This is a genomic window from Sphingopyxis sp. FD7 (assembly GCF_003609835.1).
Taxonomy (GTDB): Bacteria; Pseudomonadota; Alphaproteobacteria; order Sphingomonadales; family Sphingomonadaceae; genus Sphingopyxis.
Window position 1 is genome coordinate 1,022,573 of the sequence record NZ_AP017898.1, and the last position, 56,148, is coordinate 1,078,720.

Below are 56,148 nucleotides of genomic sequence, written 5' to 3' on the forward strand. Positions count from 1 at the left end.
CATGGGCATGGGCGATATGTCTGCACCCGGTGCCGATGCGAGTGTAGCTGATCACGCAGCGATGGGCCACGCGATGCCCGGGGTGGATCACGGCTCGATGAAGATGCGCGATCCGGCGGTCGCGCCGCAGGTCAAACTGGGGCCAGGCGTGGCAACGCTTTCGCCAATGCCGATGGACCGCACAGGCGAACGCCCGACGGGCCTAGAGAAAGTCGATCACCGGGTGCTGACTTATCGTGACCTCAAATCGCTGACCCCCAATCCCGACAAGCGCACGCCGTCGCGAGAGATCGACATCCATCTGACCGCCAACATGGAGCGCTACATGTGGTCCTTCGACGGCGAAAAGTTCAGCGAGAACACTGAGCCGATCCCGTTCCGCCACATGGAGCGGGTGCGCATCAATCTCATTAACGACACCATGATGCCCCATCCGATTCACCTGCACGGTCATTTCTTCGAACTGGTTACTGGGAGTCCCGGCCATCATCCGCTGAAACACACGGTCAACGTCCTGCCCGGCGGCAGGGTCTCGTTCGATCTGACTGCCGATGAGCTCGGCGACTGGGCATTCCACTGTCACATGCTGCTGCATATGATGTCGGGGATGTTCCGGGTCGTGACCGTGCGCCATGAGGAGGACGCGGCATGAAGGCGACCCTTCTCATCAGCGCTGCTGTCTTGTTGGCAACGCCCGGCTTTGCGGTGGCCCAATCCTCCATGCCAGGCATGGAAATGAAGGATGCGCCCGGCACAGTTGCTCGAGGCGAGGTAGCGCCGGCTGCAATGGACCATTCCGGCCATAGTCAGCCCGAAGCTGCAGTTCCCGCGCCTGTCGCAGTCGATCCCCATGCCGGACACGCTGCCGAGCCTAAGCCAGCCGGTCCGCCACGGCCTGAAGCCATCGATCACTCCGGCCATGATATGAATGCCATGACGGGCATGTCCGAGGGTGATCCGGCTATCGGAACTGCTCCCGCCCCTGCGCCGCCAGGCGACCATGCCGCGGATACCGTGTTCGATCCCGCTGAGATGGCGCGCGCACGCGAAGCCCTACGGCGAGAGAATGGAGCCTTCAGCGGGTCGATGGTGCTCTTCGATCTCGCCGAATTCCAGGCGCGCAAGGGCAGGGACGGTTATCGTTGGGCAGGCGAGGCCTGGTTCGGCGGTGACGTCGATCGCCTCCTGATCAAAACAGAGGGCGAGGGCGCATTCGGCGAGCCGATCGAGGATCTGGAAATCCAGGCACTCTATTCACGTGCCATCTCGCCGTTCTGGAATGCCCATGTCGGCTTGCGGCACGATATAGTGCCCAATCCCTCGCGGACTTATGCCGTGCTCGGGGTAGAGGGGATCGCGCCTTACTGGTTCCATTTGACGGGGCAGATGTTCCTCTCCGACAAGGGGGACATCCGGGCTCGCCTTGAGGGAAGCTACGATGAGCGGATCACCCAGCGCCTCATCTTCCAGCCTCGAGCGGAACTTAATTTCTCCGCTCAGGACATGCCCGTGATCGGGGTCGGATCAGGACTCACCGACTTCGAACTGGGTGCGCGCTTGCGCTATGAGATCCGACGCGAGCTCGCGCCCTATGTTGGCGTGGAATGGAGCCGGAAGGCGGGTGACACCGCGCGTTTGTCACGGCTCGCAGGAGAAGATCCAGATGCGGTCAGTTTTGTCGCTGGCGTCAGGGTCTGGTTCTGATTCTGATGGCAATGCACAATGACTTTGGCTGGACCGACGGGTCGCAAGGGAGCAGGACTTGATCCTATGAAATCGGTCGTCGCTTTCATTGTTGCGCTAGCATTGGCGTTCGGCGCAGGACCGCTTTGCGCCGCCCCGGCAGCGGCTTCGATGCAGACCGCTAACATGGAATGCGGCGACATGCCGGGAAGCGGCGACCGCTCACATCATCATGGCGCACCGGACGTGGCGCGGGTCTGTCATGCGTGCCTCTTTGCTGCGCCTGCCATCGGCACCAATCTGAATGCCATACGATGGGATTGGATCGGCCCGGAGATCCGGGCGCCCCAAAGCCTGTCCGGATTGACGCCCGAGCCACCGACACCGCCCCCGCGCCAGCCGGTTTCCCGATCCGTTTCAATCTTATCTGGAGAATACACATGAAATCCAAGTATCTGCTGGGCGCCCTCGCGCTCTCGCTTTCTACTGCCGCGTTTGCAGCCGAGCCTGCACCGACGCCAGAAAAGCCGTGCTGTTGCTGCAAGAAGGACGAGCACGGCCAGATGGCCTGCTGCAAGGAGCATGGCGAGCAGGCTGGTGAGCATGCTGGTCACGACATGAGCGGCATGGATCACAAGTAAGCAATGGTGCGCGGAGGGTGGTCCGCTACCCTCCGCGTATTGCCATGTGAGTACTGGCAAATGCGGACTGGACCTTAGTTTACACCGGAGCGGTTCAGCGGCCACCCGCGGATAAGGAGATCACATATGCGAAAGCTCGTTTTGGCACTGGCGCTGTTTTCGACCCCCGCGCTAGCGGCAGGCGACATCCTGATGCATCGCGATCCGGGGTGTGGCTGCTGCGAACAATGGGCTGCGCGGGTTCGGCAGGCCTTCGGCAGAAATGTGCGAATCGTCGATGACGCGAACCGTACCGCGTTCCAGCGGCAGGTGGGTCTTCCCGCAAACCTGGTGTCATGCCACACCGCGATCGTGGACGGGATCGCCTTCGAGGGACACGTTCCTATTGCGGACATGCGCCGGGTACTGGCGAGCCGCCCGAAAGGTGTTCGTGGGCTTGCAGTTGCGGGAATGCCCATCGGATCGCCGGGCATGGAGGTGCCGGGTGTTCGCGCGCAACGGTATAACGTCATTGCCTTCGGGGCCGCGCGCACCAGCGTATACGCACAGCATTAGTCGTCGCATTAAAAGCGAGCGTCTTAATCTCCGCTCCCGCGAAACCCGGAGCACATCCGGGCAAATCGAATGAGAGCGGGGCAAGATGCTTCCGCGAGTTGTGTTACGTTTGGAGCGGGGGCGTTTTCGCCTTGATCGCGATGAAGGCCGCGCCTGCAGTCGTCCTTCGCCCAAGCCAGCCCGCTTCACGGCGATCTGTGATCTGGCCGAGGAGGCTGCAGCGCCAGCGCCTGGAGGCGTCACCGAGCGAATTGCCGTGCTCCTTCGCGGCCATAGTAAGCCCCGCAGGATTGCTATCACCCGGCGTCAGAACACCAGAACCTTGTCCGCCTGCAGCGTGCTCTCGGCTAGCTCATCCATCGAGCTGCGCCTTGCCATCGAGCAGGACGGGCAGATAATGATCATCGCATCCGGAATTGGCATTTGGTCACCTCTGCCGCTGAGATGGGACCGCCGAACTCAAATATAAGTCGCAGGGCTGACGACTTTGAGAGTGCCGATTCGTGCCAGCCTTGGAAAGTGAGCTTGAGCTGGGCCGCAAAGCAACCCGCGGAACGGCCATTTTGCAGCTTTCGCTCACAAAATCAGTTTCAAGGAGCCTGCTACCTAGAGAGCTACCTAGCGCAATTCCGCCACGCGGCAGGTCTCTGCTGTCGCGCTGTAAGCATATGCTTTATAAGGAGAAAGTGGTGGACGCACTAGGGCTCGAACCTAGGACCCGCTGATTAAGAGTCAGCTGCTCTACCAACTGAGCTATGCGTCCATCTGCCGGATTTCGGCTTTCACGATGCGGCGGAAATCCACCTGCGTCGTGAAGAGAGCGGCCCGCTATCATGGCGGTGCATCCTTGGCAATGGGCTTCGACGATTTTTTTAGTGAAAGCGGCGGGCGCCCGTCTTGCTGTCGTTCTCGATCGCGAGAATGATGCCCACGCACGTCATGATCGTGAGCATCGACGACCCGCCATAGGAAAAGAGCGGCAGCGGGATGCCGACGACGGGAGCGAGGCCCATCACCATCATCAGGTTGATCGCGATGTAGAAAAAGATCGTCATGGTGAGCCCCGCCGCAGTGAGCTGGCCGAAGCGCGTCCGTGCTTTCAGCGCCACGCGCGTCGACCAGCGGAGCAGCAGGAAAAAGCCGAACAAGAGCGCAAGGCCGCCGATCAGCCCCCATTCCTCGGCCATCGTCGCAAAGATGAAGTCGGTGTGGCCTTCGGGAAGGTAGTCGAGGTGACTTTGCGAGCCATTGAGGAAGCCCTTGCCGCCGATACCGCCCGACCCGATCGCGATCTTCGACTGGCTGATGTGATAGCCGGCGCCGAGCGGGTCGCTTTCGGGGTCGAGGAAGATGAGCACACGCCGCTGCTGATAATCGTGGAGGAAGGAAAAGAGTATGGGCAACGCCGCAATGCCTGCGATCGCCGTGCTCCCGAACCACCAGAGCGGCAGGCCGGCGACGAACATCACGATCACTCCGCCGATGCAGATCGACAGCGCGGTGCCGAGGTCGGGTTGCAGCATCACCAGCGCGGCGGGCAGGCCGATCATTACCAGCGCCGGCCACAGCGCCGTAACGCTGCGCGTGCTTGCGGGCGGTAGCTGCGCATAGAAGCGCGCAAGCGCCACGACGATCGTGACCTTCATCAGCTCCGACGGCTGAAGGTTCATGAAACCGAGGTTGAGCCATCGCTGGCTGCCCCCGCCGACGAAGCCCAGCAGTTCGACCGCGAAGAGCAGGATGAGTACGCCGATATAGGCAAGATAGGAAAAATCCTCGAAAATTCGCAAGGGGAGGCGACCAAGGACGAGCGCGCCGCCCAGAAAGACCAGGAATCTTACCCCCTGTTGCCACGCCCAGGGCGACCAGTTGCCGCCCGCTGCCGAATAGAGGACGAGCAGGCCGAACCCCGTGATGCCGCACAGAATCGCGATCAGCTTCCACGGGATGCGCTGGATGGCTGGCGGTACCGGAATCATTCCGGCACCCCCGGATCGGGATCGCTCGACGCACCCATTTTCCACGCCGCATAGTCGCGCTCCATGCGCTCGGCGATCGTGCCGCCCCAGCCGGCCTCAAGCGTCTCCAGCGCCTCCATCCCTTTTTCGCGGTCGAAGAGAAAGGTCATGAAATCGCGCGCCACCGGCGCGGCGGCGCGGCTGCCGCCCATGCCATGCTCGATGACGATGCCGGTGGCATAGCGCGGATTGTCGACGGGCGCGAAGCCGACGAACAGGCCATGATCGCGATATTTCCACGCGCCGCTCTGCCCGCGCGATCCCGACGCCAGTCCGCGCACCTGCGCGGTGCCGGTCTTGCCCGCCATGGTGATGCCGTCGAGCGGCAGGCGGCTGCGCACCGCGGTCCCCGCTCCGTTGACGACGCGGTCCATGCCGGCGCGCGCCACCGCGAGCGCTTCGGCGGAGAAGGGGAGGGGTTCGTTGGTGAACTGCCGATTGACCAGCCGCGGATACAGGCGGCGTCCCGACGCGATGCGCGCCGTCATCACCGCGAGCTGGAGCGGATTGACGCTGACATAACCCTGACCGATCACCGCGTTCAGCGAGTCCGAGGCGGTCCATTGCTGGTCATATTTGCGCAGTTTCCACGCGCTGTCGGGGATGGTGCCATAGCGCTGGTTGCTGCCCGCCAGCTGGAACTCCTCGCCCAGTCCCAGCAGCCGCGCGGTTGGCGCCATCGCGTCATAGCCGAGACGATGCGCGAGCCAGTAGAAATAGCTGTTGCAGCTTTTCTCGATCGCGGTCGGCATGTCGATGCTGCCGTGCGTGCCAAGGCAGCGGAAGAATCGGCTGCCAAGCCGGTAGCCGCCGATGCAGGTGTGGCGCTCGCCGGGGTCGACGCCATGCTCGATCGCCGCGATCGCCGCCATCGGCTTCAGCGTCGAACCGGGCGGATAGAGCCCGCGCGTCGCCTTGTTGATGAGCGGCTGATGATCGTCGGCGCGCAGCCACGCATATTCGGAATTGCTGATCCCGTCGGAAAAGCTGTTGGGATCGAAGCTTGGCATCGACACGAACGCCAATATGTCGCCGTTGCGGCAGTCGATCACCACCGCCGCGCCCGATTCGCGTCCCATGCGCCGCGCGACATATTCCTGCAGGTCGGCGTCGATCGTCAGGTGGACGGTCTTGCCCTGCACGTCGGGCTGAGTGTCGAGGTCGCGCACCACCTTGCCGCGCGCGGTCACTTCGACGCGCCGCGCGCCGGGCTTGCCCTTCAGCATCTCCTGAAAATATTTCTCCAGCCCGTCCTTGCCGATCTTGTAGCCCGGCGTGATGTAGAGCGGATCTTTCGCCTTTTCATATTCCTCGGCATTGGGCGCGCCGACATAGCCGATCAGGTGGCCGACCGCCGCGCCGGTCGGATAGTTGCGCGCAAAGCCGCGCTGTGGCGCGACGCCCGGCAGTTCGGGCAGTCGGACGAGGATCGAGCTATATTCGGCCTCGGTCATATCCTCCTTGATCGCGACCGGCTGAAACCCCGACGCGGCCTTGAGGTCGCGGTTGATCCGCTCCATCGTGTCGCCGTCGAGCCGCAGCAGCGTCCGGAGTCGGCCGAGCACCATCTCGCGGTTGTGCAGACGGTCGGGAATGATGTCGATGCGCAGGCTGACGCGATTGTTCGCCAGCGCCTTGCCGTTGCGGTCGACGATCCATCCGCGGCGCGGCGGGATGAGCGTCAGGTTGACGCGGTTGCTTTCGGATTCGAGCACATAGCGGTCATTGTCGATCACCGAAATATAGGTCATGCGCGCCGCCAGCGCGACGCCCACAGCGGCCTGCGCCCCGCCGACGACGAGCGCGCGGCGGGTGAAGGTGAGACCCCTCCACGCTTCGGTGATCGGCGGCTGCTTCTTGTTGAACATCTGCGCGGTTTTATCGGCGTTTCAGGCGGAAATTGTCAAACTTGCCGGTCAGGCGCATGACCAGCGGTACCAGCAGCACCGAGATCACGATCTGTGGCACGACGAGGCCGAGCACACGCACGGCGTCGGCATCGGGGTGGGTGATGAGCGCGGCGAGCGACTGGATCGCCGTGATCAGCAGCGCGGCAATCAACCAGTCGTGAAAGAAGCCGCGCCAGTAAATACGCTGCGACGAATAAGCGATGGCGATGCTCGCGAGCGTCCACAGTCCGACCGCGGTGCCGATCGGCGCCCCGCTGAACAGATCGTCCCACAGGCCGAGCGGCAGGCCGATCCACACCGGCCACATTTCGGCGCGCAGCAATTGCCAGCAGAGGAAAAAGAGCAGGCCGAGCGGCGGCAGCACCGGCGAACTGGCGATGAGCGGCAGCATCAGTGGCAATGCCGAGGCGAGCATCACGCTCGCGATCGGCACGATCCGCATCCGCCACAGCGAGGCGGGTTCGCCAAGGCGCGGCCCCTTGCGGTTCACGGTGCGGGGGCGGGGGCGGAGGGTGTGGCCGGCCCCGGCCGACCCGCCGCCTCGATATTGTCGGGCGTATAGGGCCGCAACACCGCGACGGCGTCGACCTTGCCGGGGTCGGCGAGCGGGCGTGCGAGCGCGCCGTCGTCCTGTCGCCGCACGACGATCGCGACCGGGATGTTCGGCGGATAAAGCCCGCCGGTGCCCGATGTGACCAATATGTCGCCGGGCTTGAACGGGTTATTCGCGATATTGAGCGTGCGCACGTCGAGGTCGCCGTTGCCGCGGCCGCTCGCCAGCGCGGGCAGCCCGTCGCGTGCGCGGCGCACGGGAACGATATTGTCGACATCGGTGAGCAGCAGCACCTGCGACACCGACGGCCCGGCGGTCAGCACGCGGCCGATCAGCCCGTCGGCGCCGCGCACCGGCTGGCCCGCCGCGACGCCCAGATTGCGCCCGATGCTGAGCAGCGCGATGCGCTTGCTGCTGGTTGAGGTCGAGGTAAGCAGGTAGCCGTTGGCGAGCGCGGTCTTGTCGGTTTCCTGGAGCCTCAGCAGCGCCTTGAGCTGGCGATTCTCTTCCTGGAGCGAGCTGGTCGCGACCAGCTGGCGCCGCGTGTCGGCCAGCTCCTTGCGCAGCCGTCGATTCTGCGATCCCGCAGCGACATAGGCGCCCACCGTATCGTCAATCCCCGAGATCGAGCCGATGACCGAGCGCGTTCCGCGCGCGATCGGTGCCGTCAGCTCCTGGCTTGCGATGCGAAGCTGGGCGAAGCCGACGGGATCCGCGATCGACAATATGGCAAGCAACAGCCCGGCCACCGCGCCGGTCACCGCGATGACATAGGCGACGAACAGGCTGTACTGGGCCTTTCGGGATTGCCCCGGACGCCGATGTGCCGGGCGGACCATGGTTCAGAGACCCTCGATCAGGCTTGCTGGAGCACGCCGCGGAAAGCGGGGTCTTCCATTGCGCGACCGGTGCCGATCGCAACGCAGGTCAGCGGATCGTCGGCGACGGTCACCGGCAGTCCGGTCGCATCGCGCAGCAACTCATCGAGTTCGGCGATCAGCGCGCCGCCGCCGGTCAAGACGATGCCCTGGTCGACGATGTCGGCGGCAAGTTCGGGCGCGGTATTTTCGAGTGCGATGCGCACGCCCTCAACGATCGTGCCGATCGGTTCGGACAGCGCCTCGGCAATCTGTGCCTGGTTGATCGAGATTTCCTTGGGCACGCCGTTGACGAGGTCGCGGCCCTTGATGTGGATCGTCATTCCGGTGCCGTCGGCCGGGATGCGCGCGATGCCGAAATCCTTCTTGATCCGCTCGGCGGTCGATTCGCCGATCAGTAGATTATGGTGGCGGCGGACATAGGAAACGATCGCTTCGTCCATTTTGTCGCCGCCCGCGCGGACCGAGGTGGTGTAGGCGAGACCGCGAAGCGAAAGCACCGCGACTTCGGTGGTGCCGCCGCCGATATCGACGACCATCGACCCGATCGGTTCGGTTACCGGCATGTCGGCGCCGATCGCGGCGGCCATCGGTTCCTCGATCAGATAGACTTCGCTCGCGCCGGCATTCGACGCCGCATCGCGGATCGCGCGGCGCTCGACGCTCGTGGAGCCCGAGGGCACGCAGATCACGATTTCGGGGCTGCGGAAGGCATTGGGTTTGCCGCCATGCACCTTGGTGATGAAATGCTTGATCATCTGTTCGGCGACGTCAATGTCGGCGATGACGCCGTCGCGCAGCGGGCGGATCGCCTCGATGCTGTCGGGGGTCTTGCCCATCATCAGCTTGGCGTCGTCGCCGACCGCCTTGACCCGCTTGATCCCGTTCAGCGTCTCGACCGCGACGACCGACGGTTCGTTGAGCACGATGCCCTTGCCGCGCACATAGACGACCGTATTCGCGGTGCCGAGGTCGATGGCCATGTCTTGCGAATTGAACTTCAGAAACCGGGAAAAGAAAGACATCTATATTGCTTCCTGTCATCGGACCGACGGGAACGCAAACGACCCCGTGCCCCTGCCGCATTCTCATCCGCTCGCCGTCCGGCAACAGGACCAATCAGGGAGAGATTCCGGCTCGTCCGAAGGGCTGGCTGGATAAAATGATCAGGGCTGTGCGGGTGGGTCGCGATTTGCGTCCGACTGCGCTAGGACAGGCCCCATGTCAATACGCCGCCTGCCCGAAACGCTCGTAAATCGGATCGCGGCCGGTGAAGTGGTCGAAAGACCCGCCGCTGCGCTCAAGGAACTGGTCGAAAATGCCATCGACGCGGGCGCGACTCGCATATCGGTGCGAATCGCCGAGGGGGGCATCGCGCGGCTGGAGGTCGAGGATGACGGCTGCGGCATGACCGCCGCCGACATGGCGCTCGCGCTTGAGCGCCATGCCACGTCGAAGCTGCCCGATGACGCGATCGAGGCGGTGACGACGCTGGGGTTCCGCGGCGAGGCTTTGCCCTCGATCGCCAGCGTCGCCCGGCTGACGCTCGAAAGCCGGACGCCGGGGGGCGACGGCTGGCGCCGGGTCGTCGACAATGGCGCGCTGGCTGGCGAAGGGCCCGCGGCGCTGGGCCAGGGCACGCGCGTGATGGTCGAGGATCTGTTCGCGCGCATCCCCGCGCGGCGCAAGTTCCTGCGCAGCGCGCGCAGCGAATATGCCGCCTGCCTCGACGTCGTGCGGCGGCTTGCGATGGCGCGCCCGGATGTGGGCTTCACGCTCGAGCATGACGGGCGGCGCGTGCTCGACGTGCAGGGCGGACAGGACCGCGTCGCGCGCGTCGCCGCGCTCACCAGCCGCGACCTTGCAGCGAACAGCATCGGCGTCGATCTGACGCGCGGCGACGTGCATCTGGGCGGCGTCATCAGCCTGCCGACCTACAATCGCGGCATCGCCGACCATCAATATCTGTTCGTCAACGGCCGCCCGGTGAAGGACCGGCTGCTCGTCGGTGCGCTGCGCGGCGCCTATGCCGACCTGCTCGCGCGCGACCGCCACCCGGTCGTTGCGCTGTTCCTCGACGTGCCGACCAGCGAGGTCGATGTGAACGTCCATCCCGCCAAGACCGAGGTGCGCTTTCGCGACCCGCAGCTCATTCGCGGGATGATCGTTGGCGGGCTGCGTCGTGCGCTCGACGAGCATGGCTTTCGCAGTGTCCAACGCCCCGCCGAGGCGGCGCTTGGCGCATGGCAGCAGGAACCCGTCGCGCCGCCGCCGACGACGGGCTTTCTCTTCGACCGGCGCGCCGAAATTGCGGCGCATCCTTTCGCCGCCGAAGTGTCGCTGCCCGCCGCCGACGTCGCGCGCGTCTATGACCGGCTGATGCCCTTCGCCGCGCCCGCGCCGCTTGCCGGACGCGCCGAGGTCGCGGTGACGCCGCCGCCCGCCGCCGACGCGCACCCGCTCGGCATCGCGCGCGGCCAGATCGCCAAGACCTATATCGTCGCCGAGGCCGAGGACGGGCTCGTCATCGTCGACCAGCACGCCGCGCACGAACGCCTTGTGCTCGAAACGCTGAAGCGCGGCATGATGGGGCAGGCGGTGCCGTCGCAGGGCCTGCTGATCCCCGAAGTCGTCGAACTCGACGAACCGGCGTGCGACCGGCTGGAGGCCGCGGCGTCGGCGCTCGCCGCGCTCGGCGTCGAACTCGAACGCTTCGGTCCCGCCGCGGTGATGGTGCGCGCGACCCCGGCGATGCTGGGCGCGATCGACTGCCACAAGCTCATCACCGACATCGCCGACGATCTCGCGGGCTATGACGCCGCGCTTGGCCTCAGTGAAAGGCTCGAACTCGTCGCCGCGACGATGGCGTGCCACGGGTCGGTGCGGGCTGGACGGACCTTGAATGTCGCCGAAATGAATGCGTTGCTTCGCCAGATGGAAGTCACGCCGCATTCGGGCCAGTGCAACCACGGGCGCCCGACGTGGGTGAAGCTGGCGATGGGCGACGTCGAACGGCTGTTCGGGAGGAAATGACATGGGGGTTGATCGTCTTGCTGCCGCACTCGCGCTGGCCCTCGCGGCCGGGATCGCGCCCACGGCGCCGGCCAAGGAGCCTGCCGCCGATTGCGCGACCGTGCCGGTGCTGCCGCCGGAGTTTTCGGGCTGGGCGCGAAGTGCGTCGAACAAGACCATCTACGCCTATGGCGATGCGCGCGCCGCCGACTGGCCGCCGCTCGGCGCCGCGCGGACGGGGCTCGCGCTGCATCGCTTTGAAAGTCTGCGCTATTGGGCCGCGCCTGCGCAGCGGCCCAATTCGTTCAAATATGGCGGTATGGTCCCGGTCGCGGTGAAAAAGCCCGGCCGCCTGCTCGTCGCGCTCGATCAGGGCGCGTGGATCGACCTGGTGCAGGACGGGAGGCCGGTCAAACCGGCCGCGCACCGTCACGGCCCGGCCTGTTCGGGCATAACCAAGATCGTCGAATATCGGGTGGCGCCCGGCCGCTACCTGCTTCAGATCGTCAACGCCCCCGAGCCGACGATCCGCGCGATGGCCGTGCTGCGCTAGGCCATCTTCACGCCCGCCACGCCGCGTTCGACAACGCCCGTCGTGCGTTTCGAAAGCGTGTTCACCGGCGTCGTCACCTTGTCGACGACCATGAAATGCGTCTGCCACGCTTCGCGCCCGACTTCGCAGACGAGGTAACCGCGCTGGTCGTTGGCGAATTTGAGTTCGGGGTTGCGCGCCAGCCATTCGTCGGTGCCCGCGCGCTTGTCGCTGCCGTCGCCGCCACTGGAGATCGACGTCGCGACAAACTCGGCGCCGACGACCTTGTCCTCGAGAACCAGATCGCCGCAGAAATTCTGATGCTCGTCGCCGGTCAGCACGATATTGTTGTCGAGCCCCGCAAAGCGCGACAGCATCCGCGTCCGCGCCGCTTCATAGCCTGCCCAGCTGTCGAGGTTCAGTATCTTCTCGGTTTCCTCCGGCCGCCGCCGCCGGTCGAGCGACATCATCGTCACCTGCTGCGCCAGCGCATTCCACGTCGCGCCGCCGCGCGCCAGGTTGCGCGCCAGCCACTCCTCCTGCGCCTTGCCCAGCACCTGCCGGTCTTTCGCGAACACGTCGGGGCAGGCAGGCTTGAAGCCGTCGCCGCACGGCTGGTCGTCGCGATACTGCCGCGTGTCGAGCAGCTGCATCGCCATCAGGTCGCCATAGCGGAACTCGCGGTGTGCCGCGACCATGCCGCCGCGCGGCAGCAGCGACCGGCGCACGGGCATATGTTCGTACCACGCCTGCATCGCCGCCTGTTTCTTCAGCATGAACACCTCGGGCGACACGGCGTCGGGATCGTCCTTGTCCAGCCCCATCTTCCAATTGTCGTGGTCGGACACCCAATTGTTGCGGATCTCGTGATCGTCAAAGCTCGACAGATGCGCGTGGACCGCGCGCACCGCCTGCTGGTCGATGTCGAGCAAGGTCTGGGCATAGGCATTGCGGAAATCGGTAAGGTCGAACAGCGCGCGCTGCGCATATTGGCGCACGGGACGGATCGGCAGGCCGTCGTCGAACAGATAATCCTGGCGATATTCATAGATGAAATCGCCATAATGATAGACGAAGGCCAGCTCCTCGCGCGCCATGTGGCGATAGGCGCCGTAAAAGCCCGACTCGAAATGCTGGCACCCCGCGACGCCGAACTTCATCGCATCGACCTTTGCGCCGGGCGCGGGGAGCGTGCGCGCGCGCCCGCGCAGGCTGCGCTCGCCCGCAGCGGTGAAGCGGTAATAATAGGGACGGTCGGGCTGCAATCCGGTAAGCTCGACATGGACGCTGTGCGCCAGCTCGGGCCGCGCGAGCGCGGTGCCCTTTGCCACCACCTCGCGAAAGCCGCCGTCGCGCGCGACCTCCCATTCGACCGGCACATTGGTCAGCGGCATCCCGCCGTGGCGCTCCATCGGCTCGGGGGCGAGGCGCGTCCAGATGACGAAGCCGTCGCTCGCCGGGTCGCCCGCCGCGACGCCGAGCTGGAAGGGGAAATCGCGGAGCAGCCCCTGCGCGCGGACGATCGCCGGCGCGGCCAGCCCGGCGAGCGTTGCTCCGGCAAGGAAATGGCGGCGGTTGTACATGGCTTGGGCTCCGTCGGACGAATCGATGCCCCTCGATAGCCGAGCCCTGCGTTTCATCAATGACAGTTCGGCGACGTCCTCACACCCACATGCGCGCCATCCACAGCGCCATCGCGATCATCATCAGATTTTCGGTCAGCGATACGAACCCCAGCGGCACCTTGCTGCTGCCGCCGACGCACGCGCATTTGATGTCGCGCTTGTCGATATAGACCGCCTTGAACACCGACACCGCGCCGATGCCGCCGATGAACAGCGCCAGCGGGATCGACAGCCAGGGCAGCGCGTGCGCGGTCATCAGCACGCCCGCAAGTCCCTCGGCGAACGGATAGAGGCTCGCATAGGGAACCCAGCGGCGCGCGAGCAGGTCGTAGTTCAGGAACATCGTCGCGAACTTGTCCACATCCTGCAATTTCAGCAGCGCGAGCACGATCATGCTGAACGATATGAACCACTCGGCCGTGCGCAGGGTGAAGGCATTGCCATAGGCGGCAAAACTCGCCGCCAGCGCCATCAGCGCCGTCATCGCGAACAGCGCGATGACGGGGGTGTAGCTGGTGGCGTCGGGATCGGCGACCTTCAGCCCGAAATGGCGGCGCAAATCGTCATAACCACCGATCCGTTCCCCGTCGATGAAGGTTTGCGGCGTCGTCTGGACGCCATGCGCCGCCTTGAACGCATCGGTCTCCTCGCGCGTCGTCAGCCAGCGGTCGTCGACCCTGTAGCCGCGGCGTTCGAGAAGATATTTGGCTTTCAGGCCATAGGGGCAGATGTGCCCAGGCATGACCATGCGATGAAGAATTGCCTGTTTTGTCATGATTCCCGTATAGCATCCGTACTATGGTACGGAGTCAAGCGATGCAGATGACGATAGGGAAACTCGCGACCGCGGGCGGCGTGGGCGTCGAAACCGTGCGATATTATCAGCGCCGCGGGCTGATGGGCACCCCTGCTCGGAGCGGAGGCGTCGGGTGGGGCGGCGGTATCCGCCGTTATGGCGCCGACGACCTCAGGCGCCTCAGATTCATTCGTGCGGCCCAGACAGCGGGCTTTACGCTCGACGAAATATCCGAGTTGCTGTCGCTCGACCAGAGCGACGACCGCGCCCGCGTCCGCACGCTCGCGCGTCAGCGCATCGCGGCGCTCGACGCAAAGATCGCACAGATGACCCAAACCCGCGCCGCGCTGGCGCGCCTTGCCGACCAATGCGCGGCGAGCGAAGCCGGGCCGTGCCCGATTATCACGGCGTTCGAGCCATAGCGCCCCGACCCTGAGCTTCTGGCAAGGCGATCCTCGATGGATCGGCTGACGACCTGGTTGCGGAAGGCCTCGTGATCCGGTTCCTCCCCTTTCGGGGGAGGTGCGTCAATTGCGTCGAACGGCGGCCCATCCTGCCGGAGTCGCCTCAAGGCGACGTCAACGCCACCGCGCGATCGTGCAGGCGCGAAACGACCGCCCGGTGAATGCCCGGCGCACAGGCGATGACGCCAAAGGCCTGCGCGCGCGGGGTGTTGAAAATAAGCGGCTCGCCAAAGGCGTCGCTCACCGTGGCGCCTGCTTCGCTGGCGATCAGCGCGGCGGCGGCGACGTCCCATTCAAAGCCCCAGCGCAGCGTCGCGACCAGGTCGGCGCGGTCGTCGGCGACCAGCGCCATGCGCAGCGCGATGCTGTTCGGCTTGGTCACCATGATGAGGTCGCGGTCGATCTTGGGCAGGCTGTCGGCGGGAACGCGCGCGCCGTCGAAGATCATCCGGCGGCTGGCACGCAGCGTGTCGCCGTTGAGCGTCGCGCCCTTGCCCTTTTGCGCGACCCACAATTCGTCGAGCGCGGGGGCATAGAGGACGCCGAGTTCGGGCAGGCCGTCGACGATCAGCGCGACCGACACGCACCATCCGGGGCGTCCGCGGATGAAATCGCGCGTGCCGTCGATCGGATCGACGCACCACATCGCGCGGCGCGCCAGCCGGTCTTCATTGTCGGCGGTTTCCTCCGAAAGCCAGCCCGCCTCGGGCACCATCGCGCCGAGCACCGCCTTCAGCCGCGCATCGACCGCCAGGTCGACGTCGCTGACCGGATTGTCGTGTGACTTGTGCCAGACATCGACCGGCCGCCCTTCGCCGCGCCAGCGCGCCATCGCCATGTCGCCGACCTCGCGCGTCGCGGCGATCACCGCTTCGAGATTGCGGCCGGGCATGGCCGCCTCAGCTCGACGCGACGGTCATGCCGTCGATGCGCAGCGTCGGCGCATTGGTGGCATGGCGAAAACGGAGGTCGTCGGCGGGGATCAGCGCGGCGAACATGTCGATCAGATTGCCCGCGACCGTGAACTCGGCGATCGGCTCGGCAATCGTGCCGCCGCGGATCATAAAGCCCGACGCGCCGCGGCTGTAATCGCCCGTCACCGGGTTGACGCCATGCCCGATCAGTTCGGTGACATAGATGCCGTCGGCGACGTCGGCCATCAGTTCGGCGGGGCTTTGCGTTCCCGCGGCAAGGTGAAGGTTGCTCGCCGCGACGCCCGATGCGCCGCCGCCGCGGCTCGCATGGCCGGTCGGCGTCAGGCCGAGCTGGCGCGCCGAGGCGCTGTCGAGCAGCCAGCCGGTGATTCGTCCGTCTGCCACAATATCGCGCGCCGCGGTCGGCAGGCCTTCGCCATCGAAGGCGCGGCTGCGCAGGCCGCGCGGGCGGTGCGGTTCGTCGCGCACGACGATGCTGCTGTCGAGCAACATGTCATCTTCCTTGCCGAGCAGGAAGCTCGTCCCGCGCGCGATCGCGGGGCCCGCGATCGCGGCGAGCAAATGGCCTATGATGCCGCCACTGACGCGCGGGTCGAAAAAGACGGGCAGCTTGCCATTCGGCGCCCTGCCCGGGCCCAGCCGCGCGACCGCGCGCCTGCCCGCGCGCGCGCCAATTTCCGCTGTGCTTTCAAGGTCGGAGAGATGGTGCGCGCTGTGCCAGGCATAGTCGCGCTGCATCGCCGCGCCTTCGCCCGCGATGACGCTGGCCGACAGGCTGTGGCCGCTCGAACCGTAGCCGCCGGCAAAGCCGTGGCTGGTTGCGAGTGCAAAGCGCGTACGGCTGTGGCTCGCGCTGCCGCCTTCGCTGTTGGTCACGCCCGCGACCGCGCGTGCGGCATCCTCGACGGCCAGTGCGGCTTCGCGCAGCGCCGCGGGGTCGGCCTCGCTTCCGTCGTCGAGGTCGAGGTCGGGCACCCTACCCCTGAACAGCAGTTCCTGCGGCGCGAGGCCCGCATAGCGATCTTCGGGCGCTTCGCGCGCCATGGCGACGCAGCGTTCGACCAGCTTGCCAAGCTCGCCCGCGTCCATATCGGCGGTGGAAACGCTCGCGCTGCGCTGCCCGACGAAGACGCGCAGCGAAATATCCTGCCCCTCCGACCGCTCGACATCCTCGAGCGCGCCGAGGCGCATCGTCACCGACGTCGCGGCGTTGCAATAATAAAGCGCGTCGGCGGCGTCGGCGCCCGCCTTGACGGCGGCGTCGCACAGCATCTGCGCGCGATCGAGAGCTTCGGAAACGGAAAGCATCGCCGCGCCCTATACGGCGCGCGGGCGAGGGTCAAAATCTAAGTGATTTCGTCGCCCCCCAAAGGCGGATGCCACTGGAGGGTTTGTCCGGCGTCGCGGCGCAGAAGCGTTGGCGGCCCCCGCCTGCGCGGGAGCGACGGCAATGTTTCGGGCCCTATTTGATGATCGCCGCGATCGCATCCGTCGCGGCCATCGCGCCGCTGATCCACAGGAAGGGAAGCGTCAGCGCAGCGATCCACAGGCGGCGAACATCGCGGCGGAAACGCGCATGGAGCCCCCAGCTGGCAAGCGCCTGGCGGCTGAGGTGATACCAGCGACGCTCGGTCGCGCGTGCGACGGGAAGCGCGAGCGCAAGCAACATGACCAGCGCGACGATGATATAGGTCGGCGGCGCCCCGGCGGCGACCGCGCTGGTGACGAGCCAGATCTGGATCGCGGCGAAAGCGAGGAGGGCGGCGGCGGCGTGCCAGGTCATCCGACGACCAAGGCTCCGCGCGGGTGGAACGCTTGCAGTGGAGCGGCGCCAGAGGCGCGGTCCGAACGTCGATGCCATGTTTCAGCCTCCCCGGCCGGCGATTCCCAGAAACGCCACGTTTTGCCCCAATAATTCCCAAGTCAAGACAGGTTGGCAGCGATTCGTTAATTTTTTCCTCTGTTCGGCGCGGAATCGCAACGGGATCGCGGCAAGACGAACCGATGAGGCCGGCCGACGGGCGCGCGGGCGCTTCTGGGCAGCGGGAAGCGAAGGTGGCGGCGGTGCGCTACTGCTGCGGCGGCACCGGCAGTTCGCCCGCGTCGGCTTCGTCGGGCGAGGTCGGCGCGGGCGCTTCGCCATTCGCCTGTCGCTCCAGTTCCTCGGCGGCCTTTTGCCGCTCCGCCAGCGCGCGTTCCTCGGCGACGACCGCGGCTTCGACTTCGGCGGCGGCGGCGTCGATGCCGGCGAGGCGCTTGGCGCGTTCATCGGCGATCATCGCCTGCCAGTCGGTCTTGTCGGCGGCGCGCCGCTCTGCGCGCGCGCCCGCCACCAGCGCCTGGGTGCAGCCCGTGAAACCGCCAAGGCCGGTCGGCGAGCAACTGTCGGTTCCGAAGCGCCCGACACGTTCGAGCGCGACCACCTTGTTGGCCCAGGCTTCGTTGCGCGGATCGAGCGGGTTGCCGCGCAGCATCGGCGGCACGCGATAGCGCTCGCTTTCGGGCAGGCGGTTGCACACGACGATCTCGTCGGCGCTCGACGCTTCGCATTTGTCGTCGCCATACACGATGACCTGGTTGATCTTTTCGGCGTCCGCCGGGGTTTCCTGGGCCACGGCGGGCACGGCGGCGCTTCCCGCGAGGATCAGCGCAAAGAGGGGGAGGCGGGTCATCGGATCTTCCTTTGTTACATCAGTCGAATGCCACAGATTTTCTGCATCAGCCATGAACATCCCATATCCGTTCGCATCGAGCGAAGTCGAGATGCCCTGCGGCCTGGCGCTATTCCGATGGGCGTCGCTTGCCCGGCAGTCTATCAGATACGTTTCGACAGCGCGATGGCTGCGCGGCACCCGGCGCGGATCGCGAGGCTGAGCAGCGGATAGCCGGGCGCTTTTTCTGCCCCGGCCCTGAGCGCGGCGTCGCGGTGCTCAAGCTCTTCGGCCCGGAAATCCGCGACCGCGGCGCTGAGTTCGGGGTCGCTGTCGCCCAGTTCGTCCAGCTGGTGCCGGTAATGCCGGTCGATCTCGGTCTCGATCGCCGCGGTGCAGGCCATGGCGGCGCGCGGCCCCATCGCGGCGGTGGCCGCTCCCAGCGCAAAGCCCGCGACGTTCCAGAAGGGCTGGAGCGCGGTCGGACGCACGCCGCGCCGCGCGATCATCGCGTCGAAAAACTTGCGGTGGCGCTCTTCCTGTTCGGCCATAAGGGCGATTTCGCGCGCCATCGGATGCCGGTCGCCCATTACGGCGAGTTGCCCGGCATAGATTCGCGTCGCGCCAAACTCGCCCGCCTGGTCGACGCGGATCATCGATGCGGTGCGTTCGTTCGTCATGCCGCCGATGTGCTCCCCCGGCGCAGCAACGTCAAGACGAGCGCGGCGGCGCCGAACGAGAAGATCGCGTTGAACCCCGCGAGCGAGATGCCGAACAGCGACCATTGCACCGCGTCGCAGCGGACGAGCGGCGCGTCCATGATCGATTCGAGCGTCACCGGCCCACCGCTGCCCGTCGCGCAGGTGGTAATGCCTTCCCAGAAGCCATATTCCACCCCGGCATGGAACACCCCGATCGCGCCGCTGACGGCGATGGCGGCGGCAGCGAGCAGGGTGAGCGCCCGCATCGCCTTATCGTTTCGGCGGAGCAGCAGCGCGAGCAGCGCCAGCACGATCGCCGCCTGGTGCGGCCAGCGCTGCCAATAGCACATCTCACACGGGTGGAGGCCAAAACCATATTGCGACACGAGCGCGCCGCCATAGAGAAGCAGCGGCGCCAGGAATGCGACGAGGGGGGCGGCAAGGCGCGATTTCATAAGGTCAACCTTGAAGTCAAACCGTCATCCCGGCGCACGCCGGGATCTCACCGGTGCGTCAGCACATAGCGGCGAGATCCCGGCCTGCGCCGGGATGACGGGAAGAAACATAGTGTCAGACGGGAAGAAACATAGTGTCAGTTGCGGCGCGTCGGCTTTGCCGCGGGCTTGCCCGCCGCCGCCATGCGCGGCGTTCCGGGGCCGATCCGCCCGATCGTCTGCAACGCATAGTGAAGCTGGAAATCCTCGATCCCCTTGGCTTTCAGCTCTTCCGCGGTCGCGGTGAAGCGCGGGTCGGCCTTTTCATCCTTTTCGATGAGGCCATTGTCGACCTTTTTCTCGTTGATGAGGTGACGGCGCAGGTCGCTTTCGCGGAACTTCGGGCGCGACGCATAATCGGGGTCGCTGAGCTGCGGCACCTTGATGTCGGGATCGATCCCGCCTTCCTGCACGCTGCGGCCCGACGGCGTATAGTAGCGCGCGGTGGTCAGGCGAAGCGCCGTGGTGTCGCTGAGCGGGAGCACCGTCTGCACCGATCCCTTGCCAAAGCTGCGCTCGCCCATGACGACCGCGCGATGCTGGTCCTGCAGCGCCCCCGCGACGATTTCGGAGGCCGAAGCCGAACCCGCGTCGATCAGCACGATGACCGGCGCACCGTCCGCGAGATCGCCCGGTTCGGCGAAATAGCGTTCGATGTCGCCCTTGCGGCGGCCGCGCTGCGACACGATCTCGCCGCGTTCGAGGAACAGGTCGCTGATCCCCACCGCCTCGTCGAGCAGTCCGCCGGGGTTCGAGCGGAGATCGAGGATCCAGCCGCGCGGTTTCTTGCCCAGCGATTTTTCGACCGCCATCATCGCGGCCTTGAGGTCGGTGGTCGCGTCGGCCGAAAAGCTGGTGACGGTGAGCACGCCGACGTCGCCCCTGACTTCCCATTTGACGGGCTTCAGGTCGATGATCTCGCGCGTCAGCGTCATCTCGATCGGTTTGTCCTGACCCTCGCGCACGATGGTGATGTCGATCGGCGTGCCCGGCCGCCCGCGCATCTGTTCGACCGCCTCGTCGAGCGTCATGCCGAAGATCAGCTCGTCGTTGATATGGGTGATATAATCGCCCGCCTTGATCCCGGCGCGGGCGGCGGGCGTGTCGGCGGTCGGCGCGATCACCTTGACCACGCCATCCTCCATCGTCACCGACAGGCCCAGCCCGCCATATTCGCCGTCGGTCTGCGTACGCAGGTTCGAGAAACCGCGCGCGTCGAGATAGCCCGAATGCGGATCGAGGCTGGCAAGCATCCCGTTGATCGCGCCCTCGATCAGCTTGGAATCCTCGACGGGTTCGACATAGTTGGACTTCACTTCCAGATAGACGTCCATGAAGCGCGCGATTTCTTCCTGCGTCTTCGAATCGACGCTCGCCATCGCGCCGGTCGCGAGCGGAACCAGCGCCAGCGTCGAAAGCGCGGCGGCGCCCTGCCACAGCGCGAAGCGACGGCGCGGCGAAGCGGTGGTTTTGGTCGAGTCGGTCATATCAATCTTTCACTCGGGCGAGAGCCATCCCGCCTTGTAAACCCCGGAGTGTCATCATCCTATGCAAATCTGTGCGGGTCAAGCGGGGCATCCCTGAGCGGCGCGGGAAGCTATGGGCGTATGCGAATCTCCACTCCGCACCCCGAGCGAAGACCAAGGCCTCGTTCGAGCGAGGCGAGAACCTGCGGCTTCGCTGCCTCGGCTTCGCTCGGCATAGCCCCTCGTCTTCGCTCGGGGATGCGGAAACAGGGTCTAGCCGATCATCGCAACGATATCGACCGGGCGGCCCGCACGGCGCAGTTCGACGGTGATGCGGCTGTCGTCCGATCCCGCGCGGCCGACGGGTGCGCCCGCCTCCACCATATCGCCGACTCCCACCGACAGCGCGATCATCCCGGCGAGCAGCGAGATCCAGCCGCCGCCATGGTCGATGATGACGATCTTGCCATAGCCGCGATAATCGCCGGCAAAGCTGACGCGGCCGGGGGCGGGAGCGACGACCTGTCCGCCCGGCCGCGCCGCGATCGTGACGCCGCGCGACCGCACCCCGCTTTCGTTCACCTCGCCCAGCCCGGTGACGATGCGTCCGACGACGGGAAGGCGGTAGGCGCTGCCGGTAATGCCGATCTCGCGTGCGGTGGGCGGGGGGACAAGGCCCACCGGTCCGGCGGCGGGGTTGCGCGGGCGCGGCAGCGGCCCCGCGAGCTGTCCCAGTTCGGCGCGCACAAGCCCGTCGGCTTCGAGCGCGTCCATCAGCTCGACAATATCGCGCGCCTTTTCACCCAGCCCCAGCGCGCGGTCCGCCTCGATCCGCGCGCTGCTCATCAGCTCACGCGAGCGCAGCCGTCCTTCGTTTTCGAGCCGCGTCAGTGCGGCGCGGCGCGCGGCGAGCTGCGCCTTGCTTTCCGCGAGTGCGTCCAGCGCGATCGCCTGCTGCCGCCGGGCGGCGTCGAGCAAGGACAGTTCGCGGCGGACTCCGGCGGTGCGCCGCGCGATCACCGGCATCGCGGCGTCGATCACGGCGCGCGCATGAACCATGTCGCGAAGCGATCCCGGCTGCGCGAGCACACTGACCGGCGGCTGACGGCTGAGTTGCTGAAGCGAGGCGGCGAGTTCGAGCAACGGCTGCTGCTGTTCGGCGAGCCGCGCGCGCTGCGCCGACAGGCGGCGGGTCACGAGCGCGACGCGCGCCTCGCCCGCGCTGATGTCGGCTTCGGCCGACTGGATGCGTGCGGCGAGCGCAGCGCTGCGTTTCTTCAGCCGGTCGGCCTCGTTGCTCGCCGCGGCGGCCTGTTTTTCGAGCGCGGCGCTGCGCGCCATCGCCGCCGCCGACTGCTGCCGGGCGTCGACGAGCTGCATCCGTTCGCGCGCGGCGATCGCCTGCGGGTCGAAGAGGTCGCTCTGCGCGAGCGCGAAGGTGCCGCCCGCGACCGCGACGGCTATGCCGAGCGCCGCGAGCGCGCGCCTCACCGGCGCCCCTCGCGGTGATAGGGGTGCCCGGCGACGATGCTGGTGGCGCGCCACAATTGTTCGGCGAGCATCGCGCGCGCCAGAAGGTGCGGCCAGGTCGCGCGGCCAAAGGCGATGACCTTGTCGGCGCCCTCGCGCTCCTGGGGCGTGAAGCCGTCGGCGGCGCCAAGGCAGAAGCGCGCTTCGCGCACGCCGCCGTCGCGCCATTGCTCGAGCAATCGGGCGAATTCGATCGACGACATCTGCTCCCCACCCTCGTCGAACAGGATCGTGCGGCTATTGTCGGCGGCGGGAGGCATCCGCCCGCCCGTGTCGGGAAGTTCGGAAATCTTCTGCGCCCAGGTCACGCGCTTCATATAGCGTTCGACCAGTTCGGCCTCCGGGGAGCGCCCGATGCGCCCGCGCGCGATGATGTGCAAAAGCATATGTCCGGCCCGCCTATGATCTGCGGGTCGGGCCGGAGGTTGCCGACGACGCGACAAGGGGTGACGAAGCGTTGGCGTTATTTTGTTTCGCACAAAGGCACAAAGGCACGAAGATGTTGTGTTGGGCCATAGCCGTCCCCGGCCGCCGCAGGCGCGTTATCAAAGGCGCTTCGCGCGAGTTGACAGAGGGGTTTGGCGATCTTCCGCCTTTCTCTTCGTGCCTTTGTGCCTTTGTGTGAAACAAAAAAGCACTCACCTTTCCGCCGCGCCCGTCGCTACGGCGGCAACTAGCCCGCGCCAGGCCAAGGCGTCAATTCGCGGCCGCGACCGGCGGTGCGTCGCCGAACGACCACATGCGTTCGAGGTTGTAGAAGCTGCGCACCTCGGGGCGGAACAGGTGGACGATGACGTCGCCGGCGTCGAGCAGCACCCAATCGGCGTTGGGCAGCCCTTCGACGCGGACGCTGCGGCCCGCTTCCTGCTTGATCCGCTGCGCCAGCTTCTCGGCGATCGCCGAGACGTGGCGCGTCGAACGGCCGCTCGCGATCACCATATGGTCGGCGATGCTGCTCTTGCCGGCAAGCGGGATGGAAATGGTTTCCTGGGCCTGATCCTCGTCCAGCTGGTGGAGGATCAGCGCGTGGAGCGCGTCCACGCTGTCGTTGGCAGGGGCGGCGTCCGGCGCGGCCCCCTGGGTGGCGGCGATCAAATGCGTCCTTTCTTGGTCGATTCCACAAGGCGCGAGCGCGTGACCGGGTCGCGCTGCGCGCGGCCTTCATAGCGTTCGAACCAGCGGGGGTTGGCCTGCCGTATCGCAGTCGCGGATCGCACATCGGGCGAAAATCGCAGGAACACGAGGGCGGGCGGTCTCCAGTCTGTCCAATGCTTCTTCTGGTCTGCGGGCCGGACAAAACGCCGCAGCCATCCCATCGCACGTCTTGCATGGGCGCGGCCATTATAGCCCGGACGCGCGACAACCGCAATCGGCATCAGTCGCGCAATGTCCCGCCAGTCGCGCCAGCGGGGCAGCTGGACCAGATTGTCGGCCCCCATGATCCAGATGAAGCGCCGATTCGGATAGCGGCGGATCAGCTTTTTCAGCGTATCGACCGTATAGCGGGTGCCTAGTTCGGCCTCGATCGCGGTGGCGCGGATCGGCGAACGCCGCGCCATGCGCCGCGCCGAAGCGAGGCGGGCGGGCAGGGGAGCCATGCCCGCCCCGGGCTTCAAGGGATTGCCCGGCGAGACGAGCCACCATAGCTCATCGAGGCCCAGCACGTCGATCGCGTTCAGGCTGATCGCGCGATGCCCGCCATGCGCAGGATTGAAACTGCCGCCGAGGAGGCCGGTGGGGATCACAGAAGGGTTTGCCAGTCGCTGCGCAGATGGACCACGCGAAGGACGAGGAGCCGTTCTGCATTCACATCATACAGCAGGGCAAACGGAAGCTGGCCCAAACGCCATATTCGCAGCCCATGTGCATCGACGAGCGAGCCGGCGCGTGGCGTAAGCGCCAGGAAGTCGCTCGCTCGTTCGGCTTCGGTCAGCAACGCATCCGCGAGGTCGAAATCGACCAGATAGAGGCCGTCGGCATGGTTCAGCAGGTCTTCGGTCGCTGCCTGCGACCATTGGACATTGATCACGCCGCCGCTTTATCGCGCTTTGAACGGAGTTCGGCGCGCTTCGCCGCGATCAGCATTTTCATCTCTTCATGCGAGATCAGCGGCTCCTCGCGTGCCGACCGCTCGCCTTCCTCGATGATTGCGAGCATCTCGGCTTCGCGTTCGACAAACTGTCGAACCGCCTGCGCAACGAGCCACGAGCGCGAGCGATCATAGCGGTCCGCCAGTCTGTCGAGCGTTTCCAGAGTTGCGGCGTCGAGCCGTGTCGTGATCGGTGTCGTAGGCTCCATGCGCCATTTATATCACTTGTATACAAATGATTCAAGGACGCACCTGCCCGCTCCCGCGCACCAGCCATTTATACGTCGTCAGCCCTTCGAGCGCCACCGGCCCGCGTGCGTGCAATCGCCCCGTCGCGATGCCGATTTCGGCGCCGAGGCCGAATTCGCCGCCGTCGGCGAATTGGGTCGAGGCGTTGTGCATGACGATCGCGCTGTCGACGCCGGCCAGGAAGCGCTCGGCGGTCGCGGCATCCTCGGTGACGATGGCATCGGTGTGGCGGCTCGAATGCGCGTCGATGTGCGCGAGCGCGCCGTCGAGGCCGTCGACCATGGCGATCGAGACGATGGCGTCGAGATATTCGGTGTCCCAGTCGCCCGCCGATGCCGCATCGACGTGCGGGCTGAGCGCCGCGACATCCTTGTCACCGCGCACTTCGCAGCCCGCCTGGACCAGCGCATCGACGATCGCGAGGGGTGCGCCATAGGCGCGGTCGATCAGGATCGTCTCGGTAGCACCGCAGATGCCGGTGCGGCGCATCTTGGCGTTGACCGCCAATTCTATGGCTTTTGCCGGATCGGCGGCGCCGTCGATATAGAGATGGTTGATCCCGTCGAGGTGCGCGAGCACGGGCACGCGCGCTTCGTCCTGCACGCGCGCGACCAGCCCCTTGCCGCCGCGCGGAATGATGATGTCGATCAGCCCCTGCGCGCGCAGCATCGCGCCGACGGCGGCGCGGTCCTGTGTCGGGACCAGCTGCACGGCATCGGCGGGCAGGCCCGCCTCGACGAGTCCCGCCGTGAAGGCCGCGTGGATCGCGCGGTTCGACTGCGCCGCCTCGCTGCCGCCGCGCAGGATCACGGCATTGCCCGACATCAGCCCGAGCGCCGCGGCGTCGGCGGTGACATTGGGGCGGCTTTCATAGACGATGCCGACGACACCCAGGGGCACGCGCACGCGGCTCAGTTCCAATCCGTTGGGGCGCGTCGTGCGGTCGATCTCGCGCCCGACGGGGTCGGGCAGCGCCGCAACCGCCTCGATCGCATCGGCGATTCCCGTCAGGCGCCCCTCGTCGAGGCGGAGCCGGTCGAGCATCGCGCCCGACAGGCCGTTCGTCCGCCCCGCAGCCATATCCTCGGCATTGGCCGCCAATATCGCCGCCGACTGCGCGCGGATCGCGCCTGCCGCGGCTTTCAGCGCTGCCGCCTTTTCGGCGGTCGGCGTCTGCGCGAGCCGTTTCGCGGCGGCGCGCGCGCGCGCGCCCATATCGGCGATCAGCGCGGCGGCATCGCCGGGCAGCGGGGAGGGGGCGGTGAGCGTTTCCGTGGTCATGGCGCCTGCCTCTATCATGTTTCCCCGACTTGCCGAAAGTCCCGTTGCGCGGTGCGGTTTGCGCCTCTAGTCAGAGGCGCATGAGCGGGGATATCGAAGGTATCGGGGCGGCGGTGACCGCGGGGCTCGCGGCGCGTGCGGTCGAGTCGGCGCATGGCGGCGCAGCGCATGGTCAAGCGCCGCCGCGCTGCCTCAATTGCGGCACCAGCCTCGCCGGGTCGCATTGCCACCATTGCGGACAGCGCGCCGACGTCCACCGCAGCTTCGGCGCGATCGGGCACGACCTGGTCCACGCCATCTTCCATTTCGAGGGCAAGATATGGAACACGCTTCCGTTGCTCGCGTGGCGGCCGGGCGATCTGACGCGCCGCTATATCCATGGCGAGCGCGTACGTTTCATCTCACCGCTCGCCCTGTTCCTGTTCGCGGTGTTCCTGACCTATGCCATACTTGCGATGATCGGCAGCGGGGGTGAGTTCGGCACTGCGCTCAGCAAGGCAGCCGACGAGCAGACGCGCACCACCGCGGTCAAGGACAGCATCCAGATGGAAGTCGACCGCATCGACGGCGAACTGGCGAGAGCGGACCTTGCCGAAGAGCGGCGCCGCGCGCTCGAAGCCGAACGTGATGTCCTCCAGCAAAGCGCCACCTATCTTGGCGTGGCGCGCGCGCGCAGCCGGAGCGAGCGCGCGGCCGATCGCGCCGCCGGCCCCCCGGTGCTGGACGATCCGCGCGATCAGGTGGCGACGAGCGCCGATTTCATTTCGCGAAACAAGATCGATACCGGCGTTCCCTTCATCGACAATGGCCTCAAAAAGGCGTTCGCGAACCCCGCGCTGGTGCTCTACAAGCTTCAGGCAAATGCCTATAAGTTCGCCTGGGCACTGATCCCGCTGTCGCTTCCCTTCATGTGGCTGCTCTTTCCGTTCAGCCGACGCTTTCATGCCTATGATCATTTCGTTTTCGTCACTTATTCGATCTCGTTCATGCTGCTGCTGTTCGTCGTCGTGCGGCTTTTGAACCTGACGATCTTTGGCGAGGTCGCGACCTTTCTCGCGATGCTCTATGTGCCCTTCCACATGTATCGCCAGCTGCGCGGCGCCTATCGCTCGTCGCGCTTCGGCGCCTTTGTGCGCGCCAACCTGCTGCTCTTTTTCAGCCTGTTCACCGTGATCTGGTTCATGCTGCTGCTCCTCGCACTCGGCATCAGCGGGTAACAACAGCCGTAACAATCGGCGGGCACAGACGCGGCAGGGGGCAATTCATGGCGAGGAGGAGGATGGGATGCACGCAGCCTGGGGTGAGATCGACCGGCGCCTGCTGATCCGGCTCGGCACGGCGGGACTCGCGGCGCTGGCGCTGCCCGGCGCCGCGCGCGCGGCGATGGCGCAGGGCTTTACCCATGGCGTCGCGAGCGGCGAGCCCAGCGCGCATTCGGTGCTGCTGTGGACACGTTACGCCGCCGCCAGCGACGCGCAGCTCACCGCCGAACTGTCCGAAAGCGCCGACTTCGCGCGCGTTGCCGGGGGCGGCAGCGTGACAGCGGCGGGCGAGCGCGATTACACCGCGAAAATCACCGTCGACGGGCTCGAACCCGGCCGCTGCTATTATTACCGCTTCGTCGCGCCCGACGGCAGCAAGTCGCCCACCGGCCGTACGCGCACCTTGCCCGCCGGGCCGACGAGCGCCTTCACGCTCGCGCTCTTTTCCTGCTCGAACCTGCCCTTCGGCTGGTTCAACGCCTATGCCCATGCCGCCGCGCGACAGGACATCGATCTGATCGTCCACGCGGGCGACTATCTCTATGAATATCCGGTCGGCGATTATCCGTCGCTCAGGCAGGCGCTGCCGGGCCGCGAGATCCAGCCGACGCACGAGATGGTGAGCCTGGCCGACTATCGCCTCCGCTACGCCTCCTATCGCGCCGATCCCGACCTCCAGCGGCTCCATGCGCTCTTTCCGATGATCGCGCAGTGGGACGACCATGAATTCACCAATGATGCGTGGAAGGGCGGGGCCGAGAACCATGATGAGGGCGAAGGCGAATGGGCGGCGCGCGCCGCGGTGGCCGAGCGCGTCTATCGCGAATGGATGCCCGTCGCCGACACGCGCTGGCGCGACTATCAGGTCGGCGACCTCGCGACGATCTTCCTCCCTGAAACGCGCGTCAACGGCCGCGACCGCCAGTTCGAGCTCGGCGAGATCATCGCCGGCGGCGGCGATCCGGCGGCGCGGCTCAAGACGTTTGCCGAAACCGACTATCGCGATCCCGCGCGTCAGATGCTCGGCGCCGAACAGGAAAACTGGCTGTTCGAGGGCTTCGCCCAATCGACGAAGGCCGGAACGCGCTGGCAGGTCTGCGCGCAGCAGGTCGTGATGGGCAGTCTCTTCTCGCCGCCCGAAACGCGCGACTGGTTCGCGGGCGACCAGCCCGACTATGTCCGCCGCCGCGTCGAAACGGGACAGCTGGCGGCGAAGGCGGGGCTGCCGCTCAACCTCGACGCCTGGGACGGCTATCCCGCCGCGCGTTCGCGCCTGCTCGCCGCCGCGCAGCGCGCCGATGCCGATCTGGTCACATTGACCGGCGACACGCACAACGCCTGGGCCTTCGACCTTGAGGAGGATGGCCGCCCCGCGGGCATCGAGATCGCGGGGCAAAGCGTGACCTCGCCGGGTTTCGAGGCCTATATCCCCGGCATCAGCGACGAGGTGCGCGTCGCCGCGCTCCGCCGTTCGTCGCCGCAGCTCAAATGGGCGAATACCGAGGACCGCGGCTATGTGACGGTGCAACTGAGGCGCGAGCGCGTGACCGCGCACTGGCACAATGTCGAAACGATCCGCACCCGTTCGCCTGCGCTGAAGGGCACACACAGCATGACGGCGACGCGCGGGCGGCGGACGTTCGACGCAGCCTAGCTATAGGGCGGTGTATCCTCGAACTCGGCAAACCAGGGGTAATCGTTCGCGACGCTCGCCGTGAAGCGGGCGGGCCGCTTTTCGAGGAAGCTCGACACGCCTTCGGCGGCGTCGGGGCTGCGCCCGCGCGCGAAGATCGCGCGGCTGTCCCAGCGGTGCGCGCTCATCGGGTGCGGCGCGCCGAGCATCCGCCACAGCATGTGGCGCGTCAGCGCGACCGACACCGGCGCGCTGTGATCGGTCAGCTCGCGCGCCTTGGCGATCGCGGCGTCGACCAGCTCGCCGGGCGCGTGGACCGACTGGACGAGGCCCTTTTCATGCGCTTCGTCGGCAGGGATCAGCCGACCCGAAAAGCACCAGTCGACCGCGGTCTGGATGCCGACGAGACGCGGCAGGAACCAGCTCGACGCCGCTTCGGGGACGATACCGCGTCGCGCAAAGACAAAGCCATAGCGCGCGGTGTCGCTCGCCAGCCGCGCGTCCATCGACAGCGTCATCGTCGCGCCGATGCCGACCGCGGCGCCGTTGATCGCGCCCAGCACGGGTTTCTTGCAGTCGAAGATGCGCATCGACACGCGCCCGCCCGAATCGCGGATCAGCGGGTGCGACCAGTCGATCGTGCCGTCTTCGCCGACGGGGCTTGCCGCCGTGCCATCGGGCAGCACCGCCCGTTTGTCGGTGCGCTTGTCATAATCGAAGGTCGCGGCGCCCTGGCCCAGATCGGCGCCGGCGCAATAGGCCTTCTCGCCCGACCCGGTGAAGATCACCGCGCGCACGCCATCGTCAGCGTCGCATTCGTCGAGCGCGGCGACGATCTCCAGCATCATTTCGGTGGTGAAGGCGTTCATCCGCTCGGGCCGGTGCAAGGTCAGCAGTGCGATGCCTTCGTGGCGGTCGAGGCGAATCTGGTCGAAGCTCATCCATCTCTCTCCTTGATTTTGGCATAGCGTCGCAAGCGATGGCGCGGAGTGCAAGCACTTTACGTAAACGTAAGGATGTATCCTCCCCATCGCTTCGCGACAGGGAGGATCATCGGCGACGTGACTGATGACGCGCCCGGCCTTTGCCGCTATAGGCCGCCCGACCGCCCCGGCGCCGCGCCTCGTCCATGAGTCGTTCCCGCCGGGGTCAATCATTTGGTTCCGACAGAAAGTTGACCGCCATGGCCCGTCGCCGCCAGATCTACGAAGGCAAAGCCAAGATCCTGTACGAAGGCCCCGAACCGGGCACGCTAATCCAGTATTTCAAGGACGACGCCACCGCGTTCAACGCGCAGAAACGAGGGACGATCAACGGCAAGGGCGTGCTCAACAACCGGATTTCGGAGCATGTCTTTACCCTGCTCGGCAATATCGGCGTGCCGACGCACTTCATCCGCCGCCTCAACATGCGCGAACAGCTGATCCGCCAGGTCGAGATCGTGCCGATCGAGGTGATCGTGCGCAATGTCGCCGCGGGCACGCTCGCGAAGCGGTTGGGGCTCGAGGAAGGGACGCAGCTTCCGCGCACCCTCATCGAATATTGCTACAAGGACGACGCGCTCGGCGATCCGCTCGTCGCCGAGGAGCATATCGCCTGCTTCAACTGGTGCAGCCAGGACGAGCTGCACGACATTCAGGACATGGCGATCCGCATCAACGACTTCATGAGCGGCATGTTCGCTGCGGTCGGCATTCGCCTGATCGACTTCAAGCTCGAGTTCGGGCGGCTTTATGACGGCGATTTCAGCCGCATCATCCTCGCCGACGAGATCAGTCCCGACGGTTGCCGCCTGTGGGACATGTCGACGAACGAAAAGCTCGACAAGGATCGCTTCCGCCGCGACCTCGGCGGCGAGGTCGAAGCCTATCAGGAGGTCGCGCGCCGCCTCGGCCTGCTGCCCGAAGGCGGCGACAATGCGGTGCTCGACCTCGAAAGCCACCGCAAGAAAAAGGGCTGAACCTTCCTTATCCGTCATCCCGGCGAAGGCCGGGATCTCGCCGGTGCTGAAACCCTATCGGGTGAGATCCCGGCCTTCGCCGGGATGACGATAGGAAATAGGTTCACGATCGTTGCCAAGGCCTCCGCCTTGACGCGGGCGCAATGATCGCCAGAACGGCCGAATGACCAGCTCTATCCTCCGGCGCGCCGCCACCGCGCTGTCGCCCTTCGCCCTTCTTGCCGTCTGCTCCGCGCCGCTGCTTGCCAAAGAGGCGGATAAGCCCGCCGCCGCCGCCGCGATCAACCCGCAAAGCGACGCCGCAAAGGCCTGGAACTTTGCTGCCAGCGACGTGCCGGTCGACCCCGAAACGATATTCGGCGTCCTCCCCAACGGCATGAAATACGCCTTGCTCAAAAACAGCACGCCCAGGGACAGCGTCGTCATCCGGATGCGCTTTGACGTCGGCAGCTTTGCCGAGGCCGAGGACCAGCGCGGGCTGGCCCATTTCCTTGAACATATGGCGTTCAACGGCTCGACCCATGTGCCCGAGGGCGAGATGATCAAGCTGCTCGAGCGCAAGGGGCTGGCGTTCGGCGCCGACACCAACGCCTCGACCGGGTTCGACGAGACGATCTACAAGCTCGACCTGCCCAACGCTTCGGACGATTTGATCGACACCGGGCTGATGCTGATGCGCGAAACCGCGAGCGAGCTGACGATCGACCCCGCCGCGGTCGACCGCGAACGCGGCATCATCCTTTCCGAACGGCGCGCGCGCGACACCTATCAGCTCCGCAGCCTCGTCGACCAGCTCGCTTTCCAGATGCAGGGGATGATTGTCGCGGATCGCCTGCCCATCGGCACCGAAGAGGTGATCCGCACGGCGCCCGCATCGCGCCTGCGCGATCTGTACGAACGCTATTACCGGCCCGAGCGTGCGACATTGGTGATGGTCGGCGATTTCGACCCAACGGCGGTCGAGGCGAAGATCAAGGCGCGCTTTGCCGACTGGAGGGGGAAGGGCGCGGCAGGCGCCGATCCCGACATCGGGACAATAGATTATGCGCGCGCAGTCGCCGCCGACGTTTTTGTCGATCCCGCGATCCAGGATTCGGTGACGCTCGCCGCCTTCCGGCCCTGGATCGACGAACCCGACACCAGGGCGAAACGCGCGCGCCTGCTTGCCGAAAATATCGGCGAGGCGATCGTCAGCCGCCGCCTCGCCAAGATCGCGCTGCGCGAAGACTCGCCGATCCTCGGCGGTGCGCTGTCGGACGCGAACGGCTGGAAGGTTTTCGATCAGGTGACGATCGGCGCGGTGGCAAAGGAAGGCGCGTGGCGGGAAGCGCTCACGCTCGTCGAGCAGGAGCGCCGCCGCGCGATCGAATATGGCTTTACCGCGGCCGAGGTCGCCGAACAGCTCGCCAATCAGCGCACGGCGCTGCGCAACGCGGTCGCCGGCGCGGCGACGCGCCGCAGCGAGGCGCTGGCCGACGCGCTGGTCGTCGCGGCGAAGGGCGAGGCGGTCTTCACCCGCCCCGAAACGCGCCTGGCGCTGTTCGAGGCGGTGGCGCCCTCGCTTGACGCCGCCGCGGTCACCGCCGCGTTCCGCAAGCGGATGGCGGGGCTGAGCGCGCCGCTCGTGCGCGTGACGGCCAAGGCGCCGATCGCGGGTGGGGCCGATACGATCCTCGCCAGCCTGCAATCCTCGATGCAGGTCGCGGTCGCGCCGCCCGCCGAGGCCGCGAGCGCCGCCTTTGCCTATGATGATTTCGGCACGCCGGGCGCGATCGTCGCCGATGACCGGATCGAGGATCTGGGCATCCGCCGCGTCCGCTTTGCCAATAATGTGATGCTCAACATCAAGACGACCGATTTCCAGAAGGATCGCGTGCTGCTGTCGCTGCGCGTCGACGGCGGGACGCTGCTCGCGACGCGCGACGATCCGACGCGCGTTGCGCTCGCCAACTCGTTCATGCTCGGCGGGCTGGAGGCGCATAGCGTCGACGATCTGCGGAGCGTGCTCGCGGGGCGGACGGTCACCCCCGCCTTCGGCGCCGCGATCGACGCCTTCGGCGGCACGGCGACGACCTCGCCCGAGGACTTCATGCTTCAGGCGCAGCTGCTCGCCGCCTATCTCACGCATCCCGGCTATCGCGCCGACGGGCTCGCGCTCATCCGCCGCGTGCTGCCGCAGCAATATGCCGCGAACGACGCGAGCCCGGCGGCGGTGATCGCCCGCGATGCGGGCGGCATCCTCGCCAACGACGATCCGCGCGCGCAGACCCCACCGCTCGAAAAACTGATGGCGCTCGACTGGGCGCAGCTCAAACCCGTGATCGCCGACAGCCTGGCGCACGGGGCGATCGAGATCGGCGTCGTCGGCGACATCAGCGAGCAGGCGGCGATCGACGCCATCGCCGCGACCTTTGGCGCGCTGCCGCCGCGCCGCGCCGCCTTCGACCCGCGCACCGACGCGCGCATCCGCGACTATGCCGCCGACCGCAGCGAGCGCACGCTGATCCACAAGGGGCCCGCCGAACAGGCGGAACTGCGCGTTTATTGGCCCGCCCGCGACGACAGCGACCTGGCCGAAGCGATGCGGCTAAACCTGCTCGCGCGCGTGATGCAGCTGAAGCTCACCGAGGAACTGCGCGAACGGCTCGGCGAAAGCTACAGCCCCGGCGCCGCAGCCAGCCTGTCGGACGAGTTTCCGGGCTATGGCCACCTCTTTGCCGCGAGCAATGTCGATTACCAGGATCTGGCGACGACGCGCGCGGCGATCTTTGCCATCGCCAGGGAATTGCGCGCCGCCCCCGTCGACCCCGACATGCTCGACCGCGCGCGGCGTCCGCTGGTCGAGGCGATGACCAAGGCGCGGCGCGAGAACAGCTACTGGCTGAACTATGTCGCCGAAGCGACCAGCCAGGCCGACCGGCTCGACCGCAGCCGCAATGGCATCGCCGAGGTCGAGGCCGCGACGCCCGCCGAGTTGCAGGCGCTCGCGCAGCGCTATCTGACCGACGACAAGGCGCTGGTGATCAAGGCGGTGAGCGACAAGGCGGGGAAATAGCGCGTTGGTGTCCACTGACGACCGTTTGCGGCCGTTTGCCCGAAGGGCCGTGTTGGAACAGGATTCGCGCAGAGGCGCAGAGATCGCAGAGTGGAAGCGCATTCTCCTCTGCGATCTCTGCTGCCTCTGCGCGAATGTTATAGAATGCCGCATTCCGACCATTTGCGGATCTTTATTCCATCGTCATCCCGGCGAAGGCCGGGATCTCACCCTATCGGTTTGCCGCACCGGCGAGATCCCGGCCTTCGCCGGGATGACGGATAAGGGAAGGCCCGGAATCCACCCCAAAACCGCCGCCTAAACCCGCCCCGGCGCCTTTGCCCGAATGAAATTCTCCAGCGCGGCGAACAGCATTTCGCGCGCGTCGCTGCCCAGCATTTCGGCGGTTCGCCAGTCGAAATCGACGCGGTCGCCGCGCGATGCGGCGCCGACGATCGCGGCGAGCAGCGCCTCGTCGAAACTGAGCCGCGGACAGCAGGGCGGCGCGACGGCAAAGGGGTCGGGCCAGACATGCGCGATCGCCTCGACCACCAGCCGGAAGCGGCGCGCCGCCAGGATATTGCCCCAGCGCCGTTCGAGTTCGGGCATCGGGTCGTGGCCGCTGCGGCGGCAGAGGATCGAATAGCGCAAGGCGAGCACCGCCTGCGCGGCATCGACCGACACGTCGCGCACCAGCGGCTGCTCGGCAAGTTGGCGGATCAGCGTGCGGCTTTGCATGACATCCTCTCTTCCGGCCCGTAAAGTCCGCGGGTCCGCTTTGCGCCCCGGCGGAAAAAGATGCCGGCCGCCTTGTCGCAGCTTGAAGATGCAGCGGCCGGCAGGAGGGGACTGCTCGACTGTGCTATTGAGAATTAATCGCAATTACAAGCGAAAAAAGAGGCGCCCGAAAGCGCCCCTGAAAAGCATGGTTTTCCTGCCATGTCATCCCGGCGAAGGCCGGGATCTCATCCTATCGGTTTACCGCACCGGCGAGATCCCGGCCTTCGCCGGGATGACAGATTCGGATCAATCGTCGCCCGCAGGCTTCGACTGGAGCTGGATATAATTTTCGATGCCCATCCGCTCGATCATCTCGAACTGCTTCTCCAGCTCGTCGACATGATGCTCCTCGCTTTCGAGGATGTCGGCGAACAGATCGCGGCTCACATAGTCGCGCACGCTTTCCGAATGCGCGATCGCATCCTTGAGCAGCGGGATCGCCTCTTCCTCGAGCGCAAGGTCCGCCTTCAGTATTTCCTCGACCGTCTCGCCGACGCGCAGGCGGCCGAGCAGCTGGAAATTGGGGAGGCCGCCCAGAAAGAGGATGCGGTCGGCCAGCTTGTCGGCGTGCTTCATCTCGTCGATCGATTCTTCGCGCTCGAAATGCGCGAGGCGCGCGACGCCCCAATTGTCGAGCATCCGGTAATGCAGCCAATATTGGTTGATCGCGGTCAGCTCGTTCTTGAGCGCTTCGTTGAGGAAGTCGATGACCTTTTCGTCGCCCTTCATGGTGTCAGTCCTGTCATTTTCTGCTGTGTGGGAGTGGCGGCATTATACCGCCCCGGACACCGCCAGGCCAAGGGTGAAAATGGCAGAAATCTGCGAAAAATCAGGCGGCTGCGGTCGCGTCGCTGATGATATTGCGAGCGAATGACAGGCACTGGCCGCACTTGGGTTTGCGACCCAATTGCGCATAGGCCGCCTTCGCGCACCGCAACCCGCCATTCCGCGCGACGTCGCGCAGCTGGCTTTCCCTTATTGCGTTGCAGACACAGACGACCATGTGCGAATCCTTCTCAACAACCCCGATTTAGGGATAGTGCGACGGATTCGCAACAAGAAAGATGCGAGTGGTTCGCAATCCGGAAAAGCATATTTTTCGCGGGCACGGCCCTTGCCCGAAAAGCGATTCGCGGGCATAGGCGCGCGCATCGTCACCCCATCCCGCGTAAAGGTCCGCCCCCATGAAAGTGAATGTCTATGTGACGCTCAAGCCGGGGGTGCTCGATCCGCAGGGCAAGGCGATCCACCATGCGCTCGAAGGGCTGGGCTTTAAGGGCGTCGCCGACGTCCGCGCGGGCCGCTTCATCGAACTCGACGTCGCTGACGGCACGAGCGATGCCGATCTCGACGCGATGTGCGCCAGGCTGCTCGCGAACACGGTGATCGAAAACTACCGCATCGAACGCGCCTGATCCCAAGCCTTAGGAGCCTGTCCCATGAAGACCGCCGTCATCGTCTTTCCCGGCTCCAACTGCGACCGCGACATGGCCGTCGCGCTCGAAACGGTCACGGGCAAGGCGCCCGCGATGGTCTGGCACCGCGAGAGCGAGTTGCCCGCCGGCACCGATTTCATCGCGCTGCCCGGCGGCTTTTCCTATGGCGATTACCTTCGCTCGGGAGCGATGGCGGCGCGCTCGCCGATCCTGCGCGCGGTCGCCGAGGCTGCGGGCCGCGGCGTTCCTGTGCTCGGCGTCTGCAACGGCTTCCAGGTGCTGACCGAAGCGGGGCTGCTCCCCGGCGCGCTGATGCGCAACGCGGGGCTCAACTTCGTGTGCCGCACCGTGCCGCTCAAGGTCGAGAACAGCCAGTCGCTGTTCACCGCCAGCTACAATTCGGGTGAGGAAATCCACATTCCGGTCGCGCACCATGACGGCAATTATTTCGCCGACGAGGGCACGCTCGACCGAATCGAGGGCGAAGGCCGCGTCGCCTTTCGCTATCTGGACAGCGTCAACGGGTCGGCGCGCGACATCGCGGGCGTGCTGAGCGATGCGGGCAATGTGCTCGGCATGATGCCGCACCCCGAACGCGCGATCGACCGCGCGCACGGCGGCACCGACGGGCTACGCCTGTTCGAAGCGGCGCTCGGCGTCCTCGCCTGAAGGCTCGGGGGCGGCGCCCTGGTCTGACGCCGCATCGGGTCGCGGCAGCCAGCGCCCGACGAGCGCCAGCACCGTCGGCCAGAACATCGTGTTCCAGATGTCGTGCCAGTGTGCATCGTCGGGCTGGACCCTTGCCGCGCCATATTCGACGACCAGGTCGAGAGCCTCGCCACCGCACGCCAGCGCCAGCACCGCAAGCCACGCGGCGATCCAGCCGCCGCGGCCGCGCCATGCAAGACGCACGAGCAGAAACAATGCCAGCCCGAAATAGATGTGCAGCGCATCCTTGCTGAGATCGGTCGCGGCCACGATCCACATCTTTCGCTCGACGAACAGCGCGGCAATCTCGATCAGCGTCATGTGGGGTCAAACCTTGGCGGCAAAGGGCGTGAAATCGGTGCCTTCGTCGAACACGTCGACACCTTCGCGTCGCTTCAACGCGCCAACCACGACATAGGTTACCGGCGTCAGCGCCGCTTCCCACAATGTTTTGATCAGCCATTGCGACAGCACGACCTGATAAAGCTGTTCGGGCGGCCAGCCGGCAAGCCCGTAAAAGGCGAGCGGATAGAAAATCAGGCTGTCGAGACCCTGACCCACCACGGTCGAACCAATGGTGCGCATCCACAGGAAGCGTCCGCGGGTCCACAGCTTCATTCGCGCCAGGACATAGGCGTTGGCGAACTCGCCGACCCAGAAGGCGGTCATCGAGGCAAGCACAATACGCCAGCTGTTGCCGAACACGAACTCATAGGCTTCCTGACCCGGCCAGCCGTCGGCAGGCGGCAGCGCCACGACCGCCCATGCCATGAACGCCATGAAGGCGAGCGCGGCAAAGCCCGTCCAGATCACCCGCCGCGCGCGCGCATAGCCGTAAACCTCGGTCAGCACGTCGCCGATGATGTAGCTGATCGGAAAGAAGAGCACCCCGGCGCCGAACGCCCATTCGCTGCCGCCCGGCAACACGACATAGCTCGGTTTCGAGGCACCGATGATGTTGGACAACAGCAGGATGGCGACAAAGGCCGCCATCAACAGATCGTAATAGCGGAAATGGCGCACGCTCGCGGCGTTCGCATGAACGGGCGGGGGCGGGTGGCTGGGCGTGTCGGTCATCGACGCGCTGCTTAACCTGCTTTGCAGCCCGCGCAAACCACGCTATTCGCGCAACCGTCGATACCCGGCTCTGCGCGCCCGTAGCTCAGCTGGATAGAGCACCCGCCTTCTAAGCGGAGGGTCTGGGCCGCGAAAGGGATGGGAGTATTGTAGGTTAGCCGTTGCCGGTCTGCCAGCGAACCGTGTAGCGAACCGTATTGGGGCCCCGTAGCTCAGCTGGATAGAGCATCGGTCTTCTAAACCGAATGTCGCGTGTTCGAATCACGCCGGGGTCACCACGCCACTAGCGGTAGATTTTGCGAGCTTTCCTCGGAGAGCGAGGTAACGAATGGATTATGACGCAACGATTCTCCTCTGTCGCAAATGATCTTCCCCCGGTTGCGCGGACACCAGGGTTAGCCCGTCATGCGTTGCTCGGCCTGTTCGGGGGTGAGATACCCGAGGGCCGAGTGCATGCGGTTCCGATTATAATAGCCTTCGATATATCCGAACAGAGCCTGCCGGGCTTCGAGATGCGTTGCCCAGCGGCATTGATGGACCAGTTCGACCTTCAGCGTATGGAAGAAGCTCTCCATCGGCGCGTTGTCGTAACAGTTCCCAGTGCGGCTCATCGACGCGGTCGCGCCGATCGCAGTGAGTTGATCGACATAAGCCCCGGCGGCATATTGCGATCCGCGATCGGAGTGATGCACGAGTCCGCGTAGCGGTCGCTGCCGTTGGGCGGCCATCATCAACGCAGCGAGCGTCAGTTCGGTGCGCATGTGATCCCGCATCGCCCAGCCCACGATCTTGCGAGTCGCCAGATCGAGCACGGCGGCCAGATACAGCCAGCCTTCGCCGGTCGGGATATAGCTGATATCGGCCAGCCACACGCGGTTCGGCGCCGTGGCTTCGAAGCGCTGCGCGAGCAGGTTCGGCGCGATCGGCAGGTAATGGCGGCTGTCGGTCGTCGAGGGCCGAAAGCGGCGACCGGCAAGCGCACGGATGCCGTGGCGGCGCATCAGCCGCTCGACACGACCGCGGCTGCAGCCGCGCCCTTCCGCGCGCAGCGCGGCATGCATCCGGGGACTGCCGTATCGCCCGGAATGCCGCGCCTGGATCCGACGGATATCGCCGAGCAACACGGTGTTCGCCGTCGTGCGCATACTCGGCGGCCGATCGCGCCAATCGTAATAGCCGCTGCGCGACACACCGAGCATGCGGCACATGACGCTGACCGGCCAGGTGCCAGCATGGGCGCGGATGAACTGGAACTTCACCGTGGCATCTCCGCGCAAATGCCGACCGCTTTTTTCAGAATGTCGCGCTCCATGCGCGTGCGATCGAGTTCGCGGCGCAGCCTGGCAATCTCCGACGCCTGATCCGCCGGCGACGCCATCGGCGATGATAGCGGCTTCGCCGCAGGCACTGTCCCCTTGATCTCCAGTGCCCGCTGCCAGCGCCTCAACATCGTCGGCATGATCCCCAGCTCACGCGCAACGTCGGTCTGCATCCGACCGCTCGTCTCCCACAGCGTCACAGCCTCGCGCTTGAACTCGTCTGTGAAATATCGCTTCCCAACCTTCGCCATCTTACACCTCCTCGCTCCAATGAGCCGTTCATCGGTGTCCGCGCAACCGGGGGAAGATCAGAACTTGCTCGTCCGGTCGATCGCCACGAACAGGCGCAGCTTGCCTTCGGCGGTCTGCACCTCGGCGATGTCGATGTGGAAGTAACCGATCGGGTAGGTCTTGAACTTGCGCTTCGGTTCCTTGTCTCCCGTCACTTCGGGCAGTCGGCTGATCCTATGCCGTTGCAGGCAGCGATGCAGCGACGAGCGGGTCAGAGCCTGCCCCCGCGAAGGCGGGGGTGCGGGATCGTCGCCTGCAGGGCGTAAAGGCAGTCATCCAGCGGCAGCAGCGTGTGCTTGCGGAAGGCAACGATGATCGCCTCCTCCTCGATGCTCAGCACCGTCGAATGAGCATCCTTCGGGCCGGTTGGCAGATCCTCGATCGCCGTGCGCTTCTTCCACTTGGCGACGGTCTTCTGGTTGATCCCGTAGCGCTGGGCCAGAGCCCTCAGGCTCTCTTGACTATGTTGTATCGCTCGACGGACTGCCGCTGTCGTGCGGGCGCTCCCGTGTAAAATCTGTCCCATAGTGCATCCTTCCAGGCTTGCGCCGACAATGCACCATCAAACACCGGGACCAAACACCTATTGCCATCCCATCAACCAACCATCATGAAGGAGCCAGACTCTACCTCTGACTGGTAACAATAAGGGGTGCATCACCAGAAACGCCCGGAAAATCCCAGGATTTTTCCAAATGGGCGGGCAGGCGTCAAAATGTGAAAATGGAGGAGAGTGAGGGATTCGAACCCTCGGTACCCTTGCGGGCACTTCGCATTTCGAGTGCGACGCTTTCGACCACTCAGCCAACTCTCCTCGCTGAGAGGAGAAGCCCCTAGCGGCGGTCCGTCCTTGTTGCAACCCTCTGGTCACAAAAAAGGACGGACCGGACGGCGATCAGGGCCTTTCGGCTTCCCACCAATAGGGCTGACGCTTGCGGTCGCCGGTTTCCGCCTCGTTCATCGTCAGTGGGTCGTAAAGCCGCCCGCCGAGCATGACGCGGTGGATCTTCTCGGTATTGCGGATGTTTTCGGTGGGGTCGGCGTCGAGGATGAGCAGGTCGGCGAGCTTGCCGGCCTCGAGCGATCCCACATCCCTTGCATAGCCGAGCGAGGTCGCGGGCATGATCGTCGCGGCGCGCAGCGCGTCGATGTTGCTCCAGCCGCCGCGCACGAACGACCATATTTCCCAATGCGCGCCAAGGCCCGCCTGCTGGCCATGCGCACCGATCGATACCATGCGCCCCGCCGCGGCGATTTTTCCGGCCTGGCGCGCGGCATCGTCGTCGACATAGTCGCTTTCGGGCGCGATTACGCGGCGCTTGTTGTTCGCGGCGAGTTCGGTCGGCGGAATATGCTTCGTCAGGATCGGATGCTCCCACACATTGGTATGCGCGCGCCAATAGGGATCGCCCGCGGGGCCGCCATAGGTGACGACGAGTGTCGGCGTATAATCGACCTTGGTCTGCCCCCACAGCTGCACGAGATCGCTGTAGAAGACGTGGAGCGGGATATTGTGCTCGACGGTCGAATTGCCGTCCTGGATGAGCGAGACGTCCATCGTGTAGAGCGAGCCGCCCTCGGGCACGACGGTCAGTCCCTCGGCCTGCGCCGCCTTGACGACCATCTGCCGCTGGTCGCGCCGCGGCTGGTTGTAATTCTTGACGCTGTGCGCGCCCTGCGCCTTCAGCCGCCGGACATGCGCGAGCGCGTCGTCATAGCCGTTGATTTCGGCATAGATGCCCGCCGCCTTCGCGCCATAGATGATCTCGCCCGTCGAAAAGATGCGCGGGGCGAGGATCAGCCCCGCGCGCTGCATTTCGGACGAGACGAAGATTTCCGACGCGCGCGACGAGGGGTTGTGGCTGGTCGTCGTGCCCATCGCCAGATTGACGATTTCCGACCAGTTCTGCTGCGGCACCAGCTCGTCGGCGCCATGCGGGCCATGCGCATGGGCGTCGACGAAGCCGGGGATGATCGTCTTGCCGGCGGCGTCGACCGTCACCGCGCCCGCGGGGACGGTGATTGCGCCCGCCGGACCGACCGCGGCGATGCGGTCGTTTTCGATCAGGATCGCGCCATTTTCGATCACGCCGCCGTCCTTGTCGGCCATGGTGACGATCTTTGCTCCGGTGATGAGCACCGTGCCCTTATGTTTCGCGGCCGCCTGTGTCATCGCGAGTGACACGCCGTCGGTCGGCGGCGTGAACTTCGGCGCCTTGTCGTCGGTTGGGGCATTGGCGAACAGGCTCGCCAGATCGGCGCTGAACAGCGTCGCGCCGCGGCTCCAGTAGAAGCGGCGGCCGCCGTCCGACCAGTGGATATAGTCGGCGCCGCTGCCCGACACGCGCGTTACCGGCAGCGCGCCGCTCCTGGTGCCGAGCGACACGTCCTGTCCGCCGGGCATCAGCGGCGTGACATAGGCGTCGTAATTCTGCCGGAAGGCGAGGGTGCGGCCGTCGGGCGATATTTCATAGTCGCTGACGAGCTCTCCACTGGCATGGACGCGCTTGTCCTCGCCGCTCAGGTCGGTGCTCACGAGCTGACTTTTGCCATCGGCGGCGGTGACCATGAAGACGCGGTCGTTGGCTGAGCCGAACTGCGGTTTCGCCCCGTCGCGGCTGATCCGTTGGGCGGCACCGCCGGACGCCGCGATGCGATAGACGCCGGGATTCTCGCCCCAGCGCGCCGAAACCAGCCCGCCGCCGCCGCGCCGTTCAAAAACGATCGTCTGGCCGTCCGGCGAGAAGCGCGGTTCGGCATAGTGGCCGGGCGTCGCCGTCACCTTGCGCGAACTTCCCCCGTTGGCGCCCGTCACATGGATTTCGCCAAGTCCTGCATCGGTCCAGCGCACGAAGACGATCGACTTGCCATCGCGCGACCAACTCGGCCACGCTTCCATCGCCGCATCCTTCGCCGAGGTGAGCCGCCGCGCGGTGCCGCCGGTGGCGGGCTTGACCCACAGCTTGCCAAGCGTCTCGAAGACGATGCTGCGTCCGTCGGGCGACACTTCGGCCCAGCGCGGCATTCTGGTGGTGAAGCTGTCGGGAGCGACCTCGACCGCCGGATGAATCGCATCGACGATCACGCGGTCGTCGTCGACGCTGAACGGGATGATGCGCGCCTCGCCGCCGCTCGCGCCGACGCGGCGCAGCTTGCCGCCCGCCCAGAAAAGGATGTCGCGGCTGTCGGGAGTCCACGCCATGTTCGGATAGACGCCCGTGACCGCCCAGGTTTCCTGCACATCCTGGTCGAGCGCGTCGTAAATCCTGGTTTCGGCGCCCGACGCGAGATCCTTGACATAAAGTTTGGACAGCGCGCCCTCGCGCCGCACGAAGGCAAGGCGCTTGCCGTCGGGCGACGGGGTCGGGCGCACCGCCCCGCCGTTGCCGGACGCCGCGGTGCTTATGCTGCCATCCTCGAGGTTGTAGCGTTCGATGTGGAACAGGTCGGTGTTGCTGTCCTGCGCATATTCGAAGATCGGCCCCGGCGTGACATTGCGCGTGTAATAGACGCTCTTGCCGTCGGGCGCGAAAATGGGTTCGCCGAGTTCTTTCTGATGCCGCTCATTCGGTTTCTTGACCAGCGGCACCCCCGCGCCGCCCGACACATGATAGATCCACACCTCGCCCGTGCCGAGCGAACGGCCGGTGGTGAAATGTTTTTTGGCGACGAGGAATTGCCCGTCGGGTGACCAGCTTGGCTGATTGAGCAGGCGGAAATCCTCTTTCGACACCTGCCTTTTGTCGCTGCCGTCGCGGTTCATGATCCAGATATTGTCGCCGCCGCCGCGGTCGGAGACAAAGGCGATGCGCGTCCCGTCGGGCGAAAAGCGCGGCTGATGCTCATAGGCGAGTCCCTCGGCGATGCGCGTTGGCGTGCCGCCCTCGATCGGCATCATATAGATGTCGCCCAAAAGGTCGAAGGCGATGGTGCGACCGTCGGGGGCGACGTCGACGTTCATCCAGCTGCCTTCGTCAACCGCAATCGGGACTTTACGGGTTGCCATGCCCGGCGGGGCGTTGACGTCCCATTTATCGTCTTTGGTCTCGGCGGTCGGAACGGGCGCGCTCTGCGCCCAGACCGAGGTCGAACAAGCCAGAGTCGCCGCAAGGGCGAGAGCGAAGCGCGCCATGATATTATCCCCGTTTGAAATTATGTGCCGACCATATGGTCGGCACGTGAACTTGCAAGCGACGGCTTTCGACGAAGCCACTGGCAGGCTCGACGGGCGGCTGCTAGCCCGGTGGACAGATGCAAAACGGGGAGGGGATGGCGTGCCGCTGACGGGAATAAGGGTGCTCGATTTCGGCCGCTATATCGCCGGTCCCTATTGTGCCGCGCTGCTCGCCGATTATGGCGCCGATGTCATCCGTATCGAGGCGCCGGGCGGCAATGACGATCGCTTCACGGTGCCTGTCGCCGAAGATGGGTCGGGCGCGATGTTCATGCAGATGAACCGCGCCAAGCGTTGCCTGACGCTGAAACCGGGCAGCCCGGAGGGGCGCGAGATCGTGCGCCGGCTGGTCGGAACCGCTGATGTGGTCGTCGCCAACCTGCCGCACGAGGCGCTGGCCAGGCTGGGGCTCGATTATGACAGCCTGTCGGCGATCAACCCGCGCGTCATCCTGGCGACCGCTTCGGCCTTTGGCAGCGAAGGGCCGCTGGCGCATCGCGTCGGCTTCGACGCGGTGGGGCAGGCGATGTCGGGGGCGGTGCATCTCACAGGCACGCCCGATCAACCCTATCGCGCGCAGGTCAATTATGTCGATTTCGGCACCGCGCTCCACTGCGCCTTCGGCATCCTGCTCGCGCTGCGCGAGCGCGAGATGACAGGCCGGGGGCAATGCGTGTCGGGATCGCTGCTCGGCACCGCGCTTGCGCTGTCGAATGCGCTCACCATCGACCATGCGCTGAACGGCATCGAGCGCCAGCCGATCGGCAACCGCAGCTTCAGCTCGGCGCCGACCGACCTGTTTCGCACGCGCGACGGGTGGATCGTCACGCAGATCGTCGGCAACGGCATCTTCGCGCGCTGGGCTGCGCTGGTTGGGCGGCCCGAACTGGTCGACGATCCGCGCTATGCCAGCGACATATTGCGCGGCGACAATGGCGAAGCGTTGAGCGCGATCATGCAGCGCTGGTGCATCGACCGGACGAGTGCGGATGCGATTGCCGAACTGGCCGAGGCGCGCGTGCCGGCGGCGCCTGTGCTGCGCGCGGGCGAAGCGCTGGCAGAGCCGCAGGTTGCGGCGATGCGGCTCGTCGAACCCGTCGCCTATCCAGGCGCGCCGGGCGAGGTGCCCGTCATCCGCGCACCGATCCGCCTGTCGGAAAGCGAGAAAGTCGCCGCGAAGCGGGCGCCACGGCTGGGTGAGCACAGCGACGCGATCCTGACCGAGATCGGCTATGACGCCGACGCGATTTCGGCTTTGCGTGCCGCAAATATAATTTGAGCGGGCGAGGGTGGACAGCGCGCGTGCGGTCACTTACGTTACCGCTCGGTATAAAAATCAGCCAAGGAGCCTCGCGATGACCGACACCAGCGAATATGTGCCGCCGAAAATCTGGACCTGGGACAAGGAAAGCGGCGGGCGTTTCGCCAATATCAACCGACCGGTCGCGGGGCCGACGCACGACAGGGAGTTGCCCGTCGGCAAGCATCCGCTCCAGCTCTATTCGCTCGGCACCCCCAACGGCGTGAAGGTGACGGTGATGCTCGAAGAATTGCTCGCTGCGGGTCACAGCGGCGCCGAATATGACGCCTGGCTGATCAACATCGGCGAGGGCGACCAGTTTTCGAGCGGATTCGTCGGCGTCAATCCGAACAGCAAGATCCCCGCGCTGGTCGATCGCAGCGGCGCCGAGCCGATCCGCGTCTTTGAATCGGGCGCGATCCTGATCCATCTGGCGGAAAAGTTCGGCGCCTTCCTGCCGACCGACACCGCCAGGCGCGCCGAAACGCTGTCGTGGCTGATGTGGCAGATGGGCAGCGCGCCCTTCCTGGGCGGCGGCTTCGGCCATTTCTACGCCTATGCGCCGACCAAGCAGGAATATCCGATCAATCGCTATGCGATGGAGGTGAAGCGCCAGCTCGATGTGCTCGACCGGCGCCTTGCCGAGAGCGAGTTTATCGCCGGCGGCGACTATACGATCGCCGACATGGCGATCTGGCCCTGGTATGGCGCGCTCGTGAAGGGGCTGGTCTATGACGCGGGCGAGTTTTTGCAGGTGCAGGAGTATAAGAATGTTCTGCGCTGGACCGACCAGCTTGCCGCGCGCCCGGCGGTGAAGCGCGGGCGGATGGTCAACCGCGTGACGGGCGATCCGGCGAGCCAGCTTCGCGAGCGCCATGACGCTTCGGATTTCGAGCTGCGTACGCAGGACAAGCTGGAGGCCGCCGATAGTGCGTAATTTGCGCAGAGTGCGACGGCGCCCGCGTTAACCCTTCGGCAAAAGGCCGCGGTCTGGGGCCGATTGCTCCGTTCGTTGCGGGCCCATCCTTATGTAAATTGCGCAAAATCGGTGGAGCGCTGCCTCGACGCCGATTTTACGCCGCGCGGGCAAGCTGCCCGCCATGACAGGTTCGACCCGATTTCCGCGGCGCGTCCGCCCGATCGCCCTGACTGGTGCGACCCTGGCGCGCGGGGAGCGCGGCGCCGCCATCGTCGAAATGGCGCTGGTGCTGCCGCTGCTCCTCGCGTTGCTGATGGGCATTCTGGTCTATGGCCATTATTTCATGCTCGCGCATATGGTGCAGCAGGCGGCGAACGATGGCGCGCGTGCGGCGATCGTCGGCCTCGATGCCGCCGACCGGCGCGCCGTGGCCGAACGCGCGGTGGCGCGCAGCATCGACCCGGCGGCGGGCACCCACAGCGTCGCCGTGTCCGAAAATGCCGAGGCGATCACCGTCGCCGTCACCTTCACCGCCGCCGAAGATGCCTTTCTGCGATCGACCTTCGTTCCGGCGCCCGATCATGTGATCGGCGCGCGGGCGACCTTTGAACTGCCGGTCGATTGAGCATGGCGATCCGGTCGCTTCCCGAAGCGCTGATCCGCTGCCGCCGCGCGGGAATCAGCATCACCGCGGCGCTCGCCATGCCGATGCTGATCGGCGCGGCGGCGCTCGCGGTCGATGTCGGCTCGCTCCATCTCGACCGGCGCAAGCTGCAGGGCATCGCCGACGCCGCGGCGCTGGCGGCGGCGGGTCGCCCCGGCGAGGAGCGCGCGGCGGCCGAGCGGATCATCGCCGCCAATTGCACCTGCGTCATCCGCATCGAGACGCTGGCGGCGGGCACCTACACCGCCGACCCGGCGCTCCCGGCCGAAGCGCGCTTCGCGGCGGGCGGGGGTTCGCCGAACGCGGTGCGGATCACGCTGTCGCAGGACCGGCCGCTGTTTTTCGGCGGCTTCCTGACCGGACGACGCGACAGCATCATCCGCGCCACCGCTACGGGCGCGCGGCGCGGCTATGCCGCCTTTTCGCTGGGGTCGCGCGTCGCCGCGCTGAACGGCGGCGTGGCCAATGCGCTGCTGTCGGGGCTGACCGGCAGTGAGGTCAACCTGTCGGTGATGGACTATGATGCACTGGCGAGCACCGACATCGACCTGCTCGCCTTTTCCGAAGCGCTGAGGACCGAGATCGACGCCGATGTCCTGACGTTCGGTCAGACGCTCGACAGCCAGGTGACGCTACCGCAGGTGGTGTCGGCGCTGGCGAGCGCATCGAGCGGCGATGCGGCGACGGCGCTCGAGCGGATCGCGGATGCCGCTTTGCCGCGCAGCCTGATCCCCTCGCGCGCGATCGACCTTGGCCCGCGCGCGTCGAGCATTCGCGTCGATGCGGCGAACCCGGTGAAGGTCAATGCGCTGAGCCTGCTGCGCACGATGCTGCTCCTCGGCAGCGCGGAGCGGCAGGTCGACCTGTCGCTCGCGAGCGATTTGCCGGGCGGATCGGGCGTCGACGTCGCGCTGCTGATCGGCGAACCGCCCGCCGAGTCGCCGCTGATCGCGGTGACCGATACCCATGATGTGGTCATTCGCACCGCGCAGGTGCGGCTGAAAGTCGACACGCGCGTCGCGACCCCGCTGGCGAGTGTCCATATCCCGCTGCTCGCCGAACTGGGGTCGGCCTCGGCGCGGATCACCGACATCGATTGCGCGCCGAACAGCAGCGCCGCGGTGACGCTCGCTGTTGTCACCTCGCCCGCCATGGTGGCGATCGGGACGGTCGACGATGGCGATTTCGCCGACATGCGGCGCCCGCTCGACCCGGCACCCGCGCGCCTCGTCAAGCTGCCGCTCGTCAGCATCGACGCGCGGGCCGAAATGACGCTGGCGGACCTCAATGAAAAGCCCGTCGCCTTTTCACGCGGCGAGATCGACGACGGGACGGTGAAGACGGTGTCGAGCAGCGGGCTGGTCGCGGGCGCGGCCGAATCGCTCGCCGACGATCTGGAACTCGACGTCAATGTGCTGGGGCTGGGGCTCAACCTCGGCGCGCTGACCACGGTGGTCGGTGAGGCGGTCGCGCTCGCCGCGCCCGTCCTCGACGGGGTGCTTGGTGACCTCACCGGCCTGCTCGGCCTGCATGTCGGGCAGGCCGATACGCGGGTCAACGCGCTGCGCTGCGGCCGTGCGCGGCTGGTGTGATCCAGTGCGTCACGGCGCCATTTCGGACAGTTTTGCCATGGTTTTCCTCCTGTTTCGACCGAACGCCGTCTCGAATGCGCTATAAGGCGATGGTGCTGGCCGGTTATCGGAGGGCGACGTGGCGACGATACAGGAACCGCAACGGGTCTCGGCGGCGGATTTCATCCGCGGCTTTGCCAATTGGCGATTGCAGGCGGCGCGCAAGCCCGTTGTGGTCACGCATCACGGCAAGGACGCGCATGTGCTGATCTCGCTCGACGATTATCGCCGACTGGACGGTGGCGACGCGCGCGACATCGCCGCGCGGGGCGACGCGTTGCAGGCCTCGCACGCGGCACTGGTCGAATCGATCCGCGACGCGGTGATTCTGATCAACCCGGCCTGGCAAATTGTGGCGATCAATCCGGCGGGGTGCGACCTGCTCGAACGGTCGGCCGCCGCGTTGCTCGGTGAAGCGCTGGCGGCGACGCTGCCGGGGCTTGAAACAGGCCTGCTCGCCCATCGTCTCACGCGCCTGATCGATCATCGCGAGCGGTTTTCGGGCGAGATTCCGGGCGTAGTGCGTCCGGGCCAGTGGCTGCGCATCGATCTGCTTCCCGTTCCCGCGGGCGGCGCGATCATCCTGCGCGACGTCAGCGCGGCGATGGAGGACCATGCCGCCGCCGACGCGCGGCGTGCTTTGTTGCAGGCGATCGAGGCCGACGGGGCGATCGGTCACGCGCGCATTTCGGTGCGCGAAACGGTCGAGAGCGCCAATGCGGCGCTGATCGCGATGATCGGCGTTGATGCCGCGGCGATCCGGCGGGTGCGCTTTTCGGCGCTGTTGCCCATCGGGCATCGCCAGCGCTTTGTCGAAGCGCTGGAATCGGTGTTTCGCACGGGCAACCCCGAACGCATCGCCACCGAGCTGGTGACGCGCGAGGGCGCGGTGCTGCCCGTCACGCTGTCGATCGCCGAAATCCGCGGCGCCTATGTCAGCGAAGGCGCGATGATCGTCGTCACCGCCGCGCGCTGATTCGTCCATCCCGGTGCACGGGGCCGCTGCTGGACAAGCCCCCTGTAAAGCGCAATCATCGATCGCGAAGCGTTGCGGGTTGCAACTTGCCGTTTACGTAAAGGTGAGCGCTCGATATAAGGGCGCCAGTGCCCAGTGGGAGAATCGATATGGACATGGAGTTCAGCCCCGAAGACCTGGCCTTCCAGCAGGAAGTGCGCCAGTTCATCGCCGACAATTATCCCGCGGAGCTTCGCGGCAAGCAGGACGAGGGCGAAGAGCTGTCCAAGGAGGATTTCCTCTCCTGGCACAAGATACTGTATAAAAAGGGCTGGATCGCGCCGGCGTGGCCGGTCGAATATGGCGGCACCGGCTGGACGCCGACGCAGCGCTTCATCTGGTCCGAAGAAACCGCGCGCGCCGATTGCATCCGCCTGATGCCCTTTGGCCTCGCGATGGTCGGCCCCGTCATCTACACCTTCGGCACGCCCGAACAGAAGGCCCACTTCCTGCCGCGCATCCTGTCGGGCGAGGATTGGTGGTGCCAGGGCTATTCGGAACCCGGCTCCGGCAGCGACCTTGCCTCGCTCCGCACGACGGCGGTGCGCGACGGCGATCATTATATCGTCAACGGGCAGAAAACCTGGACGACGCTCGCGCAGCACGCCGACTGGGGTTTCTTTCTTGTCCGCACCGACAAGGATGCGAAGCAGCAGGAGGGCATTTCCTTCCTTCTCATCGACATGAAATCGCCGGGGATCACGGTGCGCCCGATCATCACGCTGGGCGGCGAGCATGAGGTGAACGAGGTGTGGCTGGAGGATGTCCGCGTCCCCGTTGCCAATCGCGTTTACGAGGAAAACAAGGGCTGGACCTGCGCCAAGTTCCTGCTCGCGCACGAACGCACCGGTATCGCCGGCGTCGCCGCGTCGAAGCGCGGGATCGAGAAGGTGAAGGCGATCGCGCGCACCGAACTCGACGGCGACAAGCCGCTGCTCGCCAATCCCTTCTTCAAGCGCAAAGTCGCCGAGCTGGAGGTCGATCTGACCGCGCTCGAGTTCACCGAGCTGCGCAGCCTGGCCGGCGCCAATGCGGGCAAGGGACCGGGGCCCGAATCGAGCCTGCTCAAGATCAAGGGCAGCGAAATCCAGCAGCGGCTGACCGAGCTGACGCTCGAAGCCGTCGGCCATTATGGCGCGCCCTATTTCCGCGGTTTCGGGGAGGGCGACAACGAGCATCCGATCGGGCCCGACTATGCCCATCGCGCCGCGCCGACCTATTTCAATATGCGCAAGACGACCATCTATGGCGGGTCGAACGAGATTCAGCGCAATATCATCGCGAAGATGGTGCTCGGCCTCTAATCGGAAAACGGACGTCATCCCGGCGAAGGCCGGGATCTCGACCTCTCGCCATGACGCGGCGGCGAGAACCCGGCCTTCGCCGGGATGACGATCAAGTTCAGGAACGACGATAATGGATTTCACCTACACCGAAACGCAGGACATGATCCGCGACACGCTGGCGCGCTTCCTTGCCGACACCTACGACTTCGAGTCGCGCCAGAAGTTCATCAATAACGAGCAGGGCCGCGATCCCGCGATCTGGACCGCGCTGGCGCAGGAGCTGGGGATGCTCGGCGCACCCTTTGCCGAGGAACATGGCGGTCTCGGCGGCGGTGCGCTGGAAAATGCGATCGTCATGGAGGAACTGGGCAAGGTCATCGCGATCGAGCCCTATCTGCCGACCGTCGTGATCGCGGGCGGCGCGCTGAAGGCGGTCGGCGGCGCGCAGGCCGACGCGGTGATCCCCGAAATCATCGCCGGCAATGCGATCGTCGCCTTTGCCTATGCCGAACCGCAGGGCCGCTATGACCTCGCCAACCTCAAGACGAGCGCCAGGAAGGATGGCGCAGGCTATGTCCTGAACGGCCACAAAAGCGTGGTTTATGCGGCGCCCTGGGCAACGCATCTGCTCGTCACCGCGCGCAGCGGCGGCGGCCAGCGTGACAGGGATGGCGTTTCGCTGTTCCTGATCGACGCCAGGCTACCGGGCATCGTCCGCCGCGACTATCCGACCGTCGACGGCAACCGCGCGTCGGAGATTTATTTCGAGAATGTCGCCATCCCCGGCGATGCGCTGCTGGGCAGCGAGGGCGGCGCGCTGCCGCTGATCGAGCAGATCGTCGACGAAGCCACCGTGGCGGTGTGCGCCGAAGCAACGGGCGTGATGCAAAAGCTGCACGAAGGCACGCTCGAATATACGCAGCAGCGCAAGCAGTTCGGCGTGCCGATCGCCAAGTTCCAGGTGCTCCAGCACCGCATGGTCGACATGTTCATGGAGGTCGAACAGGCGCGCTCGATGACAATCATGGCGACGCTCAAGCTGGGCCTGCCTGCGAACGAGCGCATGGCAGCGGTGTCGGCCGCGAAAAACAAGGTCTCGCGCGGGGCAAAGTTCGTCGGCCAGAACGCGATCCAGACCCACGGCGGCATCGGCATCACGCAGGAACTGGCGATCGGCCATTTTTTCAAGCGCGCGACGATGATCGAGAGTCAGTTCGGCACTGCCGACTATCATATGGATCGCTACGAACGGATCGCCCTGACCGATTGACGGAGTCGTCTTTCGACCGGAAGCTGCCCTCAACTCTATCGTCATCCCGGCGAAGGCCGGGATCTCGCCGGTGCGGTAAACCGATAGGGTGAGATCCCGGCCTTCGCCGGGATGACGGATAAGGGAAAGGCCGGAATCCACCCCAATGCGGACATTCGCTAATAAGCCACGTCCACCGCGATGCGGAGCGTGCGGGGGCGCAGCGGGGTCAGGAATCCCGCATTGCCCTCGACGAACGGCGTGCCGAGCGAGAAGCGATTGCCCCGCGAATCGAACAGGTTGGTGAGCGTCAGCGACAGGCCGCGGCGGTCGTTGCCGATGCGCATCGCAAGCCCCGTATCGACATAATCGCCCTGGCTTTCGCCGAGCAGCGGGCCAATGCCGAGCCGGGACGGGCCGATATAATTGGCCCAGCCATTGATGCGAAAATCCTCGTCGCCGACGTTGGTGGCATAATTTATCGAGCCGCGCACGGCATGGCTGGCAACATTGGGAATGCGTCCCAGCCGCGCGGGCGCCGCAGCAAAAACGGGCAGAATCTCCGGCGACAGATCATCGACGCGGCTGTGGTTATAGACGGCGCCCAGCTCAAAGGTCAGCGCGGCGGTCGGCCGCATCGCGAGCGCCCCCGACAGGCTGGTGATACGGCCGTCGCCGATATTGGCGGTGGTCGGAAAGCCGTTGCTGTCGATGAAATCGGCCTGGATGTTCTGCCAGCGGCTGTGCGAGACGGACAGGGTCGCGTCGAGCAGCGTCTGCTTCCGGTCGCCGAAGCGCACGCCCGCTTCCCACGTCCGGACCCGATCATTCCTGAAACGCCGCACGAAATTGCCGTCGATGGCCAGCCCGCCGGGGCGGAATCCCTCCTGATAGCGCGCGTAGAGACGCAGATTGTCGAGCGGCATCGCGAGCAGCGAAGCAGAGGGCAAGAGGTCGGTTTCGTGCCGCGACGCCGTCGTCGCGCGCTCCGCCTCGGCGAGCGCGAAGGGCACATCCTCGGCCATGCCGCCAAGCCGCACATGCGACAGCCGCAGCCCGCCCGAGGCGACGAGGCCCGGAAGCAATTCCCTGGTCGCTTCGGCAAAGCCCGTCCATTCGGTGACGCGGTTGGTCACGCCTGGCAGCGGCGTGCGGAGCATTCCATAGGCATATTCGCGGTCCTGACGCGCGCGATTGGCGATGAAGCTCGCTCCGACGACCCAGCCGAACCCGTCATGATAGGGGCGCCAGATCCGGTTTTCGCTGGCGAACATCCGCGTCACATTATGTTGTTCGAGCCGCCGCGGCACGTCGCGCGACGGGGTGATGTCGATCGGCGCAAAGAGGCGCCGGACGTCGACCATGCCGACGGCCGCACCCGGTCCGGCACCATCGAGTTCGCCGCCATGCGGCAGGCTGGCATCGAAGCGTTCGGACAACCGGTGGTCGATAAAGGCGTTCGACGACTGAAAGCGCAAATCGCCCCAATCCTTCATCACCACGAGCGTTCCAAGGCCGTACCGCGTCTTCGCCGGTTGCTCGATCATCGAACGGCGGGTGAGCGGCGCCGTATCCTTGTCGGCATATTGCGCGTCGTCGGAGGTGATCGACTGATAGATGCCGCCGATGTCGACCGCCCAGCCGTCGCCTGCCTCGATCCGAAAGGTGCCGCGGCCGCCGCGGATATGGGTACGGTTGACGTCCTTCTGTCCGCGCAGCGGGTTGTCGATATAGCCGCCATCGGTGATCATATAGCCGACAAGGCGCAGCGCATGGCCGTCCTCGCCAACCGGCAGGTTCGCAATGCCCGCGATATCGCCGCCGGGATCGCCATGCTGGGTCAGCGCGACGCCCGCGATCGCCTGAACCGTCGGGCCGCGCGGATCGGGCGCTTTCGGGACGACGCGAATGATCCCGCCGAGCGACCCCGCGCCATAGAGCGTGCCCTGTGGCCCTTCGAGGATTTCGACATTGTCGATGTCATAGAGGCGCAGGTCGGGGTCGGGGGCGTTATAGCTGAGGCGAATATCGCCCAGATACTGGCCGACGGTCGCCTGCGTCGGCCCCGTGAAACTCGAATCGGCGATACCGCGAATGAACAGCTTGTTGCGCCCCGAACCCAGATGGGTCGAGGAAACGGTGGCGGTGCGCGACAGGATCGAATCCATCCCGCGCTCGCCGCCGAACGCCAGTTCGCCGCCATCCAGTTGGGTGACGACACCGGCAAAATGCGAATAGGGAAGGTCGGTTTTCGACGCGGTGACGATGATCGTATCGGCCGCGGCGGCAACCACCTCGTTCGCGGGTTCGCGCGCGCGCGGCTGAGGCAGCTGCCGCGGCGCGGGCGCGGCGCGGGCGCGCTGCGGAGCCGGGCGACGTTCGATGCGCCAGCTCGTCGCACTGACGCGGACGGCGTGCGCATCGGTTCCGGCGAGCAGGCGGCGGATCGCTTCGTCGACGGGCATCCGCCCGCGCACCGACCGGACGCGCGCTTTCCACAGCCGGGCATCGGCGACGCTGATGCTGACGCCGCCCTGTCGGCTGATCACCGGCACAACGGCCGACAGGCTGCCGCCGCGCACGTCGAAGGCGCGTTCTTCGGCTGCTTTCGCCTGCATCGGCAGGCAAAGCACGATCGCTGCTGCGACAAGGCCGAGGCGCCTTTCCATCGTCAGCGGGTCAATATCCAGCCTTCGCCGCGCCGTTCGGCGCGTGTTCCCGACAGGGCGGCGAGGTCGGCGACCGTGCGGCCGCGGTCCTTGTCGACGATCAGCGCGCCGCGGAACGACACCGCGGCCGCGTTGGGCGCGATACGGATCTGAATTGCCGCCGTCCGGCGCAGATCCTCGGCGACGACCGACAGCGGCGCGCCATTATAGACGAGCAGGCCGCTCCGCCAGCCACCGACGTGGGCAATGTCGACGTCCTTCACCACTGGCGGCGCACTGGCGCCGTCGCGCGCGTCGAGTCCCTTGCCTGCGGTCAGCCGGACATTGTCGCGGTCGGGATTGTAAAGGACGACGCCTTCGGACACCGCAACCGATGTCGTCCGGTCACGCCGCACGACGTTGAACGCGGTGCCCAGGTCGACGATCCGCGCGCCGCCCGTCTCGACGACAAAGGGGTCGCCGTCGCGGTGCGCGACGCGGAACATCGCCTCGCCCGATTCGAGACGCGCAAAGCGCGGGCGGTCGTCGTCGATCTCGATCACCGAACCGCCGTTGATGTCGATCGTCGATCCGTCGGCAAGGGTGATCGCGCGATGTTCACCCGCGGCGGTTTCGATACGGCCATCGCTTCCAAGCAGGCCGGGCACCGACAGGCCGACGGCGCCGATCAAGGCTGCGGCGATGGCGCCGCCGAACCAGCGCCGCCGCGACAGGCGGCGCGGCGGAGGCGCCTCGGCTATCATTGCAATCGGCGGGGTGCGCGGCAGCGCATCGAGATCGCGGTCGAGGCTGGCGATCGCATCATAGACTGCGGCATGGCTCGCGTCTTCGGCCAGCCACTCGGTAAAGCCGTCCCAATCGTCGAAGGCCGGATCGCGCTGGCGAACCAGCCAGTCGATCGCGCGGGCTTCGGCGGCGCGGTTCGGTTCATCCGGCATCGAACTGCCTCCTCAGCGCGGCGAGCGCGGCATAGACTTTGCGAAGATCGGCTTCGACGGTGCTCAGGCTGACCCCCATTTCGCGGGCAATCTCGCGCTGCTGCACACCATCGATGCGAAAGCGGCGAAAGATGCGCGCGGGCCTTTCGCCCGTTGCCGCGATCGCCGCGTCGGCGAGCGCGAGTTGTTCGCGCGAGATCAGCGACGCCTCGCTCGACGGGCTGTGCATCGCGGCGCTCTCGCCCCACGCCTTGTCGCGAAGGTCGCGCCGGTACGCCGAGCGGTAGCGATCGAGCATCAGATTGTTGGCCGCGCGCATTACATAGGCGAGCGGATCGGCCACGGGCCCCACGCCGCGTTCGGTCAATCGCATCCACAAATCCTGGAACAGATCTTCGGCGCTGTCGGCGGCGCCGCGCATTTCCAGAAACCGCAGGATGCGATCGCGATGGGCGAGCAATACGCCTTCAATGCCCTGCAAGGCGTCGCTCTGATCGCGCGGCTCGGTCATGACTTGTTTGCTTTGGAACGCCATTTCTTGCCGGAACAGGCCGCATCGCCCCGCGGCAAAAAACCCTTTGAGCTTGCGGTCATATAACGCCGATGGTCGGCCACGCAACTGCGCGGCGGGAAAAGGAAAGAGGTCGGCGGCAAGCATCTGGCGTGTCATTTCCTGAAACCAAGGCAAGGGGGAAGCGGGGTAGGGGATCCGCTTCCCCCTTGCGGACGGGTCGGTCCGG

Annotated in this window: 53 protein-coding genes, 4 tRNA genes and 1 pseudogene (1 of these 58 running past the window's edge); 23 read left to right on the forward strand and 35 right to left on the reverse strand. The window is 66.0% G+C overall.

The window, feature by feature from the left end; translation table 11 throughout:
- From SPYCA_RS04770 to SPYCA_RS04785, 5 genes are all read left to right on the forward strand, one after another.
- Positions 1-652, forward strand: the end of a protein-coding gene (locus SPYCA_RS04770) for a copper resistance system multicopper oxidase (protein WP_120219146.1). Its footprint begins 1,103 nt before the window's first position; only the last 652 of its 1,755 coding nucleotides appear in the window; the start codon falls outside the window, past its left edge; it ends in the stop codon at positions 650-652.
- The gene (locus tag SPYCA_RS04775; RefSeq protein ID WP_120219147.1) at positions 649-1,704 is read left to right on the forward strand and encodes a copper resistance protein B; all 1,056 of its coding nucleotides are present in this window, start codon (positions 649-651) and stop codon (positions 1,702-1,704) included. The genes SPYCA_RS04770 and SPYCA_RS04775 overlap by 4 nt, the downstream gene beginning before the upstream one ends.
- Before the next feature lie 66 nt (positions 1,705-1,770).
- Complete coding sequence (locus SPYCA_RS18975) at positions 1,771-2,127, forward strand: hypothetical protein (RefSeq protein WP_143004953.1); 357 nt, start codon at positions 1,771-1,773, stop codon at positions 2,125-2,127.
- Positions 2,124-2,324, forward strand: a complete 201-nt coding sequence (locus tag SPYCA_RS04780) for a hypothetical protein (RefSeq protein WP_041550295.1) — start codon at positions 2,124-2,126, stop codon at positions 2,322-2,324. The genes SPYCA_RS18975 and SPYCA_RS04780 overlap by 4 nt, the downstream gene beginning before the upstream one ends.
- 126 nt (positions 2,325-2,450) lie before the next feature.
- On the forward strand, positions 2,451-2,879 hold the full coding sequence (locus tag SPYCA_RS04785) for a DUF411 domain-containing protein (RefSeq protein ID WP_066556631.1): 429 nt from the start codon (positions 2,451-2,453) through the stop codon (positions 2,877-2,879).
- A 687-nt stretch (positions 2,880-3,566) separates the two neighbouring features.
- Here SPYCA_RS04785 and SPYCA_RS04790 read toward each other — a convergent pair.
- The 6 genes from SPYCA_RS04790 to SPYCA_RS04815 form a co-directional block, all read right to left on the reverse strand.
- Positions 3,567-3,642 (reverse strand) — tRNA-Lys (locus SPYCA_RS04790).
- Positions 3,643-3,751: 109 nt separating this feature from the next.
- Entirely contained in the window at positions 3,752-4,858 is a 1,107-nt protein-coding gene (gene rodA, locus SPYCA_RS04795; RefSeq protein WP_120219148.1) for a rod shape-determining protein RodA, read from the reverse strand.
- Complete coding sequence (gene mrdA, locus SPYCA_RS04800) at positions 4,855-6,765, reverse strand: penicillin-binding protein 2 (RefSeq protein WP_120219149.1); 1,911 nt, start codon at positions 6,763-6,765, stop codon at positions 4,855-4,857. The genes rodA and mrdA overlap by 4 nt, the downstream gene beginning before the upstream one ends.
- Positions 6,766-6,775: 10 nt before the next feature.
- Positions 6,776-7,297, reverse strand: a complete 522-nt coding sequence (locus tag SPYCA_RS04805; RefSeq protein WP_120219150.1) for a rod shape-determining protein MreD — start codon at positions 7,295-7,297, stop codon at positions 6,776-6,778.
- On the reverse strand, positions 7,294-8,199 hold the full coding sequence (gene mreC / locus SPYCA_RS04810; protein ID WP_120219151.1) for a rod shape-determining protein MreC: 906 nt from the start codon (positions 8,197-8,199) through the stop codon (positions 7,294-7,296). The genes SPYCA_RS04805 and mreC overlap by 4 nt, the downstream gene beginning before the upstream one ends.
- 17 nt (positions 8,200-8,216) lie before the next feature.
- Positions 8,217-9,263 (reverse strand): rod shape-determining protein, encoded by a 1,047-nt coding sequence (locus tag SPYCA_RS04815; protein WP_120219152.1) that lies wholly within the window; start codon positions 9,261-9,263, stop codon positions 8,217-8,219.
- A 196-nt stretch (positions 9,264-9,459) separates the two neighbouring features.
- On the opposite strand from SPYCA_RS04815, the gene mutL reads away from it, so the two are divergent.
- Both mutL and SPYCA_RS04825 read left to right on the forward strand, forming a co-directional pair.
- The gene (mutL, locus tag SPYCA_RS04820) at positions 9,460-11,271 is read left to right on the forward strand and encodes a DNA mismatch repair endonuclease MutL (protein ID WP_120219153.1); all 1,812 of its coding nucleotides are present in this window, start codon (positions 9,460-9,462) and stop codon (positions 11,269-11,271) included.
- 1 nt (position 11,272) lies between these two features.
- Complete coding sequence (locus tag SPYCA_RS04825) at positions 11,273-11,803, forward strand: hypothetical protein (protein WP_120219154.1); 531 nt, start codon at positions 11,273-11,275, stop codon at positions 11,801-11,803.
- Here the strand turns inward: SPYCA_RS04825 and SPYCA_RS04830 are convergent.
- Together SPYCA_RS04830 and SPYCA_RS04835 are read right to left on the reverse strand one after the other, a co-directional pair.
- Positions 11,800-13,365, reverse strand: coding sequence for an alkaline phosphatase D family protein (locus SPYCA_RS04830; protein WP_120219155.1), 1,566 nt, complete (start codon positions 13,363-13,365; stop codon positions 11,800-11,802). The two genes, SPYCA_RS04825 and SPYCA_RS04830, sit on opposite strands and share 4 nt — an antisense overlap.
- Positions 13,366-13,444: 79 nt before the next feature.
- Entirely contained in the window at positions 13,445-14,182 is a 738-nt protein-coding gene (locus tag SPYCA_RS04835; RefSeq protein WP_120219156.1) for a glutaredoxin family protein, read from the reverse strand.
- A gap of 41 nt (positions 14,183-14,223) precedes the next feature.
- Here SPYCA_RS04835 and SPYCA_RS04840 point away from each other — a divergent pair, with 41 nt between their 5' ends.
- Positions 14,224-14,625, forward strand: a complete 402-nt coding sequence (locus tag SPYCA_RS04840; protein WP_120219157.1) for a MerR family transcriptional regulator — start codon at positions 14,224-14,226, stop codon at positions 14,623-14,625.
- 145 nt (positions 14,626-14,770) lie between these two features.
- On the opposite strand, the gene SPYCA_RS04845 is transcribed toward SPYCA_RS04840, so the two are convergent.
- The 14 genes from SPYCA_RS04845 to SPYCA_RS04910 form a co-directional block, all read right to left on the reverse strand.
- Complete coding sequence (locus tag SPYCA_RS04845; RefSeq protein WP_120219158.1) at positions 14,771-15,559, reverse strand: inositol monophosphatase family protein; 789 nt, start codon at positions 15,557-15,559, stop codon at positions 14,771-14,773.
- Between the two features lie 7 nt (positions 15,560-15,566).
- On the reverse strand, positions 15,567-16,910 hold the full coding sequence (locus SPYCA_RS04850; RefSeq protein ID WP_120219159.1) for a TldD/PmbA family protein: 1,344 nt from the start codon (positions 16,908-16,910) through the stop codon (positions 15,567-15,569).
- A 154-nt stretch (positions 16,911-17,064) separates the two neighbouring features.
- Positions 17,065-17,385 carry a hypothetical protein gene (locus SPYCA_RS04855; RefSeq protein ID WP_232003529.1) on the reverse strand — a complete coding sequence of 107 codons (321 nt, stop codon included), beginning with the start codon at positions 17,383-17,385 and terminating at the stop codon, positions 17,065-17,067.
- A gap of 286 nt (positions 17,386-17,671) precedes the next feature.
- On the reverse strand, positions 17,672-18,274 hold the full coding sequence (locus SPYCA_RS04860; RefSeq protein WP_120219161.1) for a hypothetical protein: 603 nt from the start codon (positions 18,272-18,274) through the stop codon (positions 17,672-17,674).
- 143 nt (positions 18,275-18,417) lie between these two features.
- A complete protein-coding gene (locus SPYCA_RS04865; RefSeq protein ID WP_120219162.1) occupies positions 18,418-18,933 on the reverse strand; it encodes a demethoxyubiquinone hydroxylase family protein in 516 nt (171 codons plus the stop codon).
- The gene (locus SPYCA_RS04870; RefSeq protein ID WP_120219163.1) at positions 18,930-19,409 is read right to left on the reverse strand and encodes a disulfide bond formation protein B; all 480 of its coding nucleotides are present in this window, start codon (positions 19,407-19,409) and stop codon (positions 18,930-18,932) included. Before SPYCA_RS04870 ends, SPYCA_RS04865 begins: the two co-directional genes overlap by 4 nt.
- Positions 19,410-19,546: 137 nt before the next feature.
- A complete protein-coding gene (locus SPYCA_RS04875; protein WP_120219164.1) occupies positions 19,547-20,935 on the reverse strand; it encodes a S41 family peptidase in 1,389 nt (462 codons plus the stop codon).
- Between the two features lie 252 nt (positions 20,936-21,187).
- Entirely contained in the window at positions 21,188-22,405 is a 1,218-nt protein-coding gene (locus SPYCA_RS04880) for a murein hydrolase activator EnvC family protein (RefSeq protein ID WP_120219165.1), read from the reverse strand.
- Entirely contained in the window at positions 22,402-22,830 is a 429-nt protein-coding gene (locus tag SPYCA_RS04885) for a 23S rRNA (pseudouridine(1915)-N(3))-methyltransferase RlmH (protein ID WP_120219166.1), read from the reverse strand. Before SPYCA_RS04885 ends, SPYCA_RS04880 begins: the two co-directional genes overlap by 4 nt.
- A 310-nt stretch (positions 22,831-23,140) precedes the next feature.
- Positions 23,141-23,539 carry a ribosome silencing factor gene (gene rsfS / locus SPYCA_RS04890; RefSeq protein WP_120219167.1) on the reverse strand — a complete coding sequence of 133 codons (399 nt, stop codon included), beginning with the start codon at positions 23,537-23,539 and terminating at the stop codon, positions 23,141-23,143.
- Entirely contained in the window at positions 23,536-24,189 is a 654-nt protein-coding gene (locus SPYCA_RS04895; RefSeq protein WP_120219168.1) for a nicotinate-nucleotide adenylyltransferase, read from the reverse strand. Before SPYCA_RS04895 ends, rsfS begins: the two co-directional genes overlap by 4 nt.
- A complete protein-coding gene (locus SPYCA_RS04900) occupies positions 24,186-24,473 on the reverse strand; it encodes a type II toxin-antitoxin system RelE/ParE family toxin (RefSeq protein WP_120219169.1) in 288 nt (95 codons plus the stop codon). The genes SPYCA_RS04895 and SPYCA_RS04900 overlap by 4 nt, the downstream gene beginning before the upstream one ends.
- Positions 24,470-24,742: a CopG family ribbon-helix-helix protein gene (locus SPYCA_RS04905; RefSeq protein WP_120219170.1), complete on the reverse strand. Its 273-nt coding sequence runs from the start codon at positions 24,740-24,742 to the stop codon at positions 24,470-24,472. The genes SPYCA_RS04900 and SPYCA_RS04905 overlap by 4 nt, the downstream gene beginning before the upstream one ends.
- A gap of 31 nt (positions 24,743-24,773) precedes the next feature.
- Positions 24,774-26,063 (reverse strand): glutamate-5-semialdehyde dehydrogenase, encoded by a 1,290-nt coding sequence (locus SPYCA_RS04910; protein ID WP_120219171.1) that lies wholly within the window; start codon positions 26,061-26,063, stop codon positions 24,774-24,776.
- Between the two features lie 80 nt (positions 26,064-26,143).
- On the opposite strand from SPYCA_RS04910, the gene SPYCA_RS04915 reads away from it, so the two are divergent.
- Together SPYCA_RS04915 and SPYCA_RS04920 are read left to right on the forward strand one after the other, a co-directional pair.
- Positions 26,144-27,280, forward strand: a complete 1,137-nt coding sequence (locus SPYCA_RS04915) for a DUF3667 domain-containing protein (protein ID WP_120219172.1) — start codon at positions 26,144-26,146, stop codon at positions 27,278-27,280.
- A gap of 67 nt (positions 27,281-27,347) precedes the next feature.
- Positions 27,348-28,979: an alkaline phosphatase D family protein gene (locus tag SPYCA_RS04920; RefSeq protein WP_120219173.1), complete on the forward strand. Its 1,632-nt coding sequence runs from the start codon at positions 27,348-27,350 to the stop codon at positions 28,977-28,979.
- On the opposite strand, the gene SPYCA_RS04925 is transcribed toward SPYCA_RS04920, so the two are convergent.
- Positions 28,976-29,899, reverse strand: a complete 924-nt coding sequence (locus SPYCA_RS04925) for a crotonase/enoyl-CoA hydratase family protein (protein ID WP_120219174.1) — start codon at positions 29,897-29,899, stop codon at positions 28,976-28,978. The genes SPYCA_RS04920 and SPYCA_RS04925 overlap by 4 nt on opposite strands.
- A gap of 242 nt (positions 29,900-30,141) precedes the next feature.
- Here SPYCA_RS04925 and purC point away from each other — a divergent pair, with 242 nt between their 5' ends.
- On the forward strand, positions 30,142-30,918 hold the full coding sequence (gene purC / locus SPYCA_RS04930; RefSeq protein WP_120219175.1) for a phosphoribosylaminoimidazolesuccinocarboxamide synthase: 777 nt from the start codon (positions 30,142-30,144) through the stop codon (positions 30,916-30,918).
- Positions 30,919-31,081: 163 nt separating this feature from the next.
- Complete coding sequence (locus SPYCA_RS04935) at positions 31,082-33,973, forward strand: M16 family metallopeptidase (RefSeq protein ID WP_120219176.1); 2,892 nt, start codon at positions 31,082-31,084, stop codon at positions 33,971-33,973.
- A 297-nt stretch (positions 33,974-34,270) separates the two neighbouring features.
- Here SPYCA_RS04935 and SPYCA_RS04940 read toward each other — a convergent pair whose 3' ends face one another.
- From SPYCA_RS04940 to SPYCA_RS04950, 3 genes are all read right to left on the reverse strand, one after another.
- Positions 34,271-34,690, reverse strand: coding sequence for an addiction module antidote protein (locus tag SPYCA_RS04940; RefSeq protein ID WP_120219177.1), 420 nt, complete (start codon positions 34,688-34,690; stop codon positions 34,271-34,273).
- A gap of 288 nt (positions 34,691-34,978) precedes the next feature.
- On the reverse strand, positions 34,979-35,461 hold the full coding sequence (gene bfr, locus SPYCA_RS04945; protein WP_011540899.1) for a bacterioferritin: 483 nt from the start codon (positions 35,459-35,461) through the stop codon (positions 34,979-34,981).
- Between the two features lie 100 nt (positions 35,462-35,561).
- On the reverse strand, positions 35,562-35,735 hold the full coding sequence (locus SPYCA_RS04950) for a (2Fe-2S)-binding protein (RefSeq protein ID WP_120219178.1): 174 nt from the start codon (positions 35,733-35,735) through the stop codon (positions 35,562-35,564).
- 181 nt (positions 35,736-35,916) lie between these two features.
- Between SPYCA_RS04950 and purS the strand changes: the two genes are divergently transcribed.
- Positions 35,917-36,147, forward strand: a complete 231-nt coding sequence (gene purS / locus SPYCA_RS04955) for a phosphoribosylformylglycinamidine synthase subunit PurS (RefSeq protein WP_120219179.1) — start codon at positions 35,917-35,919, stop codon at positions 36,145-36,147.
- A gap of 24 nt (positions 36,148-36,171) precedes the next feature.
- Positions 36,172-36,837 (forward strand): phosphoribosylformylglycinamidine synthase subunit PurQ, encoded by a 666-nt coding sequence (gene purQ, locus SPYCA_RS04960; protein WP_120219180.1) that lies wholly within the window; start codon positions 36,172-36,174, stop codon positions 36,835-36,837.
- Here the strand turns inward: purQ and SPYCA_RS04965 are convergent.
- Positions 36,799-37,197 carry a hypothetical protein gene (locus SPYCA_RS04965; RefSeq protein ID WP_120219181.1) on the reverse strand — a complete coding sequence of 133 codons (399 nt, stop codon included), beginning with the start codon at positions 37,195-37,197 and terminating at the stop codon, positions 36,799-36,801. The genes purQ and SPYCA_RS04965 overlap by 39 nt on opposite strands.
- A 6-nt stretch (positions 37,198-37,203) precedes the next feature.
- Complete coding sequence (locus SPYCA_RS04970) at positions 37,204-37,953, reverse strand: queuosine precursor transporter (RefSeq protein ID WP_120219182.1); 750 nt, start codon at positions 37,951-37,953, stop codon at positions 37,204-37,206.
- Between the two features lie 79 nt (positions 37,954-38,032).
- Here SPYCA_RS04970 and SPYCA_RS04975 point away from each other — a divergent pair.
- Positions 38,033-38,128 (forward strand) — tRNA-Arg (locus SPYCA_RS04975).
- A 26-nt stretch (positions 38,129-38,154) separates the two neighbouring features.
- A tRNA-Arg gene (locus SPYCA_RS04980) sits at positions 38,155-38,231 on the forward strand.
- A 117-nt stretch (positions 38,232-38,348) separates the two neighbouring features.
- On the opposite strand, the gene SPYCA_RS04985 is transcribed toward SPYCA_RS04980, so the two are convergent.
- The 4 genes and pseudogenes from SPYCA_RS04985 to SPYCA_RS05000 form a co-directional block, all read right to left on the reverse strand.
- A protein-coding gene (locus SPYCA_RS04985) for an IS3 family transposase (RefSeq protein ID WP_120219132.1) occupies positions 38,349-39,523 on the reverse strand; the annotation gives its coding sequence in 2 pieces (ribosomal slippage) (positions 38,349-39,238 and positions 39,238-39,523; 1,176 coding nt in all).
- 60 nt (positions 39,524-39,583) lie between these two features.
- Positions 39,584-40,089, reverse strand: a pseudogene (locus tag SPYCA_RS04990) (IS481 family transposase); the annotation flags it as partial.
- A gap of 198 nt (positions 40,090-40,287) precedes the next feature.
- Positions 40,288-40,377 (reverse strand) — tRNA-Ser (locus SPYCA_RS04995).
- Between the two features lie 81 nt (positions 40,378-40,458).
- A complete protein-coding gene (locus tag SPYCA_RS05000; RefSeq protein ID WP_120219183.1) occupies positions 40,459-43,695 on the reverse strand; it encodes an amidohydrolase family protein in 3,237 nt (1,078 codons plus the stop codon).
- 46 nt (positions 43,696-43,741) lie between these two features.
- Between SPYCA_RS05000 and SPYCA_RS05005 the strand changes: the two genes are divergently transcribed.
- The 7 genes from SPYCA_RS05005 (at position 43,742) to SPYCA_RS05035 (ending at position 51,822) form a co-directional block, all read left to right on the forward strand.
- Entirely contained in the window at positions 43,742-45,016 is a 1,275-nt protein-coding gene (locus SPYCA_RS05005) for a CaiB/BaiF CoA transferase family protein (RefSeq protein ID WP_232003530.1), read from the forward strand.
- A 76-nt stretch (positions 45,017-45,092) separates the two neighbouring features.
- The gene (gene yghU / locus SPYCA_RS05010) at positions 45,093-45,974 is read left to right on the forward strand and encodes a glutathione-dependent disulfide-bond oxidoreductase (RefSeq protein ID WP_120219185.1); all 882 of its coding nucleotides are present in this window, start codon (positions 45,093-45,095) and stop codon (positions 45,972-45,974) included.
- 163 nt (positions 45,975-46,137) lie between these two features.
- Positions 46,138-46,581, forward strand: a complete 444-nt coding sequence (locus SPYCA_RS05015) for a TadE/TadG family type IV pilus assembly protein (RefSeq protein WP_120219186.1) — start codon at positions 46,138-46,140, stop codon at positions 46,579-46,581.
- 2 nt (positions 46,582-46,583) lie between these two features.
- A complete protein-coding gene (locus SPYCA_RS05020) occupies positions 46,584-48,212 on the forward strand; it encodes a TadG family pilus assembly protein (RefSeq protein WP_120219187.1) in 1,629 nt (542 codons plus the stop codon).
- 118 nt (positions 48,213-48,330) lie between these two features.
- The gene (locus SPYCA_RS05025; RefSeq protein WP_120219188.1) at positions 48,331-49,227 is read left to right on the forward strand and encodes a PAS domain-containing protein; all 897 of its coding nucleotides are present in this window, start codon (positions 48,331-48,333) and stop codon (positions 49,225-49,227) included.
- Positions 49,228-49,376: 149 nt separating this feature from the next.
- Complete coding sequence (locus SPYCA_RS05030) at positions 49,377-50,570, forward strand: acyl-CoA dehydrogenase family protein (RefSeq protein WP_120219189.1); 1,194 nt, start codon at positions 49,377-49,379, stop codon at positions 50,568-50,570.
- Between the two features lie 112 nt (positions 50,571-50,682).
- Complete coding sequence (locus SPYCA_RS05035; RefSeq protein WP_120219190.1) at positions 50,683-51,822, forward strand: acyl-CoA dehydrogenase family protein; 1,140 nt, start codon at positions 50,683-50,685, stop codon at positions 51,820-51,822.
- Positions 51,823-51,980: 158 nt separating this feature from the next.
- On the opposite strand, the gene SPYCA_RS05040 is transcribed toward SPYCA_RS05035, so the two are convergent.
- From SPYCA_RS05040 to SPYCA_RS05050, 3 genes are read right to left on the reverse strand one after another with little or no spacing between them, the layout of a single operon-like run.
- A complete protein-coding gene (locus SPYCA_RS05040; RefSeq protein ID WP_120219191.1) occupies positions 51,981-54,470 on the reverse strand; it encodes a TonB-dependent receptor domain-containing protein in 2,490 nt (829 codons plus the stop codon).
- Positions 54,471-54,472: 2 nt separating this feature from the next.
- Positions 54,473-55,408: a FecR family protein gene (locus SPYCA_RS05045; protein WP_120219192.1), complete on the reverse strand. Its 936-nt coding sequence runs from the start codon at positions 55,406-55,408 to the stop codon at positions 54,473-54,475.
- Complete coding sequence (locus tag SPYCA_RS05050; protein WP_120222152.1) at positions 55,398-55,919, reverse strand: RNA polymerase sigma factor; 522 nt, start codon at positions 55,917-55,919, stop codon at positions 55,398-55,400. Before SPYCA_RS05050 ends, SPYCA_RS05045 begins: the two co-directional genes overlap by 11 nt.
- Between the last annotated feature and the right edge of the window lie 229 nt (positions 55,920-56,148).

Bases quoted from the DNA above. Each gene is read 5' to 3' on its own strand.
- SPYCA_RS04775 (WP_120219147.1), top strand. From the start codon at position 649: ATGAAGGCGACCCTTCTCATCAGCGCTGCTGTCTTGTTGGCAACGCCC.
- SPYCA_RS18975 (WP_143004953.1), top strand. From the start codon at position 1,771: ATGAAATCGGTCGTCGCTTTCATTGTTGCGCTAGCATTGGCGTTCGGC.
- SPYCA_RS04780 (WP_041550295.1), top strand. From the start codon at position 2,124: ATGAAATCCAAGTATCTGCTGGGCGCCCTCGCGCTCTCGCTTTCTACT.
- SPYCA_RS04785 (WP_066556631.1), top strand. From the start codon at position 2,451: ATGCGAAAGCTCGTTTTGGCACTGGCGCTGTTTTCGACCCCCGCGCTA.
- rodA (WP_120219148.1), bottom strand. From the start codon at position 4,858: ATGATTCCGGTACCGCCAGCCATCCAGCGCATCCCGTGGAAGCTGATC.
- mrdA (WP_120219149.1), bottom strand. From the start codon at position 6,765: ATGTTCAACAAGAAGCAGCCGCCGATCACCGAAGCGTGGAGGGGTCTC.
- mreC (WP_120219151.1), bottom strand. From the start codon at position 8,199: ATGGTCCGCCCGGCACATCGGCGTCCGGGGCAATCCCGAAAGGCCCAG.
- SPYCA_RS04815 (WP_120219152.1), bottom strand. From the start codon at position 9,263: ATGTCTTTCTTTTCCCGGTTTCTGAAGTTCAATTCGCAAGACATGGCC.
- mutL (WP_120219153.1), top strand. From the start codon at position 9,460: ATGTCAATACGCCGCCTGCCCGAAACGCTCGTAAATCGGATCGCGGCC.
- SPYCA_RS04825 (WP_120219154.1), top strand. From the start codon at position 11,273: ATGGGGGTTGATCGTCTTGCTGCCGCACTCGCGCTGGCCCTCGCGGCC.
- SPYCA_RS04830 (WP_120219155.1), bottom strand. From the start codon at position 13,365: ATGTACAACCGCCGCCATTTCCTTGCCGGAGCAACGCTCGCCGGGCTG.
- SPYCA_RS04835 (WP_120219156.1), bottom strand. From the start codon at position 14,182: ATGACAAAACAGGCAATTCTTCATCGCATGGTCATGCCTGGGCACATC.
- SPYCA_RS04840 (WP_120219157.1), top strand. From the start codon at position 14,224: ATGCAGATGACGATAGGGAAACTCGCGACCGCGGGCGGCGTGGGCGTC.
- SPYCA_RS04845 (WP_120219158.1), bottom strand. From the start codon at position 15,559: ATGCCCGGCCGCAATCTCGAAGCGGTGATCGCCGCGACGCGCGAGGTC.
- SPYCA_RS04850 (WP_120219159.1), bottom strand. From the start codon at position 16,910: ATGCTTTCCGTTTCCGAAGCTCTCGATCGCGCGCAGATGCTGTGCGAC.
- SPYCA_RS04855 (WP_232003529.1), bottom strand. From the start codon at position 17,385: ATGACCTGGCACGCCGCCGCCGCCCTCCTCGCTTTCGCCGCGATCCAG.
- SPYCA_RS04860 (WP_120219161.1), bottom strand. From the start codon at position 18,274: ATGACCCGCCTCCCCCTCTTTGCGCTGATCCTCGCGGGAAGCGCCGCC.
- SPYCA_RS04865 (WP_120219162.1), bottom strand. From the start codon at position 18,933: ATGACGAACGAACGCACCGCATCGATGATCCGCGTCGACCAGGCGGGC.
- SPYCA_RS04870 (WP_120219163.1), bottom strand. From the start codon at position 19,409: ATGAAATCGCGCCTTGCCGCCCCCCTCGTCGCATTCCTGGCGCCGCTG.
- SPYCA_RS04875 (WP_120219164.1), bottom strand. From the start codon at position 20,935: ATGACCGACTCGACCAAAACCACCGCTTCGCCGCGCCGTCGCTTCGCG.
- SPYCA_RS04885 (WP_120219166.1), bottom strand. From the start codon at position 22,830: ATGCTTTTGCACATCATCGCGCGCGGGCGCATCGGGCGCTCCCCGGAG.
- SPYCA_RS04905 (WP_120219170.1), bottom strand. From the start codon at position 24,742: ATGGAGCCTACGACACCGATCACGACACGGCTCGACGCCGCAACTCTG.
- SPYCA_RS04910 (WP_120219171.1), bottom strand. From the start codon at position 26,063: ATGACCACGGAAACGCTCACCGCCCCCTCCCCGCTGCCCGGCGATGCC.
- SPYCA_RS04915 (WP_120219172.1), top strand. From the start codon at position 26,144: ATGAGCGGGGATATCGAAGGTATCGGGGCGGCGGTGACCGCGGGGCTC.
- SPYCA_RS04920 (WP_120219173.1), top strand. From the start codon at position 27,348: ATGCACGCAGCCTGGGGTGAGATCGACCGGCGCCTGCTGATCCGGCTC.
- SPYCA_RS04925 (WP_120219174.1), bottom strand. From the start codon at position 29,899: ATGAGCTTCGACCAGATTCGCCTCGACCGCCACGAAGGCATCGCACTG.
- purC (WP_120219175.1), top strand. From the start codon at position 30,142: ATGGCCCGTCGCCGCCAGATCTACGAAGGCAAAGCCAAGATCCTGTAC.
- SPYCA_RS04935 (WP_120219176.1), top strand. From the start codon at position 31,082: ATGACCAGCTCTATCCTCCGGCGCGCCGCCACCGCGCTGTCGCCCTTC.
- SPYCA_RS04940 (WP_120219177.1), bottom strand. From the start codon at position 34,690: ATGCAAAGCCGCACGCTGATCCGCCAACTTGCCGAGCAGCCGCTGGTG.
- bfr (WP_011540899.1), bottom strand. From the start codon at position 35,461: ATGAAGGGCGACGAAAAGGTCATCGACTTCCTCAACGAAGCGCTCAAG.
- SPYCA_RS04950 (WP_120219178.1), bottom strand. From the start codon at position 35,735: ATGGTCGTCTGTGTCTGCAACGCAATAAGGGAAAGCCAGCTGCGCGAC.
- purS (WP_120219179.1), top strand. From the start codon at position 35,917: ATGAAAGTGAATGTCTATGTGACGCTCAAGCCGGGGGTGCTCGATCCG.
- purQ (WP_120219180.1), top strand. From the start codon at position 36,172: ATGAAGACCGCCGTCATCGTCTTTCCCGGCTCCAACTGCGACCGCGAC.
- SPYCA_RS04965 (WP_120219181.1), bottom strand. From the start codon at position 37,197: ATGACGCTGATCGAGATTGCCGCGCTGTTCGTCGAGCGAAAGATGTGG.
- SPYCA_RS04970 (WP_120219182.1), bottom strand. From the start codon at position 37,953: ATGACCGACACGCCCAGCCACCCGCCCCCGCCCGTTCATGCGAACGCC.
- SPYCA_RS05000 (WP_120219183.1), bottom strand. From the start codon at position 43,695: ATGGCGCGCTTCGCTCTCGCCCTTGCGGCGACTCTGGCTTGTTCGACC.
- yghU (WP_120219185.1), top strand. From the start codon at position 45,093: ATGACCGACACCAGCGAATATGTGCCGCCGAAAATCTGGACCTGGGAC.
- SPYCA_RS05015 (WP_120219186.1), top strand. From the start codon at position 46,138: ATGACAGGTTCGACCCGATTTCCGCGGCGCGTCCGCCCGATCGCCCTG.
- SPYCA_RS05020 (WP_120219187.1), top strand. From the start codon at position 46,584: ATGGCGATCCGGTCGCTTCCCGAAGCGCTGATCCGCTGCCGCCGCGCG.
- SPYCA_RS05030 (WP_120219189.1), top strand. From the start codon at position 49,377: ATGGACATGGAGTTCAGCCCCGAAGACCTGGCCTTCCAGCAGGAAGTG.
- SPYCA_RS05035 (WP_120219190.1), top strand. From the start codon at position 50,683: ATGGATTTCACCTACACCGAAACGCAGGACATGATCCGCGACACGCTG.
- SPYCA_RS05040 (WP_120219191.1), bottom strand. From the start codon at position 54,470: ATGGAAAGGCGCCTCGGCCTTGTCGCAGCAGCGATCGTGCTTTGCCTG.
- SPYCA_RS05045 (WP_120219192.1), bottom strand. From the start codon at position 55,408: ATGCCGGATGAACCGAACCGCGCCGCCGAAGCCCGCGCGATCGACTGG.
- SPYCA_RS05050 (WP_120222152.1), bottom strand. From the start codon at position 55,919: ATGACCGAGCCGCGCGATCAGAGCGACGCCTTGCAGGGCATTGAAGGC.